The organism is Mycobacterium timonense (genome assembly GCF_025821985.1).
GTDB classification, from domain to species: domain Bacteria; phylum Actinomycetota; class Actinomycetes; order Mycobacteriales; family Mycobacteriaceae; genus Mycobacterium; species Mycobacterium avium.
In genome coordinates this window covers 55147-108764 of the sequence record NZ_JACKSY010000065.1, presented here as the reverse complement: position 1 = coordinate 108764, position 53618 = coordinate 55147, and the positions used below count along the sequence as shown (strand labels likewise).

The following is a 53618-nucleotide window of genomic DNA, read 5'->3' as shown; positions in this document are numbered from 1 at the left end:
ACACAACGCGATCTGGAATCCGCCGCCCTGGCACAGCCCGTTGACCGCGGAGACGATCGGCTTGGCCGAGGTGCGCACCGCGTCGAACGGGGTGACGTCCATGCCCAGCGCGGAGCCGAAGGTGATCCAATTGTCCTCGCCTCCCCCGCCGCCCATGTCGCCACCGGGCGCGAAGACGTCGCCGGTTCCGGTGAGCACCAGCCCGGCCAGATCCGGGTCCTCGTTGAGACGTCCGACGGCGTAACGGATTCCGAAGTACATCGCCGGGCTCAGCGCATTGCGCGCCTGGGGCCGGTCGATGGTGCACAGCGCGATGGGTCCGTAGCGCTCGAAGCGCAGGTACGGCGTGCCCAGCCAATCGCCTTCGGGCGGACGGGGGGTGTCGGGCGGTGTGGGGTTCTGCGCCACGGGGCTCCTTTCGGGTCGGCGCCGCCGCGGATGCGTCGCGCCGCAACGCCGCTACGGTAGCTCTTACAGTATCTGCGGGGCCGGGCGGCTACACATATGGCAGGGCGGCCGTCGCGGCGGTGGCGGCGGCGTCGGCGACCACCTCGGCGAGTTGGGCCTGCAGGGTGGCGGTGGCCTCACCCACCGGCTGGTCGCAGAACCGGCAGCGGGTGGTGAAGTTCGGCTGCTCGTCTTCGTCGGGCCAGAACCGGCGCGGCCCCACCTGGGCGCCGGGGTCGAACTGGACGGCCTGATGCGGGGCGTCCTTGAGGATCCTGCCGACGGGATGGTGTTGCGGGCATTCGAGTTTCAGCATGCCGATGCCTTCTTGATTGCCGGCCATGGTTCACCGTCCTCTCGCTGTCAGTGCAGGATCCGCGCGAGCCTGCGCCACCGCCGGTGCCGGTGGCGGAACATGACCCGGGCGAAGGCGCGGGTCGGCAGGCCGCGCAGGCCGTCGTCGGTTTCGATCTCGTCGGTGTAGCGGCAGCTGCCCTCGTCGATGGGCTCGAAGGTGAGGCGGTGGTTCCAGGTGCGGACGGGTCCGCCGTGCTCGTTGGTGTAGATCTCGGTGGGGTCGAGCCGCTTGATGGTGAGGTGATGCGTCCAGGCGGGGATCACTCCGAACAACCAGAATCGCGCTGATCCCTGGGTGCCGACCTCGATGCGCTCGGGGACGTCGAGGCGGTAGATCCGCAGCACCGGGCTGAGCACGTGGCGCATCATCTCGGGCTTGCGGGCCAGCGCCGACGCGGTTTCCACCGGGATCGGCAGCTCGGTAGTTAGGGTGACCTTACTCACGCCGTTTATGGTGGCCCAGCGGGCGCAATCAGGCAATAGCCGGCCGTGCCGGCGGCCAATCGGCCTTGATGACGGTGGTCCCGGCTGGGATCGAACCAGCGACCTTCCGCGTGTGAAGCGGACGCTCTCCCACTGAGCCACGGGACCGGCGAACGACGTCGAACACTAGCACGAGCCAGACCCGACGATACCGGCCGCATCGGCTTCGGCGGGACGACGCGATAGCCTAGACACGGCTCGTACCAAGAAATTTGTATGTGCCCGCTCACGTCGACTATCGTCGTGCTTCGCACCGGGCGACGATCTCGTCCGTGGCGCGCGGATGTAGCGCAGTTGGTAGCGCATCACCTTGCCAAGGTGAGGGTCGCGGGTTCGAATCCCGTCATCCGCTCGAAGGTGCAAGTGGCGTGGACCCCAACGGTGGAGTGGCCGAGTGGTGAGGCAACGGCCTGCAAAGCCGTGCACACGGGTTCGATTCCCGTCTCCACCTCCAGCTTTTGGTTTCCCCGGCGCGATTAGCTCAGCGGGAGAGCGCTTCCCTGACACGGAAGAGGTCACTGGTTCAATCCCAGTATCGCGCACCAGAGTTTTAGCAGGTTAAGGGGCTGCCGCCCGACTTAACGCCACGCGACACCTGGGCAAATGTATTCCTCTGCGGCGTCCATCACCTGACCGGCGTTGGCTGTGTCAGTTCCCAAACGCTGGGCAACCTGCTGCCGAACGTAGCGGCCGCTGTCGCTGCCCATCTTGCAGACCGTTCTACCGACGACCAGCAAATCCGTATCCCTGCCGGGTACGTGCCCGCGTACAGACTGGATAAATGCCGACTCGGCCGATGTGGGGGGACCCGCGTCTAAGCGCGCCGTACACGAGAACGGGTCCTCTTTCGCCCCGCAGAAGTCAGCCTGGGCAACGCTTGCCGCACAGACTCCAGTGGTGAGAAGTCCAGCAGCAAGTAAAGCTGAACAGACCACGGCGCGACCAAGTTTCATTGCTCGCATGACGTGCCTGCTCCCTGCCTACTTCGACCGACCGGTGCCGCCGTGCCAGGAGCCTGACCCTTGCTTGTGTTGGGAGTGGCTGTACGTCCCGTCGTTGTCGGGGAGGCTGCTCCGTGTGTGATCCGGCGATGGCACGCAGTTACCGTCAACGTTGATGTAGCCACCGCACGTTGGCAGTGGGCCCACCGGTAAGAGTGGAGCCACGAATAAGACAGCCGCGATCATCCCGGCCGGCGCAACGCTGATCTTCGTGATACGAGACATGACTCCACTCCGGAGTTTCGTACGGAAATGTTCACCCGACGCCCGAGGACATCAATTTAGCTGCGCCGGTCGTCCGTGTTTGCGATTTCACGATTTCCGATGTGGCTTCTCGTGGAACCGTTTAGGCCCCCATCGGCGCACCGGGCAACCGCCACCATGCAGGCATCACCAAAACAGGGGGCATGTCGTTGTGCATTGCCTTTGGCGCGGCAATCACCGTGTCGATCGGCATCGGCGTCGGCGCGCCGGCCCACGCCGATGACCAAGCCTTGATCGCTGATCTCAATGCGCGCGGCGTCTCACCGCTGATTCCGCGTGCATGAAAATCGGTGGATGACCCGGCTTACCCGCCCGACTTCATTGCCGGTTGCCAAGACGAGGGCCGCGCGCTCGCGGCATCGCACTAGAATGGGCCTGCTCATCAGCGGATTCGCCAACAGTACCGCTTGACCTCCGGAAATGGTTGGCGCCGTTGCGGTTTCATATTGAGTCACATGCTGTTGCGGAACTTCGCGCAGCGGTCGGTTGCCACCCACCTTCCAGCTCGGCATCCTGAACTCGACATACAGGGCGAAGCAATGCCCCGTCAACGGCCGAGCACATCAGGGTTTGCGTATTTCAACCGCCGATTCGTGGTTGTCAAACGACGGGAACGCGGGATAATGCCCGCATGCGTTTCACCTCTGGCGCGGCGGCGGCCGGCATGGCCCTCACTGCGCTCATCGGCGCTTCGGCAGCGCAGGCTGATACCGGCGTCAATGGCTACGTACAGTGCGTCGGCGGCGATGCCAAGCCCCCGCCACCGGGGCAACAGGCAGAATTTTGGTTTCCCAGCGTTCATGTGATCGACGTCGACCTCAGTTCTGGTGTGCCTCCCGAACAGGTGGTCCAGCGGTTAGTGGACATGGGAGTCAAGCCGGAAGACGCCGCCACTCGGGTGCGCTGCTTCATGGCCAACGCACCGCATTAGCCCCCAAAGGCTCCGCGGGCCCGTCACCAAGCGCGGGTTCGTTGAAATATGCCGCGCGACAGGTCTTTTGAATAAGCTCTGAGCCCCGAAAGCCGGCCCGCCACCCGCCCAACCAGGCCGCCCACGTCAAAACAGCCCCGCCGTGTCAGAGCCCCGAGTTACGATCTGCGGCACGCAGTTACAGATTCGAGGTGGCCATGCATCGCATCCGACGTGTCGTCATCACCCTCGTTGCGGCGGCCGCGGCGATGTTCCCGGTTGCCGCGTTCGCCTCCGCGCCCCCGGCATCGGCCGACCCGATCTGCGGGACGCCGGGAACACCGCCCTGCGCGGGTCCCAGTCCTCTGACACCGGAACAGCAGTGCGGCTTGATCGCGTGGCGCTCGATGTTGCCGTGCAACTGGCTAGGCATGCAGGTGCCCGCCGGCACCCCGGGGAGTTGGGACAACCCGCCGGCGCCGCCGCCCCCGGCCGAGCCCCCGCCCCCGCCGCTGCCGTGAGCCTCGACCGCAGGAATGACGGCGGCGTCGCGACGTCGCAATGCGCTATCTTCAGCCGGTGACCAGACCTGCTCGCATGAGCACCCTCGCGGCGGCGCTGGCGCTGACGGCGTGCTTGACCGCGCCCGGCGCCACCGCCGACCCGACGCCCCAACAGTCGCCCTTCCCGACCGGCAAGGCCGGCACCACCATCCACGTCACGGAGTACAGCACCGCGACGGCCGACGTCACGCTCAACAACGCGACCTGGGTCTCGTCCGGCTGCCCGGGTGGCGGCGGGTGCAACGTCATCGAACTCACCATCGCCGGCAAATCCGACAAGCCGTTCACCTACAGCCAGGCCTCGATCACCGCCGCCTCCACCCCGTGGCGCCAAGATCCCTACCGCGACATCCAGGGCGGCTCGTCGCTGGCCGACTACCAGCAGCTCAACAAGACGCCGCCGCTGCGCGTGGGCAGCGTCACCAACGGTCAAACCGCCCACGGCTTCATCGCCTACGACGGCGCCATCCGCCGGGGCGACGTCTACATCGAGTTCAACGACCCCGACGCGCCGGCCGCCCCCACCCCGCTGGCCGGCTGGAAAGTCCACACCTGAGCCGCGTTCAGCTCTGCACCAGATCGGGCATGGGCTCCGCGTCGGTCAGCCAGTGCCGTCCGGTCCGGCGGGCCGCCTCCCACTTGGGAATGCTCACCGCATCGTCCTGGCCCAGGTCCGCGGGAACCGGGCCGATGCGCGCGGCCAGCGGGGCCAGCGCGCCCAGGTCGAAGTTGTACAGCTCGGCGGCGGCCAAGCCCAGCATCTGGCGGGTCTCCTCGACGGGAATGTCCCAGAACGAGCGCCGCAGCCAGTCGCGGGTGTGCGGCCAGGTTCCTTCCGGATGCGGAAAGTCGTTGCCCCACAAGATGTTCGACACGCCGATCTCGTAGCGCCGGGCCAGCTCCCTGCGCTCGGTGGTGGTGGCGCCGATGAAACAGTTCCGGTCGAAGTACGCCGAGGGCGGCATGGTCAGGTCGCCCTCCATCAGATGGCTCATCTTCTTGGCCGAATGCTCCCGTAGATACCGGGTGTCCATCAGCCACAGCAGATCGTTGGCCCAGAACGCGCCGCACTCCGTCACCCCCCAGTGCAGACCCGGGAAACGCTCGAACACGCCCGACCACAACGCGAACCACAGCGGCCGCGCCCCCCACCACCGCACCTCGGTGACATAGATGCCCAAATGGCCCCCGTACTCCTCCTGCGGCGCGGGACCGGAATGGGTGTGCACCGGCATCTGCAGGTCCTGGCAAGCGGCCCAGACCTTGTCGTAGCGACGGTCGTGATACGGCGGGTAGCCGACCCAGCGCGCCGGGATCAGGATCCCGCCCCGCAACCCCGACTCGGCCGCGCGGGTGATCTCGGCGACCGCCGCGTCCACGTCGGCCAGGATCGGCACCACCGCGACCCCGGCCCGCCGCTCGGGACTGTGGCTGCACAGCTCGGCCAGCCAGCGGTTGTGCGCCCGCGCCCCGGCCATCGCCCGGCCCGGGTCGAGGTCGCCCGACTGGCCCAGGCCGGCCCCGAACGGGGCGCCGGCCACCCCGGTCACCGCGTCGGCGTCGGGAAAGATGACCTCGCCGACCACCCCGTCGCCGTCAAGTTCCTTGTCCCGCAACGCCACATCCCACCCGCCGGCGATGCCCTCGCCGTGCTCGGAGAACCACTCCTGCGCGAACTCCTCGTCGATGAACCCGCCGGCCTGCGCCGCGGCCGTCTTCTCCGCCAGATACGTCTCGAAGTCCTCCCGGTATTCGGGGTCGACGTATTCGCGGTAGCGCTCGGTCGGCAGCTCGGCGTGGGTGTCCGCGGAGATGATGATGTAGGGGTCCACGTCGGTCATGGCGGTCCTTTCGCTTACCAGGTGCGGATGGGGTCGGGCTCGAAGACGGTGCTGCTCGCGTCGGCGGGCACGGCGGCCAGCGGCTCAGCGACCTCGGCCACGCTCGGGCCGATCCGGTCCACCAGCGGTGCCAGCGCGTCGAGGTCGAAGCCGTACACCCTCGCCGCGTTCCCGCCCACCATGGCGGCCACCTCGTCGGGCGGAACGTCACTGAAGGTGTGCCGCAACGCTTCTCGCGTGTAGGGGGCGGTCCCCTCGTAGTGCGGGTAGTCGCTGCCCCACATGATCTTCTCGACACCGATTCCGTGCCGCTCGGCGCACTCGACCGGGCGCATGAAACTCGCGCCGACGTAACACTGGCGGGCCCAGTACTGGCTCGGCTTGAGCGAAAGCGAACCGGCGGTGGGACCGGCGAACCGGGCGATCGCCGAGTTCGCTCGCGCGTAGCGGGCCGCGGCCACGTCCAGCGAGGCCAGCGTCGCCGGTATCCACCCGGCGCCCTGCTCGGTGAACACCACGGTGAGGTCGGGATGCCGGTCCAGTGCGCCGCTGAAGATCAAGTGCCACAACGCCCGATGCGCCCACCAGTGCGTCTCGTACACCCAGACGGCGAACGAGCTGCCCCACCCGTCGATCGGGCTCGGCCCGGCGTTGCCGCCGTGGTGGTTGAACACCACCCCGGCCTCCGCGCACGCCGCCCACAGCGGCTCCCAGTGCTCGGCGTACAGCGGCGGGATGCCGGTGCCGGGGGCGATCCCGGGCAGCAACACCCCGCCGCGCAGGCCGAGTTTGGCGATCTGCCCCACCTCGGCAACGGCTTCGTCCAAGTCCCCCAGCAGGATCTGCCCCACCCCGGCGCGCCGCTCGGGTGACAGCGAACAGAAGTCGGCCAGCCAGCGGTTGTGGGCGCGCAGCCCGGCCCAGCGCAGCTCGAGCTCCCGCGCAGTCTCCGGCGGCGGGGCGGCCAGGCTGGCGTGCGGAAAGAACGGCGGCACGGTGTTGGGGTAAATCACCTCTCCCGCAATGCCTTCGGTGTCCAGCTCACAGTTGCGCCGCGCGCTGTTCCAGTTGCGCTCGGCGTCGGGCTCGCTCAGGTCGCCGAACGGGTTCACGTAAGTCTTTGCCCAGCCGTCGAATTCGTCGCGGTACTGCGGATCCAGGTAGTCGCGGTAGTCGAGCAGGTCCGCGCCGGCGTGGCAGTCGGCCGAGATGACGGTGTAGCGGTCCATGCGCTACGCCCGCGCCGGTTCGGGCCGCGGGGCGGCCAGCAGGGCCACGTCGTCGTAGCGCTGGTGCACATACGGCAGCAGCCACTCCTGCGGCACCCGCGCCGCGATCCGTCCCACCTGCACGGTGCGCCGTCGGCACCAGGTGATCGACGTGACCTGACGAATCACGATGTCGGCCACCGGATCCAGCGGCGACTCCCCGAGCTCGAGGGTGCCGTCGATGTTCTCCAGCAGCTCGTAGTGCCGGTGGTATTCACCGTAGACCAGGTGGGGATCGGTGATGCCGCTGCCGTCGGGCGCGCGCAGGAACTTGAAGTAGAACTCGGTATTCATCTGGTCGGGCGGCAACTCCGCCGGGCCACTGACCTGCCCGCTCAGCCGGATCAGCCGGTAGCCCAGCCGGTCCACGCCGGCGGTGACGCGGTCGCCGTCGCGCTCCACCGTGATCTGCGCGAGTTTCTTTGGCTCGCCGAAGGTTTCGCGGCCGCCGGTGACGGACTGTTCGGTGGACTGGGGCATGAACAGCGGATAGTCGCCGTACCGGTCACCGTGCCGCGCGGTCACCGAGAACACCGCCGACCCGAACGGCGCCATCCCCTCGATGCGGACCCGCTGCAGCTGGATGCGCACCAGCGGTTCGTCGGCCGGCTGCAGCGGCTTGGGCAGCACCGCCGCGACGATGTCCGGCTCCGTGAGGTAGGTGACGGTCACCGCCTCGGTGGCAATCGGCGCCTTGGTGGCATCGATCTCGTGGTCGATCTGGGCCTCGGGCGGACGGGGCCCGTAGCGAATGACGTTGCTGCTCAATGGTTTTCTCCTTGCATTTCGGAGTTTCCGCCGGCGCTGCGGCCGAGAACGTCGACCAGGTAGTCCGGGGCGCCGCGGGAAAGGATCGATGCCGCCTTGCGGCGCACGACGTCGTCGGACGGCGCGGGCGGGCCCATCATCCAGAACCGGTCCGCCGCAATGCCGTCCACCACCAGGTCGGCCACCGTCTCCAGCGGGGTGAACTCGACGCGGGCGCCGGCGGCCTCGAACCGGGCCACCACCTTGTCCAGCGTCTGCTCGGGCGTGCGGCGTTGCTGGGTCGGGGCGTAGCGCGGCGGTCGATGCCGCCACGACTCCCAGATGCCGGTGTTCAAAAACCCGCCGGGGAACAGCACGTGCGCCCGCACCCGCGTCCCGGTCATCTCGAGGTGCGTGTACAGGCTCTCGGTCAGGCACAGCACCGCGGCCTTGGTCATCGGGTAGACCGCGGTGGCCGGTCCGCCCATGGCGCCCCGCGCGATCGGCGCGAATCCGCCGTTGCCCGAGCAGGTGTTGACCACGTGCCCCTCGCCCCGCTCGAGCAGGATCGGTACGAACGCCTTGAGGCCGTGGATGACGCCCAGCACGTTGACGTCGATCCCCCAGCGCCAGTCGGCCAGGTCGTGCTCCCACAGATAGCCCTCGGACACCGCGCCGGTACCGGCGTTGTTGCATACCACGTCCACCGCGCCGAAGCGGCGCAACGCCTCCTTGGCCAGCGCCTCGACCGAGGAGTAGTCGGTGACGTCGGTGACCACGCCGGCCGCCTCGATGCCCTCGTCGGTCAGCGCCCGCGTCGCCTCCCGCAGCGGGTCGGCGAGCACGTCGGCCAGCACCACCTTCATGCCCTCGTGGCCGAGACGACGGCCGAGGGCCCGGCCGATGCCTCCGGCGCCGCCGGTGATCACCGCCACCTTGCCCTGCAGGTTCGTCATGGTGTGGCCATCGTCACACGGTCGCACAGAGCACCACAAGCGTTCGCATTATGCGACCATTGCCGGCATGGCCGCGCGTCCCTCGCCCCAAACCGAGCGGGTGGTGAATCTGTTCGAGCTGCTGGCGGCCGACGGCAGCGCGGGGATCACCCTGGCCGAGGCGTCCCGGCGGTTGCACGTGCACAAGGCCAGTTGCCACTCGATGCTGTCCGAGCTGCTGCGGGCCGGCTGGCTCCTGCGCGACCCGGTGCGCAAGACCTACCACCTGGGCCCGGCCCTGGTGCGGCTCGGCCGCGAGGCCGCCGCCCGCTACCCGGCCCTGGTGCTGGCCCGCTCGGTGATGGACGAGCTGGCGGCGGCGACGGGCGCGCACTGCGTGGCGTTCTCGGTGAGCGAGGACTACTCCACCGTTGTCGATCAGGTCCGCAGCCGCCGCGGCGGCGGGCATCCGATGCCGATCGGCACCCAGTTCCCGCACCGCCCGCCGTACGGGGCGTCGACCGTTGCCTGGGCGGGAACCGAGGACCGGGAGCGCTGGCTGGCCGCCCTGCCCGACGAGGCGCGCGACCGCTACCGCGAGGCCATCGCCGCCGCCCGGCAGCGCGGCTACGCGGTGGGCCTGCACCTGCTGCCCGACCTGCGGCTGCAGGAACTGGCGCTGCTGGTGCGCAGCGCCGAGGTGCGATCCACCCGGCTGAGCCAGCTGGCGCAGGCGCTGACCGACGAGCTCATCCACCAGGAGGAGTGGTTCCCGATCAGCCTGGCCCCCGACCGCAGCTACGAGGTGAGCCACATCGACTCCCCGATCCTGGGGCCGGGCCCGAGCATCGCGTTGATGCTCAGCCTGGTGCCCAGCGCCGAGCCGATGAGCGGCGCGGCGGTCACCCGGCTGGGCACCCAGCTGGCCGCCGCGACCCGCCGGCTGAGCGAAGCCCTGGCCGACGAGTCCGGTTAACCGCGTTGCGGCGCCAGCCGCTTGAGCGCCAGCCCGCCTTCGAAGGGCCGGTAGCCGAACGCGGCCGGGGCGCGATAGCCGGTGTCCGGCACCGGGGTGCGCACCTCCTCGACCGTGGGCCCGATCTTGGCGGCCACCGGAATCAGCTTGTCGAGGTCGAAACGGTAGAGCCGAGCGGCGTTGCCGCCCAAGATCTTTCGGCAGGCATCCTCGGGCCGGTCGTGCAGCGCCCAGCGGATGGCCAACTTCGAGTGCGGCGCAAAGCCTTCCTCGTGCGGATAGTCACTGCCCCACATGATGTGATCGGGCCCCATGAAGTCGATCATCGCGCCGTCGTAGGGCATCAGCTCGCTGGCCAGATAGCAGTTGCGCTGGACGTATTCGCTGGGCGTCAGGGTCAGCGCGTCGACCGACGAGCCGCCGAACATCCCGTAGGTGCGGTTGTGCGCATCGGATTTCATGGTGGGCACCATGGCGTCGAGGACGCCGAGTTGTGCCGGCACCCACAGGGTTCCCTGCTCGGTCGGCACGAACCGCAGCGTCGGATACCGTTCGAACACACCGGCCAGGATCAGGTGGCCGAGGGTCCGCTGGGCCCACAGGGCCATCTCGGTGATCAACACGGCATTGGACGCCGGCTGGTCCATCGGCATCTCCGGGCTGCCGGCCCCCGCGTGCTGCACCACGGTGAGGTCCAGTTCGGCACACAGCGCCCACAGCGGTTCGTAGCGGGTGTGGAAAAGCGGGGCCACCTGCGAATCGCCGGGCGAGACCGGCGGAATCAGCACACCGCCGAAGCAGTCCTGCCGCGCGCCCCAACGGATTTCCTCCATCGCCAACTCGACGTCGTTGGGGAAGATCTGGATCAACCCGCGGCGCCGGTCGGGAGCCAGCGAACAGAAATCGACCTGCCACCGGTTGTGCGCCTGCACACCGGCCCAGCGCTTTTCGAACTCCGCGCGAGTGCGGGGCAGGCTGATGGTGATGTTCGGCGTGGTCGGGAAGAACGGCGGAACGGTGTTGGGCAGCAACACCTCTGCGGCCACCCCGTCGGCGTCCATCTCGCCGATCCGCAGCTCGTGGTCCCAGTTCCGGTTGGCGGTGGCGACGATCAGGTCGTCGAACGGGCTGGCGTACGCCTTGGCCCAGGCGTCGAACTCGTCGTGCAGCCGCGCCGGCAGATACGGTTTGTAGCCGTAGAGATCCGCCCCGGCGTGAGTGTCCGTCGAGATGACGATGTAACGGTCCAGCGTGTCCCAGGTTGTAGCCATCGCGCCCTCCATGAATCAGGTCGAGTATAGGGAGAAGCCCCGGTGATACCAGCGTGTTCCGTTCCGCTGGGTGGGAGCAAGATGTTCGCGTGAGTTGGACGCGGTACGAGACCCGGGCCCTGGCGGACATCAGCCTTCGCGGCGACGCGCTGCACGCCGCCCTCGAGGACTACATCCGCGTGCAGAATCCACAGCTGACCGACGTCCGGCTGGAGCGGGCAACCGCGACCGGGGCCTCCGGCGGCCCGCCGGGCAGCCGCTGGTATCAGGTCACCTACCTGGCCGAAGACCCCGAACGCAGCGCGTAGCCGCCGGCCGATTCCGCCGCGCGCGCCCCGGCGTCGGCGCTACATTGCTGTCCTGGACACAAAGGAGCTTGGCGTGCGGTCACTCATCGCCGTCGTCGTCGCGGTCGGCTGCCCGGCCGCGGCGCTGTGGGCGCCCCAAACCGCCTGGGCCGACGACGACTTCGTCGCCCTGGCGGTGTCGGTGGGCAGCGGACGCGCCGCCGGCTGGGCGACCGCGAACAGCCAGGACCAGGCGAACCAACTCGCCCTTGCGCACTGCACCGCCGAGGCCGGCGACGCCTGCGAAGTGGTCGCGGGCACCCGCAACGGCTGCGCGTCGGTGGCCTTCGACCGCGGCTCCGGGCGGTTCCGGGGCGGCTCGGGCCCCGATGCGGCCAGCGCCGACTCCGACGCCCTGGCCAAGCTGGGGGCGCCGAACGGCCGGATCAAAGCCACGCATTGTTCGTCGTGACCGCGAGCCGGCGTGCGCCGCGGCGACGGCACCCAGAATTCGTCTATCGTTTCAATAAGTCGTCTTGTTTCGGCCCACCGCACCCAGGGGAGGCCATGACTCACACCAAGGCCGGTCGTGCCGCGTGGCCGGCCGCCTGCGCGGTCGTCCTGTCCGCCGCCGCGCTGTTGTGCGCGGCACCGGCCGCCGCGGACGAAGCCGATGACGCGTTCCTCGCCGGCCTGGCCAAGGGCGGGATCACCATGTTCGACGACGACGACGCGATCGCCATGGGCCACAGCGTGTGCTCTAGCATCGACGCCAACCCCAACGTGTCGATGCTGGCGCTGCGGCTGACCAAGCAAACCCCGTTGACGCCGAAGCAATCCGGCTACTTCATCGGTCTTTCGGTCGCGAGCTACTGCCCGCAGTACAAGGACGACGTCGACCCCTCGCTGGGCTGGCTGATACCGCCGCCGCTGATGTGAGGTTGCCGGCCCGCATCCGCGTTCTGGTAGGCCTGGGTGAGCCAGTACACCGTGCGCTCGATGCCGGGGACGATCTCGGTGACGTCGATCTCGCCCTGGGCGAAGCGGGTCAGAAACCCGAACACCACACCGGTGAGGATGAGCTCCAGATCGTTGACGAATCCCGGATCAGCCTGGGCCAGAACGCTTTTTGCGACGGGAACGACGGCCTCGACACCGCGCTGGATCAGGCGTTTACCGCCGGGCCCCGAGCGCGCCTGAAAGTAGGAGCGCAGCATCAGCGGATGCCGCTCCCACGGCTCGAAGATGGTGCGCATCACGTGCATGAGGTCGGAATACATCGATTCGCCGGGCAGCTCGTCAATCAGCGACGGCAACCGCGCATACCGGTTGGCGTCCATCCACCCCTCCAGGGCCGCCACGATGAGCTCGTCGCGGGTGCGATAGCGCTTGTAGATGGTGGCCATCGAGACGCGGGCCCGCCGGGCCACCTCGCGCAGCTGCACGGCCTCGTAGCCCCCGGTATCGAGCATGTCGACCACGATGCCCAGAATCGGATCCCCGGAAACGATCGGGGCGTCGGGCCCTTTTGCCGTCACGGTAACCATGTTACTGTGCGCGGGTGAGTAACCACGTTACTCACCCCTGAACTGGGCCGCCGGACAAGAAACGAGGACGCCCGCCGTGGGTTCACTAGATGGCAAAGTCGCCTTCATCACGGGAGTAGCGCGCGGCCAGGGCCGCAGCCACGCGGTACGGCTCGCGCGTGAGGGCGCCAACATCATCGGCATCGACATCTGCGCGGACATCGCCGCCAACGGTTATCCGATGGCCTCCCGCGCGGAGCTCGACCAGACCGTCGCGCTGGTCGAGGAGGCCGGCGGCAAGATGCTCGGCACGGTGGCCGACGTGCGCGACTTCGGCCAGGTCAAGGCCGCGCTGGACGCCGGTGTGGAGCAGTTCGGGCGGCTGGACATCGTGCTCGCCAACGCCGGCATCGCGCCGTTGGCCTTCCGGCAGTTGAGCATCGAGGAGGAACTGGCTCAGTGGCGCGCGGTCACCGCCGTCAACCTGGACGGCGCCTATCACACGGCGTGGGCGGCCATTCCGCATCTGCTGGCCGGTAACCGCGGCGGGGTGATCATCTTCACCAGTTCGACCGCCGGCATCAAGGGCTTCGGCGGCCTGCAGGGCGGCGGCCTGGGCTATGCGGCCTCCAAGCACGGCATCGTGGGGCTGATGCGCACCCTGGCCAATGCGCTTGCGCCGCTGAACATTCGGGTGAACACGGTGCACCCGACCGCGGTCAACACGATGATGGCCACCAACGACGACATGACCGAATTCCTTGAGAAGAATCCCGGCGCCGGCCCGCACCTGCAGAACCCGATGCCGGTCGGCATGCTCGAGCCCGAAGACGTCAGCGCCGCCATCGCCTACCTGGTCTCCGACGAGGCCCGCTACGTCACCGGGGTGACGTTCCCGGTCGATGCCGGCTTCTGCAACAAGGTCTGACATGGCAACCGACGACGCGACGGGCCGGGTCGCCGGCAAACGGGTCCTCATCACCGGGGCCGCGCGGGGCATGGGACGCTCCCACGCGGTGCGGCTGGCCGAACAGGGCGCCGACTGCATCCTGGTCGACATCTGCTGCACCCCAACAGGTTTGGACTACCCGCTGGCCACCGAGGAGGACCTGAACGAGACGGTGCGACTGGTGGAGAAGCACGGCCGCCGGGCGGTGCCCAAGATCGTCGATGTGCGCGACGAGGCCGCCATGAAGGCGGCGGTCGACGCGGCCGTCGACGAGCTCGGCGGGCTCGACGGCGCGGTCGCCAACGCGGGTGTGCTCACCGTGGGCACCTGGGACACCACCACCGCCGAGCAGTGGCGGCTGGTCCTCGACGTCAACCTGATCGGGGCCTGGAACACCTGCGCGGCCGCGCTCCCCCACCTGATCGCCGGGGGCGGCGGCAGCCTGGTCAACATCAGCTCGTCAGCGGGCATCAAGGGAACCCCGCTGCATCTGCCCTACACGGCGTCCAAGCACGGCATCGTGGGGATGACGCTCGCGCTGGCCAATGAGCTTGCCGCACAGAACATTCGCGTCAACACCGTGCACCCCACCGGGGTGGCCACCGGGATGGCACCGCCGGGCATGCATGCGTTGATCGCCGAACAGCGGCCCGATCTGGTGCCCATCTTCCTCAACGCGCTGCCCGCGCCGCTGATCGAGGCGTCCGACGTGAGCAACGCGGTGCTCTACCTGATCTCCGACGAATCCCGTTACGTCACAGGACTCGAGCTGAAGGTCGACGCCGGTGTCACGATCAGATAGCGAGGCGCGGCATCAGCGCGGGGTGCGCACCTTCGCCGAGGTGATGACCTTCGACCCGCCGGACGACGCCAGCCCCTGCGCCTCGGGGCTGATCGACTTCGTCTTCGGCGAGGTGTGGTCGCGGCCGGGGCTGAGCCGGCGCGACCGGCGGTTCGTGACGCTGGCCTGCGTGGCGGCCGCCGACGCGCAGGCCCCGCTCGAGCAGCACGTCTACGCCGCGTTGAACAGCGGCGACCTCAGCATCACCGAAATGCGGGAAGCGGTGCTGCATTTCGCCGTCTACGCGGGCTGGCCGAAGGCGTCACGCTTCAACATCGTGGTGGACCAGCAGTGGGCCAGGATCGCCGCGGAACGCGGTGAGCCGACGCCCGACCCGGAGCCGCTGCTGCCGCTGGTCACCGCCGCCGATCCTGAGCAGCGGCTGCGGGGCGGCGAACGATCGTTCAAGGACATCAACTGCCTGCCGTTCGCGCCGCCGCGGGACAACCCCTATTCGGGCGCCGGCATTCTCAACTTCGTCTTCGGCGAGATGTGGCTGCGGCCCGGGCTGGGCATGAAGGAACGCCGCCTCATCACGGTCGCCTGCGTGGCCTTCCAGGACGCCGAAATCCCGATCATGTCGCATGTTTACGCGGCGCTCAAAAGCGGTGACGTGTCGTTTCGGGAGATGGACGAGGTGGCGCTGCAGTTCGCCGCGTACTACGGCTGCGCCAAGGCCGACCACCTCAACCAGGCGATCGCGGAGCAGAAGCAGCGGGTGATCGCCGAAAACCACTCCGACGCCACACCGGTCGGCTGACCCATGACGGCTACTGCGTCCTCACCGCCGCGTACGGGTGCGTTACTCATTGGCACGGAACGGATCACCGCGGCGTCCGGCGGAAGCCACCAGCACCGCTATCCCGGCACCGGTGTGCCCAACGCGACCATTCCGCTGGCCGGCCACAGCGAGGTCGACCGCGCCGTGCACAGCGCCCGGGAGGCGCAGCGGGAATGGATCTCCTACCCCGTCGATCGCCGCCGCGACCTGCTGTTCGGGCTGGCCGACCTGCTGCGCGACCACTTCGCCGAGCTGACCGAGCTCAACGTGCACGACTACGGGGTGCCGATCTCGGTCGCCGGCAACTCGGTGCTGACCGAGCGGTTCGTGCGCTACTACGCCGGTTACCCGGACAAGCTGACCGGGGCGAGCACACCGGTCAGCGGCGCGTTCGACGCCAACATCGTCGAACGTGAACCCTACGGCGTGGTCGCCGTCATCGCCCCGTGGAACGGACCGTTGGTGGTCGCGGGCGCCGCCGTCGCACCCGCCCTGGCGGCGGGAAACGCCGTCATCTTCAAGCCCTCCGAGCTCGCGTCGTTGGCGCCCTTGCGCTTTGGCGAACTCTGCCTGGAGGCGGGGTTGCCGCCGGGACTGGTCAACGTGCTGCCGGCCGGCCCGGAAGGCGGCGAGGCGCTGGTTCGGCACCCCGGAGTCGGCAAGGTCCACTTCACCGGCGGCCACGCGACCGCCCAGCAGGTGCTGCGGGCCGCGTCGGACAACGTCACGCCCGTGACGGCCGAATTGGGCGGCAAATCCGCCTATCTCGTGTTCGCCGACGCCGACCTGGACACGGCGGCCGTCATCGCCGCCCACCAGGGCCCGCTCACCCAGGCGGGCCAGAGCTGCGCCTGCGCCTCGCGGATCCTGGTCGAGGCGTCGGTGTATGTGAGCTTCGTGGAAAAGCTCGTGGCCCAGGTGCAGGCCGCCACGATCGGCGACCCGCTGCGCCCCGACGTCATGCTGGGGCCGGTCATCACCGAGGCCGCCGCCGACCGCATCCTCGGCGTCATCGAGCGGGCGGTCGCCGAGAAGGCCGGCGACCTGGTCACCGGTGGGCGGCGGCTCGGGGGTGAGCTCGCGTCCGGCTACTTCATCGAGCCGACGATCTTCAGCAACGTGGACAACCGCTCGTCGCTGGCGCAGACCGAAACCTTCGGGCCGGTGGCCTCGGTCATGCCGTTCGCCGACGAGGCGCAGGCGGTCAGCCTCGCCAACGATTCCCGCTACGGCCTGAATGCGTTCGTCGCGACCGCCAACCTGGAACGCGCACACCGGGTTGCGCGCCGCTTGCAGGCCGGTTCGGTGTGGGTGAACAGGCACAGCGACATCGAGCCGCAGGGCCCCTACGGCGGATACAAGCAGACCGGCTTCGGCCGCACCGGCGGCATCGAGGGCCTGCACGAGTTTCTGCAAGTCAAGAACATCCGCATCGGCATGAGCTGACGGCGCGCCGGTGCGTATCCGGCCGGGAAATTCACGTCGGGTCGGCGAAATGCCGTGCAGATCAGATAGTTCCGCCGGAAGGGTACAGTCGCGATCATGAACTTGGTCGAGTGGCTGCGGACCCCCCGCTACCTGCGGACGCGCTTCATGATGGAAACGCGCCCGCTGAACCGCATGGAGATGGAGATCGTTTTCCTCGAGGTCTCCGCCCGCGACGCGTTGCTGCGGCTGCCGGTGGCGTTCATGGTGGTGCCGAAAACCTCCCGCCCCTGGCGCGACGGGCCGTCCGACTCCGAGAGGGACAAGTAGGGGCATCCGGCGGCGGTGGCGGCCTTGCGCCGGGCCCGAAATGCGTTGGCGCGCTGGCAATTCCGCGTGGCGCCGTCCGGTAGCCGCGGCCGTGCCCGCCGATCGCCATCACGTGTCCGGGACCGCGGCACTTGGGCGGCGCTGCCGAGTGGGGCATGCTGGCCGTATGCATGTGATCAACGGGGTCCGCGACCCGGCGGCAAGCTTTCCCCTCGACACCGCGACCGACGACGCCGGTGAGCGCCGGCAGGCCAACCGGGCCGTCGCCGTCAGCGCCGCCGGCCTGGCGCTGACCGGGCTGGTCGAACTGGTCATCGCGGTGGTGTCGGGTTCGGTCGCGCTGCTCGGCGATGCGCTGCACAACCTGTCCGACGTGTCGACCAGCGCCCTGGTGTTCGTCGGCTTCCGCGCGTCGCGCAAGCTCCCGACCGAGCGCTATCCCTACGGCTACGAACGCGCCGAGGACCTGGCCGGCATCGGGGTGGCCCTGGTGATCTGGGGCAGCGCCGTGGTCGCCGGCTTCGAGAGCGTCACCAAACTGCTGCGGCACGGCGGCACCGGACACGTCGGCTGGGGCATCGCCGCCGCGGTCGTCGGGGTCGTCGGCAACCAGCTGGTGGCCCGCTACAAACTGGTGGTAGGCAGGCGAATTCGGTCGGCGACCATGGTGGCAGACGCCAAGCATTCGTGGCTGGACGCGCTCTCGTCGGCCGGGGCGGTGCTGGGGCTGATCGGCGTGGCGCTCGGCTGGGGCTGGGCCGACGCGGTCGCCGGGCTCGTCGTCACCGGGTTCATCTGCCACGTCGGCTGGGAGGTGACCGCCGACATCGCGCATCGCCTGCTCGACGGCGTCGATCCCGACATCGTCACCACCGCCGAGGCCGTCGCGGTCTCGGTGCCCGGTGTGACGCACGCGCACGCCCGGGCCCGGTGGACCGGGCGGACCCTGCGGGTCGAGGTGGAGGGGTTCCTGGATGCCGCCACGTCCCTGTCGGACTCCGATCGCATCGGCCGCAGCGTCGCCGCGGCCCTGGCCCCGCGGCTGCCGCAGATGCAGAGCTTCACCTGGACGGCACGCGCGGCCTGAAAAACCGGGCACGCCAGGAAGTTTCGATGTCAGCCGCGGCCGAAGCGCTCGCGCAGCTGCGGGTCGTCCTCCCACCACAGGCCCGACGCGGCGGCGCCGCCGGCATCGTGTGACTCGGCCTCGTCGAGTTCGGCGTCGACCGCGACGGCGTGCGCCCGCTCGTCGCGGGACATGGCCCGCATCAGCAGCAGCACGAACGGCCACCCGACCAGATCCCCGAGGATCCACAGCACACCGGCGCCGATGGTTTGGTCCAGCCGCGGGTCGGGGCCCCAGACCCGGTGCAGCCCAGCGTAATACGACGCACCGATCAGCGATCCCTGCCAGATGACCAGCCCCAGCAGCCCGTCGCCGAGCGCCTCCACCACGGTGATCAGCAGCGAGATCGACTGCGGGTAGCGGCGCGGTACCGGGTCCTCCTGCAGGCGGGCGTAGAAGTAGCCGAAACCCAGCGCCACCAACAGGATTCGGGTGGGCGCGCCTACCCATTCGTTGTGCAGGGCGGCGGTGTACCAGGGCGTCAGATACAGCAGCCAGGGGGTGGCCAGCATCCCCAGCGAGGTGGTCGCCGGGTGGGCGAGCACCCGGGCGATGGGGCTGGCCAACAGGCGATCGAGGCGGTCGCGGCCGGACGGCCCCAGCGCGTCGCGCAGCACCGTGACCGGCGTGGCCTGCGCGAGGAAGAACGGCACGACGTAGAGCAGCAGCAACACCTGCAGCGCGCGCACCCAGAACAGCAGGTAGGCATACGCGCCGACGGCGCTGCAGGTGGCCGCCACCCACGCCAGCAGCCCGGCCGCAAAGCAGGCGGCGGGTGCGACGCGGGCCGACGTCCCGGCCCGCCGGTAGCACCAGGCGTATCCGGCGGCGAGCGCCACGACGACGACCGCGGAGACCGGGTCGAGATGCCAGGTCTGCACCGCGGTGTCCCAGGTCAGCGGTCCGGGATCGACGCGCACGGCACCAGCCTATTGCGGGCCGGCCGGCTCAGTTGCCGACGGCACCCTCGGGCTTGGGACCGCGGTCCTCCCCGGTGATGTACTTCGGGCAGTAGTGCGCGGCCGAGAGGTAGGTGAACTTGGCCGCGCTGGCGCCCTGGAACGCCGGGTTCTGGTTGCGCAGATCGGTCACGATCTTGGCGTCGGATTGGCCGTCGTCGAGCAGCTCGCACACCGACTTGCCGATGGTGATGGCGTTGCCGGCGTCCTGGTAGGTGATGCCGGCGTCGCGCAGGTCCTTGAGGAAGTCCTGATCGTTGTCGATGTCCGCGTGCGCCGGCGCGGCCAGTCCGATGGTGGCGGCGAGGGCGCACAGCCCCAGGAAGAGTCGCATAGCGCAACGATTGTCCCAAACCCGGCGGCGATCGGCATCTCGTCGGGCACCCGCCCGCGGAAGGGCCTGCCTCGGAAATTGACGCCGGCGACGCACAGCAAACGATTCACACCGTTTTCGGCAATTTGCGCCCGGGCGCATATTAGGGCCGCGATGTTAAACGCAGGTTTCGGCCGCGCTACATCGCAAACGCGCGCCGTCAGGAAGTGCTGGGCGGCGTGTCGGTCGGGGTAGCCGGCGTGATGCTGGACGCCTGATCCGGGCAGTAGGCGTTGACGGCGATGGCCGCGAACGTGTTGGCATGGTCGTCACTGAGGTTGGAGTTCTTGGACTGCAGGGTGCTGACCACGTCCGACATCTGCTTGCCGCCCTGCAGCGTGGTACACACCCATTTGCCCGCGCCGGCGGCCTTGTCGGCGTCGCCGTACTTGATGCCGGCTTTATCCAGTGAGGCCACGAATGCGTCGTCGGTGCTGTCGGCGCGCGCGGGTACGGCCAACCCAATTACCGCGGCAAATCCCGCCACAATCAAAAACAGCTTCATGAATCGGTGATTCTTGCAGAGCACGGAGCAAACCGCATCCTTTCCCGGACGGCCCCGAAACCCCGGGGCGTCAACCGCGGGTTGACACCACCGCCAGCGTCAACCTAACGTTGACGGCATGTCCGAGCCCATCCGCATCGCCCACCCGGTCCGCCTCGACGAGCTGATCGACGCCATCAAAACCACCCACCCCGACGTGCTGGACCAGCTGGCCGACGCCGTGCTGGCGGCCGAGCACCTGGGCGAGGTGGCCGACCACCTGATCGGCCACTTCGTGGACCAGGCCCGCCGCTCCGGGGCGTCGTGGACGGACATCGGCAAGAGCATGGGCGTCAGCAAACAGGCCGCGCAGAAGCGCTTCGTCCCGCGCGAGGCCACCATCCTGGATCCCGGGCAGGGCTTCCAGCGGTTCACCCCGCGGGCGCGCGGCGCGGTGGTGGCGGCCCAGAATGCCGCCCACGAGGCCGGCAACCGCGAGATCACCCCGGACCACCTGCTGATCGGTGTGCTCAGCGACCCGGCCGCGCTGGCGACGGTGCTGCTGCGCCTGCAGCACGTCGACACCGACGCCCTGCGCGACGCCGCGACCGCCTCGATCGCCGCGCTGCGCGCCGACGGTGACCCGCCGGCGCTGATCCCGTTCAGCGGGCCGGCCCGCAAGGTGCTCGAACTGACCGTGCGCGAGGCGCTGCGGCTCGGCCACAACTACGTCGGCACCGAGCACCAGTTGCTGGCACTGCTGGAGCTCGAGGACGGCGACGGGCCGCTGCACCGCGGCGGCGTCGACAAGGAGCGGGTCGAGGTCGATCTGATCCGGGCGCTGGAATCACTGGGCAGCGGCAAGAACGTCGGCGCCGGCGAAGACGGTTGACCCTCCCTTCGGCGCGACGGTGTGTGCGATCATGCGAGGATGCGTCGTTGGCTGAGGGTCGTGTCCGCCTTCCTCATCGGCTTCCCGGTTGCGGCGGCCGGCGTCGGGGCGGTCCCGCTCCCCCGCGCCTGGGCCGGGGACGCGCCGATCGGGCACATCGGTGACACGCTGAGGGTGGACAACGGCACCTTCATCGCCGACGTCACGGTGAGCAGCGTGGCGCCCTGCGACCCGCCCCCGGGATTCGGCTACACCCGCGAGGGCACATACAAGGGCTTCCCCGGCAGCACCGTCGACCGCGCCGACGTGACCATCCGGGCCATCCGGGTGCCCAACCCCTACATCCTGGCGACCGTGTTCAGTTTCAACGGCGTGACCCCCAACGCCGACGCCTACAAGCCGCGCGCCTCCGATGCGCCCGACGCGCTGGACAACGTGCTCGTCAACGCGCCCAACGGCGCGATCGTGCGCGGCGGGGTGTACTGGGACGCCTACCGCGACCCCGTCTCCAACGTGGTGCTGCTGGACAAGAAGACGGGCTATCACCTGGCTCAGTGGAATCTTTGACGCCCGCGCCGGCCACCCACGCCGTCCGAATCATCACGACGGAATCCGTTGACGTTCAACAGCTTGCGGACCTGGCCGCGCGGACGTTCCCGTTGGCGTGCCCAACGTCGGCGGCGCGGGAGGACATCGCGGCGTTCATCGACGCCAACCTGTCGGCCGAGTGTTTCGCCCGGTATCTGGCCGACCCGCACCGCGCGATCCTGGCCGCCGAGCTCGACGGCCGAATCCTCGGCTACGCCATGCTCATTCACGACCTCGCCGGCGACGCGGCCGAGCTGTCGAAGATCTACGTCGCACCCGAACAGCACGGCGCCGGGACCGCGGCCGCACTGATGCGCCTGGCGGTGGACACTGCCGGCCGCTGGGGCGTCACCCGGGTGTGGCTGGGCGTAAACCAGAAAAACCAACGCGCACAACGCTTTTACGCCAAGCACGGCTTCACGGTCAGCGGCACCAGAACCTTTCAGCTGGGCGCCGGCCGAGAGGACGACTACCTCATGAGCCGTACGCTTCGTTAGCGCCGGCGGTCAGCGCCAACAGCCGGGACATGGCCCGCAGGTACTTCTTGCGGTATCCACCGGAGAGCATCTCCGCGCTGAAAATGGTGTCCAGCTTCTCCCCCGAGGCCAGCACGGGCACCCCGGCGTCATAGAGCCGGTCGGTCAGCGACACCAGCCGCAGCGCGACGTTCTGGTCGTCGATGCGGTGCACGCCGGTCAAGAACACCGCGGTGACACCTTCGATCAGGGTCAGATAGCGCGACGGGTGCATGGTGGCCAGATGCGCGCACAGCGCGTCGAAATCGTCCAGCGTCGCCCCTGGGACGACGGCGGCGCGCGCGGCCACCTGTGCGTCGGACAGCGGCGGCGGGGCCGGCGGCAGATCGCGGTGCCGGTAGTCCGGCCCCTCGATCCGCACGGTGGTGAAAATGCTTGCCAACGTGTTGATCTCGCGCAGGAAATCCTGCGCGGCGAAGCGGCCCTCGCCGAGCTGCTCGGGCAGCGTGTTGGAGGTGGCGGCCACCGACACGCCGCGCTCGACCAGCGACGAGAGCAGCCGCGCGACCAGCGTGGTGTTGCCCGGGTCGTCGAGCTCGAACTCGTCGATGCACACCGCGGTGTAATCGGCCAGCAGGTCCACGCATTCGGCGAAGCCGAACACCCCGGCCAGCTGGGTCAGCTCGCCGAACGTCGCAAACGCCTTGGGCGCCGGGCCATCCGGTGAGCGCACCGGGCCGTCACCGGGCAGCTCGTAGTAGGCCGACGCCAACAGGTGCGTCTTGCCCACCCCGAACCCGCCGTCCAGGTAGAGGCCCACGCCGGGCAGAATCTCGCGTCGTCCCAACAGTTTTCGCCGGCCGGCGCGGCGCTGCACGGCTTGGCGGCAGAATTCCCGGCAGGCCGCGACCGCGGCGGCCTGCGTCGGCTCGGCCGGATCGGGCTGATACGTCGCAAAGCTCACGTCGGCGAAGGTGGGGGGCGGTCGCAGCTGGGCGATCAGCCGCTGCGGCGACACCGTGGGATGCCGGTCCACCAGGTGCGCCACACCGGCCGACGCGGACGCGGAGCCGGACCCGTGCATGCACGCACTGTAACCGCGTGCTGCAATCAGACGCATGGCCCTTCCGGAGACGCCGCTGTCGCTGCTGGGGTCGGTACGCGAGATCGACGACGGCGAACTCCCCGGCCTGTACGACTATCCCGACGGGCACGCCGGAACCTGGGTGCGGGCCAACTTCATCGCCAGCATCGACGGCGGCGCCACCGCCGACGGCAGCAGCGGCGCCATGGGCGGGCCGGGCGACCGGTCCGTCTTCAACCTGCTGCGCGAACTCGCCGACGTCATCGTGGTGGGGGCGGGCACCGTGCGCATCGAGGGCTACTCCGGCGCGCAGCTCGGCGTCGCCCAGCGTCAGCAGCGCCAGGCCCGCGGCCAGAGCGAGGTCCCGCCGCTGGGGATCGTGACCAAATCCGGCCACCTGAACCGGGACATGGCGGTGTTCACCCGCACCGAGGTGCCGCCGCTGGTGCTCACCTGCGCCGCGGCCGCCGACCAGACCCGCCGGCTGCTCAGCGGCCTGTGCGAGGTGCTGGACTGCTCGGCCGGCGACCCGGAGCGGGTCGACGAGGCCACCATGCTGGCCCTGCTCGGCGAGCGCGGGATGCGGCGCATCCTCACCGAAGGCGGTCCGACGCTGCTGAATTCGTTGCTGGAACGCCAACTGCTGGACGAGCTGTGCCTGACCATCGCGCCCTACCTCGTCGGCGGCCACGCCCGGCGCATCGCCACCGGGCCGGGCCAGCTGCTAACCCGGATGCGCTGCGCGCACGTGCTGACCGACGACGCCGGCTACCTGTACACCCGCTACGTCAGGTGCTAGCTACTGTGGTCGGCATGAGTCGGCCCCACCCGTGCGCCACGATCCTGGTGGCGGTGACCGCGTTGCTCGCCGGCTGCGTCCCGGGCCTGGCCGCCGACCCGCGCTTCGCCACCAATTCCGGCGCGCGGCCCCAGGGCGCGGCCGCCTCCAAGCCGGCGCCGGGCGGCCCGCCGCCGCTCGCCGCCCCGAAAAACGACCTGGCCTGGCACGACTGCACGTCCCGGGTGTTCGCCGACGCGGCCGTCCCGCCCGCCCCCGGCATCCAGCTGGATTGCGCGAACTACGACGCCGACCTGGACCCGGTCAACGGCGGGGGCGGTGCCCTGAGCGTCGGCGTGGTGCGCGCCCGGTCGAATCAGACGCCCCGCGACGCGGGCCCGCTGGTGTTCACCACCGGCTCGGACCTGCCGTCGTCGGCGCAGCTGCCGGTGTGGCTGTCGCGGGCCGGCGCCGACGTGCTGGCCGCGCACCCGATCGTCGCCGTCGACCGCCGCGGCATCGGCATGTCCAGCCCCATCGACTGCCGGGACAAGTTCGACCGCCAGCAGATGCGTGATCAGTCGCAATTCCAGGCCGGTGACGACCCGGTGGCCAACCTGTCCGAGGTCGCCAACACCGCCACCACCAATTGCACCGACGCGATCGCGCCGGGGGCGTCGGCCTACGACGACGCGCACGCCGCCTCCGACATCGAGCGGTTGCGCAGCACCTGGGACGTGCCCGCGCTGGCGCTGATCGGGATCGGCAACGGCGCCCAGGTGGCGCTGGCCTACGCCGGGTCGCGGCCGGACAAGGTGGCCCGGTTGATCCTCGACTCCCCGGTCGCGTTGGGCGTCAACGCCGAAGCCGCCGCCGAGCAACAGGTCAAGGGACAGCAGGCCGCGCTGGACGCCTTCGCCGCCCAGTGCATCGCGGTGAACTGCGCGCTGGGCCCCGACCCCAAGGGCGCGGTCAGCGCGCTGCTCGCCGACGCCCGCGCCGGCAAGGGTCCCGGCGGCGTGTCGGTGGCGCAGGTGGCCAACGCGATCACCGTCGCGCTGGGCTTCCCGTCCGGCGGGCGCGTCAACGCCACCACCGACCTGGCCAACGCGCTGGCCAGCGCCCGCTCCGGCGACACCAACGCGCTGAACAACCTGATCAACCACGCCAACGCGATGCAGGACTCGGACGGCCAGTTCGTCAACGTCTGCAGCGACGCGGTCAACCGCCCGACGCCGGACCGGGTGCGCGAGCTGGTGGTGGCCTGGGGCAAGCTCTATCCGCAGTTCGGGACCGTCGCCGCGCTCAACATGGTCAAGTGCGTGCACTGGCCCACCGGCTCGCCGCCGCCGTCGCCGAAGAGCCTCAAGGTCGACGTGCTGCTGCTCGGCGTGCAGAACGACCCGATCGTCGGCACCGACGGGGTGGCGGCGACCGCGGCGGGGATCATCAACGCCAACGCGGCCAGCAAGCGGGTGATGTGGCAGGGCATCGGACACGGCGCCAGCATCTATTCGGGCTGCGCGGTTCCGCCGCTGATCGGCTACCTGGGCAGCGGCAAATTGCCCAACACCGACACCTACTGCCCGGCCTGACGCTGCTTTCGGATCGCCCGGCGCGCCGGTGTACGGTGCGCTGGTGACGGCAGCTGAATCGACCGGCTTGCGTGATTGGATCCAGGCCGCCTTTCGTCCCCGCACCAGCGCACCCAGCGTCGCGACCGTGCTGCGGTCCGCGTTGTGGCCGATCGCCATCTTCTCGGTGCTGCACCGCAGCATCGTGGTCACCACCAACGGGAACATCACCGACGACTTCAAACCCGTCTACCGGGCGGTGCTGAACTTCCGGCGCGGCTGGGACATCTACAACGAGCACTTCGACTACGTCGACCCGCACTACCTGTATCCGCCCGGCGGCACGCTGCTGATGGCCCCGTTCGGTTATCTGCCCGAGTATCCGTCGCGGTACCTGTTCATCCTGATCAACACCGTGGCGATCCTGATCGCCTGGTACCTGCTGCTGCGGCTGTTCGGCTACACGCTGTCCTCCGTCGCCGCGCCGGCGCTGCTGCTGGCCATGTTCTGCACCGAGACCGTGACCAACACGCTGGTGTTCACCAACATCAACGGCTGCGTGCTGCTCGCCGAGATGCTGTTTTTGCGTTGGCTGCTGGACGGCCGGGTCGGCCGCCAGTGGTGGGCCGGGGCGGCCATCGGGTTGACGCTCACCCTCAAGCCGGTGCTGGGGCCGCTGCTGCTGCTGCCGCTGCTGAACCGGCAGTGGCGGGCGCTGGTGCCCGCGTTCGCGATCCCGATCCTCATCAACGCGGCGGCGTGGCCGTTGGTCAGCGACCCGATGGACTTCGTCACCCGCACCCTGCCCTACATCGGGGGCGTGCGGGACTACTTCAACAGCTCGATCGAGGGCAACGGCGTGTACTTCGGCCTGCCCACCTGGCTGATCGTGTTCATGCGAATCCTATTCACGCTGATCGCGATCGGCGCGCTGTGGCTGCTGTACCGCTACTACCGCACCCGCGATCCGCGGTTCTGGTTCACCAATTCCGCCGGCGTGCTGCTGCTGTGGTCGTGGCTGGTGCTGCCGCTGGCCCAGGGCTACTACTCGATGATGCTGTTCCCGTTCTTGATGACGGTGGTGCTGCCCAACTCGCTGATCCGCAACTGGCCGGCGTGGCTGGGGATCTACGGCTTCATGACGCTGGACCGCTGGCTGCTGTTCAACTGGATGCGCTACGGCCGCGCGCTGGAATACCTCAAGATCACCTACGGGTGGTCGCTGCTGCTGATCGTGGTGTTCAGCGTGCTGTGCTACCGGTATCTGGACGCCAAGGCCGAGGACCGGCTGGATCGCGGCATCGATCCGGCATGGCTGACGGCCGGGCGCGAGTAGCGGCGCGGTGATCGCAAGCGCGGCGCAGCCGGGCGCGAGTAGCGCTGCGCGGTGATCGCAAGCGCGGCGCAGCCGGGCGCAGCGGGTCACCGCCATTAGCGCTAGCGTGGAGACATGACGCGCCGGCGACGGTGCAGAGCGCAGCGATGAGGAGGAGCGGCGCAATATGACCAGTCCGAAGGTGCAATTGACCGACGACGAGTGGCGCCAGCGGCTCACCCCGGAGGAGTTCCACGTGCTGCGCCAGGCCGGCACCGAGCGACCCTTCACCGGTGAATACACCGACACCAAGACCGAGGGCGTCTACCAGTGCCGGGCCTGCGGGGCCGAATTGTTCCGCAGCACAGAGAAATTCGAGTCGCACTGCGGCTGGCCGTCGTTCTACGACCCGGCGAACTCCGATGCGGTGATCCTGCGGCCGGACCACTCTTTGGGCACGACGCGCACCGAGGTGCTGTGCGCGAACTGCCACAGCCACCTGGGCCACGTGTTCACCGGCGAGGGCTACCCGACGCCGACCGATCAGCGCTACTGCATCAACTCGATCTGCCTGCGGCTGGTGCCGTCCTGATTTGCGCGACGCCTGTTGCCCTTGCCCTCGCGCGCTGCGACGACACTTAAACCACGCACGCGACACGCCGGAAACGGGCGCCCTGGTTTAAGTTTCGCGGATCCCCCGGCTCCGCCCCGGCGTCAGTTCATGCGTGGACGACGCGTTTGTGGGTAGCGACGCCGTGCGGCGCGGAACCTTGAGCCGCCACCGATTGCGAGCGCAATTCCGCGCCATCTATCCCGACATTTATCTGCCCGCCCACGCCGCGCGCTCGCTGCGCACACGTTCGGTGGCGGCGTGGTTGTGGTCGGGCCGCCGCGGCGTCCTCGCCGGGTTGGCCGCCGCAGCGCTGCACGGGTCGAGCTGGATCGACGACGACGAGCCCATCGAGCTGATCTGGCGCAACCCGCATCCGCCGGCCGGCGTGATCACGCGCAACCAGCGGCTCGAGCCCGACGAGATCACCCGGGTCGCCGGTCTGCCGGTCACCACCCCGGCCAGGACCGCGTTCGACTTGGCCAGGCAACGGCCCCGCGGCGAGGCGGTGGCGCGACTCGACGCGTTGATGCGGGCGACACCGTTCTCGACCGAGGAAGTGCTGATGCTGGCCGAGCGGCGTCCACGGGCGCGGGGGCTGCGAAAGCTGCGTGCGGCCCTCCCGCTGGTGGACCCCGGAGCCGCGTCGCCAAAGGAGAGCTGGCTACGCCTCCTGCTGATCGATGCCGGAATTCCGGTACCCGCCACGCAAATACCGGTCCAACAGAACTGGCGGCTCATCGCCGTGCTCGACATGGGTTGGGAGGATTATCTGGTGGCCGCCGAGTACGACGGCGATCACCACCGCACCAATCGGCGGCAGTACGCGCGCGACCAGGCTCGGCTGCGCACGCTGCAAGAACTGGGGTGGATCGTCGTCCGGGTGATCGCCGAGGACAAGCCTGACGACGTGGTGCGACGCACACGTGATGCACTAACCCGTCGCGGCTACCGCGACACTTAAACCACGCACGCGACACGCCGGAAACCGGAGCCATGGTTTAAGTCTCGCGGCCGAAGAAAGGAGCAGTCAGTCCACCCGGGTGGCGTGCACTTCCCAGAATGGGGCGTGCACCCGGCCGCGCTGCAGCCACGGCTCCATCGCGCGGAAGCGCTCCAGCAACTTCGCCGCCTCGTCGGCCATGTCGGGATTGCGAGCAGCCATCATCTGAATCGTCTCGGCGCTGAGGTTGACCTGGTAGGTGGTCGGCCCCAGGTAGCTGATCTCCCAGCCGGCGGCGGGGAGCACGTCGCGAAAGTCGTTCTCGGACAACGACCGCATCATCTTGAAGCCGTTGACGTCATGTTCGCCGAACTCGAACATGTACAGCCGGGCGCCCGGTTTGGTGGCCCGATGCAGCGCCCGCGCATACGAGCTGCGCAGCTCGGGCTCGGTGGCGAAGACGTGGTAGAACGCGCAGTCGACCACCGTGTCGAACCGGCCGTCGAAGCCGTCCAGCTTCGTCGCGTCGGCCAACTCGAAATTCACCGACACCCCGGCCTTGCGCGCGTTGGCCCGGGCCCGCTCGATGGCGGCCGCCGAGCCGTCGATCCCGGTCGCCGAAAAACCTTGGGACGCATAGTAAATCGCGTGATGACCCGGGCCGGTGCCGGGGTCGAGCACCTCACCCTTGATCGCGCCGAGCGCGACGAGCTGGCGGACCACCGGCTGCGGGCCGCCGATGTCCCACGGCGTGGCGGCGGGTAATCCGTGCGACGTCCGCTGGTCGCGGTACATCTCCTCGAAGCGGGCGGGGTCGGCGGGATCGAACGATGCAGTCACGGCAGCGAATTCACCAGCTGCTCGACGGGCACCCGGGGACCGGTGAAGAACGGGGTCTCCGCGCGGGTGTGCCGGCGGGCGTCGGTCGCGCGCAGCTCGCGCATCAGGTCGACGATGCGGTGCAGTTCGGGCGCCTCGAAGGCCAGGATCCACTCGTAGTCGCCGAGCGCGAACGCCGGCACCGTGTTGGCGCGGACGTCCTTGTACTCGCGGGCGGCCATGCCGTGTTCGGCGAGCATGCGGCGGCGTTCCTCGTCGGGCAGCAGATACCACTCGTAGGACCGCACAAAGGGATACACGCAGATGTAGGCGCCGGGCTCCTCGCCGGCCAAAAACGCCGGGATGTGGCTCTTGTTGAACTCGGCCGGCCGGTGCAGCGCCACGCTGCTCCACACCGGCGAGCTCACCCGCCCCAGCGCGGTGGTGCGCCGGAAATCGGCGTAGGTCGCCTGCAGCGCCTCGACGGTTTCGGCGTGCGTCCAGATCATGAAGTCGGCGTCGGCGCGCATGCCCGCCACGTCGTAGAGCCCGCGCACCACGACGCCGCGCTCCTCCTGTTGTTTGAAGAACCGCGACGCGTCGTCGACGACCTCGTCCCGCTGGTCCCCCAACGAGCCCGGGCGCACGGCGAACACCGAGAACATCAGGTAGCGGATCGCCGAGTTCAGCGCGTCATAGTCAAGCTTGGCCATGCGACCTATCGTGCCACTTCCGCCTGAAGGGCCTCGACCGCGCGCCCGGCCGCGCCCACGCAGGCGGGCACCCCGATGCCGTCCAGGTAGCCGCCGGCCACCGCGAGCGTCGGCGGCAGGCCCGCGCGCAGCTCGCCGACCAGCTCGGCATGGCCGGGCCCGTACTGCGGCATGGCGTCGAGCCAGCGCTGCACCCGCACGTCCACCGGGCGGACATCCAGCCCGAACACGGCGGCCAGGTCGGCCAGCGCCCAGCCGCGCAGCTCCTCGTCGGGGGTGCGGGCGGCCACCTGGTCGCCGAACCGGCCGAACGACAAGCGCAGCAGCTGCACGTCCGCGCGCGTCCCCCATTTCTTGGACGACAGCGTGATGGCCTTGGCCCGCAACCGCTCGCCGGTGGCGACCAGCACGCCGGAGCAGTCGGGAAACGCGGTGTCGCCCGGCACCGCGAGCGCCAGCACCACCGACGACGCGGCGACGACGCGGCCGGCGGCGGCAGCGCTGCGCGGGGCGATCCCGGCCAGCAGCCGCGCGACCTCCCGCGCCGGCACGGCCAGGATCACCGCGTCGGCGTGCCGGCGGGCACCGGCGTCGTCGACCACGGCCCATCCCGGCCCGGCGGGTTCCAGCCGGGCCGCCGCGGCCCGGACCCGCCGCGGGCGGGCGCGCGCGACCAGCTCGTCGACCAGCACCCGGTAGCCGCCGTCCAGCGCACCGAACACCGGCGCCCCGGTGGCCGGCGGCAGGGCCCGCCGGACCGCGTCGGTCAGGCTGGCGGCGCCGCGGTCCAGGGCCGCCGCCACGGTGGGGGCGGCCGCGCGCAGCCCGATGGTGGCCGCCGAGCCGGCGTACACCCCGCTCAGCAGCGGATCCACCGACCGCGACACCACCTGCTCGCCGAACCGATCGCCCACCAGGTCGGCCACCGCGGGATCGCTGCCGGGGCGCCAGCGCAGCGGCCGCCGCGGTTCGGCGTCGATCCGGGCCAGCGTCGCCTCGTCGACCAGTCCGGCCATCGACGCCGCCGACGACGGGATGCCCACCACCGTGCCGGTGGGCAGCGGATGCAGCCGTCCCCGGCTGTAGATCAGCGGGCGTGCGCCGGTCGAAACGCGTTGGCGACCAGTCAGATTCAGTTCGCTCAGCAGTGCGGGCAGCTCGGGGCGGCGCAGCACGAACGCCTCGGCGCCCAGGTCCATCGGCACGCCGCCGACCGGCTCGGTGCGCAGGATGCCGCCGAGCCGCGGCGCCGGGTCGAGCAGCGTGATCACCGCGTCGTCGCCGGCCGCCACCCGCAGCCGGTAGGCCGCCGTCAGCCCCGAAATACCGCCGCCCACAACACAATACGAGCGGGCCGTCATAGCGAGTGGACCAGTGACACCAGCTCGGTCAGCACACCGGGATCGGTTTCGGGCAGCACCCCGTGGCCGAGGTTGAACACGTGCCCGGCCGCGCCGGCGTCGACGGCGCGCCGCCCGTCGTCCACCACCGCCCGCGCCGCCGTCTCCACCACCGGCCACCCGGCCAGCAGCACCACCGGATCGAGGTTGCCCTGCAGCGCGGTGCCGGGCATCACCCGGGTCGCCGCGTCGGCGAGCGCGGTGCGCCAGTCCACGCCCACCACCGTCGCGGGCGCCGGTTTGAGGGCGGCCGACATCGCCCCCAACAGTTCGGCGGTGCCCACCCCGAAGTGCGTCATCGGCACGCCGTAATCGGCCAGCGCCGCGAACACCCGGGCGCTGTGCGGCTGCACGTAGCTGCGGTAGTTGGCCAGCGACAGCGCCCCGGCCCACGAGTCGAACACCTGCACGGCGTCCACCCCGGCGTCCAGTTGCACCCGCAGGAAGCCCACGGTGATGTCGGTCAACTTCTCCATCAGGGCGTGCCAGCTGTCCGGGTCGGCCAGCATCATCGCCTTGGTGCGGGCGTGGTGGCGGCTGGGCCCGCCCTCGATCAGATAGGACGCCAGCGTGAACGGCGCACCCGCGAAGCCGATCAGCGGAACCTCACCGAGCGCGGACACCAGCAGCCTCACCGCATCGGCGATCGGCTGAACCCGTTGCCGTTCAAGCGGTTTCATCGCGGCCACGTCCGCGGCGGTGCGCACCGGCGATGCGATCACCGGCCCGACGCCCGCCACGATGTCCAGGTCGATGCCGGCGCCCAGCAGCGGCACCACGATGTCGGAGAACAGGATCGCCGCGTCGACGTCGTGCCGGCGCACCGGCTGCAGCGTGATCTCGCAGACCAGCTCGGCGTCGAAACAGGCCGACAGCATGTCGTGCTGGGCCCGCAGCGCCCGGTATTCGGGCAGCGACCGGCCGGCCTGCCGCATGAACCACACCGGAACCCGGTGGGGTTTGCGGCCGTTCACCGCGGCCAGATACGGCGACTCGGGAAGGTCGCGGCGGGTACGCGCGCTGCTGTTCATCGGGCTCAATGCTGCCATGACGGCGTCGCTGCGTAGTATCGACGACCGTGCCAGTCAGCCACCCGCCGGTCGATTACCACGACTTCCCCAGCCTGCGCTGCGAACTCGGCGACGACGGGGTGCTGACGGTGGTGCTCGACTCGCCGGGTCTGAATTCGGTGGGGCCGCAGATGCACCGCGACCTGGCCGACATCTGGCCGGTGATCGACCGCGACCCGGCGGTGCGCGCGGTGCTGGTCCGCGGTGAGGGCAAGGCCTTCTCCTCCGGCGGCAGCTTCGACCTGATCGACGAGACCATCGGCGACTACCAGGGCCGGGTCCGCATCATGCGGGAGGCGCGCGACCTGGTGCACAACATGATCAACTGCGACACCCCGGTGGTGTCGGCGATCCGCGGGCCGGCCGTGGGCGCGGGCCTGGTGGTGGCCCTGCTCGCTGACATCTCGGTGGCCGGCCGCACCGCCAAGCTAATCGACGGGCACACCAAGCTGGGCGTGGCCGCCGGCGACCACGCCGCCATCTGCTGGCCGCTGCTGGTCGGCATGGCCAAGGCCAAGTACTACCTGCTGACCTGCGAGACGCTGCTCGGCGAGGAGGCCGAGCGGATCGGCCTGGTGTCGCTGTGCGTCGACGACGACGACGTGCTGTCCACCGCCGCGGGCATCGCCGGGAAACTGGCGCAGGGCGCCCAGCACGCCATCCAATGGACCAAGCGCAGCCTCAATCACTGGTACCGCATGATGGGCCCCACCTTCGAGACCTCGGTGGGGCTGGAATTCCTCAGTTTCAGCGGGCCCGACGTGCAGGAAGGCCTGGCCGCGCACCGGGAGAAACGCGCCGCCCGCTTCACCGGCGGATCTGCCACCTGAGCTGGACATATAGCTTTGGTGGAGGCCCGGTAACGGCTTGGTCGCGGCGGGTGTATAACCCGGCGCGCCTGTCGCGGCGTGTCGGCCGATGGGTCTACCGTCGATCCCTGTGACCCGCGCTGTGACGATGCAGAACGGCCGGGATGAACAGGAGCGGCGTCAAGTGACCTCATCCGAACCGGCCCCATTCCGCGAGGCGGTAGCGGCGATGAACGCCGTCGTCATGCGGCCGGAGATCGAGCTGGGTCCGATCCGGCCGCCGCAACGCCTGGCGCCCCACAGCTACGCCCTGGGCGCCGAGGTCAAACATCCCGACCGCGAAATCATTCCGGAACGGTCCGACGGTGACGCCTTCGGCCGGTTGATCCTGCTGTACGACCCCGAAGGCGCCGACGCCTGGGACGGCACCATCCGCATGGTGGCCTACATCCAGGCCGACCTCGACCCCAGCGAGGCGGTGGATCCGCTGCTTCCTGAAGTAGCGTGGAGCTGGCTGGTCGAGGCACTGGAGTCACGCATGCAACACGTCGTCGCGCTGGGCGGCACCGTCACCGCCACCACGTCGGTGCGCTACGGCGACATCTCCGGACCGCCGCGTGCCCACCAGCTCGAGCTGCGGGCGTCCTGGACCGCGACGTCGCCCGCGGTGGGCGCGCACGTGCAGGCGTTCTGCGAGGTGCTCGAGCACGCCGCGGGGCTGCCGCCCGCCGGAGTCACCGACCTGAGCTCGCGGTCACGCGCCTAGCATGGGCGAACCGTCGGCCGAGGGGCCGGGTAGCGGCGTGCCCGCTCCCATCCCGCTGCCGCACCCGTCCGAAGGCGTCCCGCCGATCTCGGCCAGCGTGCCCGACATCGAGGACGCGGCGCGGCGGCTGGACCGCGGCCGCGGGCCGTTCGCGGTGGACGCCGAGCGGGCGTCGGGATTCCGCTACTCCAACCGGGCCTACCTGATCCAGATCCGCAGGGCCGGGGCCGGCACCGCGTTGATCGACCCGGTGAGCCACGGCGCCGACCCGGTGCGAGCGCTGCGACCGGTGGCCGAGGTGCTCGGCAGCGACGAGTGGATTCTGCACTCCGCGGATCAGGACCTGCCCTGTCTGGCGGAGGTGGGCATGCGGCCGCCGGCGCTGTATGACACCGAGCTGGCCGGTCGGCTGGCCGGGTTCGAGCGGGTGAACCTGGCGACCATGGTCGAGCGGCTGCTGGGCTTCGGGCTGGCCAAGGGCCACGGCGCGGCCGACTGGTCCAAGCGCCCGCTGCCCGCCGAATGGCTCAACTACGCCGCCCTGGATGTGGAGCTGCTCATCGAGCTGCGCGCCGCGATCGCCGATGTGCTGGCGGAGCAGGGCAAAACCGATTGGGCCGCACAGGAATTCGACTATCTGCGGCAGGCGGGTTCCAAGGAGCCGGGCCCCGCCGCGCGGCGCGACCGGTGGCGGCGGACGTCGGGAATCCATCGGGTGCGCGATCAGCGCGGCCTGGCCGCGGTGCGCGAACTGTGGTTGACGCGCGACCGCATCGCGCAGCGCCGCGACATCGCCCCGCGGCGCATCCTGCCCGACTCGGCGATCATCGAGGCCGCCCTGGCCAACCCGACGACCATCGAGGAGCTGGTGGCGCTGCCGGTGTTCGGCGGGCGCAATCAACGGCGCAGCGCCGCGACCTGGCTGGCGGCGCTGGATGCGGCCCGGCAGAGCGAGAATCCGCCGGTGGACTCCGAACCGCCGAACGGACCGCCGCCGCCGGCGCGGTGGAGCCGGCGCAAACCGGAGGCGGCCGCGCGGCTGGAGGCCGCGCGCGCGGCGCTGGCCGAGGTGTCCGAACGCGTGCACGTCCCCACCGAGAACCTGGTCGCGCCGGACCTGGTGCGACGGCTGTGCTGGGACTGGGAGCCCACCCCCGACCCGTTCGCGGCGGTCGAGGCGTTCCTGTGCGCCGGGCACGCCCGGCCCTGGCAGCGCGAGTTGGTGGATCCGGTTCTGGCCCGGGCGCTGCAGCAGCCGCCGCCGGCGGTTGCGGACGACGACGGCTGACGCGCACCGGCCGCGCCGGGCCGGGCGGGCGCTGAGACCCGTGACTAGTCGAGGTGCTCGCGGATCTCGGCCTCGGCCACGCCGCTGCCCAGCGCGGCGACCCAGCCGGTGATGCGGCGGGCGATGTCCTGGTCGGTCAGGGCCAGATCCGCCAGCAGCTCCCCGCGGGAGGCGTGCTCGTAGAACCGCTGCGGCAATCCGACGTCGCGGCAAGGGACGTCGAGCTCGGCGCGGCGCAGCGCGGCCGAGACCGCCGACCCCACCCCGCCGTTGACGCCGTTGTCCTCGCAGGTGACCACCAGCTTGTGCCGGGCCGCCAGCTCCAGAATGGAATCCGAGACCGGCAGCACCCAGCGCGGATCGACGACCGTGACGCCGATGCCCTGATCCGCCAGCCGCCTGGCCACCGCCAGGGCCATCGGCGCGAACGCGCCGACACCGATCAGCAGCACGTCGTGGTTGCAGCCGCTGGCCGGCAGGGCCAGCACGTCGACGCCCGACAGGCCGGAGCCGCGCCGCTCGATCGCCGGAATGTCCTCGCCCACATCACCTTTGGGGAAGCGCAGCGCCGTGGGCCCGTCGTCGACGTCGAGCGCCTCGCCGAGCTCCTCGCGCAACCGGGCGGCGTCGCGGGGTGCGGCCACCCGCATGCCGGGCACGACGCCGAGGATGGACAGGTCCCACATGCCGTTGTGGCTGGCGCCGTCCGAACCGGTGATGCCGGCCCGGTCCAGCACCATGGTGACCGGCAGCCGGTGCAGCGCGACGTCCATCATGATCTGGTCGAAGGCGCGGTTGAGGAACGTCGAGTAGATGGCCACCACCGGGTGCATGCCGCCCATGGCCAGACCGGCCGCCGAGGTCATCGCGTGCTGTTCGGCGATGCCGACGTCGAACAGGCGGTCGGGGAACTGCTGGCCGAACGGCGTCAGCCCGGTGGGCCCGGGCATGGCCGCGGTGATGGCCACGATGTCGCGGCGCTTGCGGGCGTAGCCGATCAGCGCGTCGGAGAAGGTCGCCGTCCAGCCGGGCCCGGCGACCTTGGTGGCCTGCCCGGTGACCGGGTCGATCACGCCGCAGGAATGCATCTGGTCGGCCTCGTCGTCCTCGGCGGGCGCGTAGCCCATCCCCTTGCGGGTCACCACGTGCACGATCACCGGGCGCCCGAAGCCGCGGGCATGGCGCAGCGCGGCCTCCACCGCGCGTTCGTCGTGGCCGTCGACGGGGCCGACGTACTTCAGCCCGAGGTCGGTGAACAGCAGCTGCGGCGACAGCGAGTCCTTGATGCCGGCCTTGACGCTGTGCATCACCCGGTAGGCGAACTTGCCCACCAGCGGCAGCGCCCGCAGCGCGTCGCGGCCCCGCTGAAGCGCCTGCTCGTAGGCGGGTTGCAGCCGCAGCGTGGCCAGGTGGTCGGCCACCCCGCCGATCGTCGGCGCGTAGCTGCGGCCGTTGTCGTTGACCACGATGATCACCGGGCGGCCGGACGCGGCGATGTTGTTCAGCGCCTCCCAGCACATGCCGCCGGTGAGCGCGCCGTCGCCGACCACCGCGACCACGTGCCGGTTGCGGTGCCCGCTCAGCTCGAAGGCCTTGGCCAGGCCGTCGGCGTAGGACAGGGCGGCGCTGGCGTGGCTGGACTCCACCCAGTCGTGTTCGCTTTCGCTGCGCGACGGATACCCCGACAGGCCACCCTTTTTGCGCAGGCTTTCGAACTCGTGCGCCCGCCCCGTCAGCATCTTGTGCACGTAGGCCTGATGGCCGGTGTCGAAGATGATCGGGTCGTGCGGCGAGTCGAACACCCGGTGCAGCGCGAGCGTCAGCTCGACCACGCCGAGGTTGGGCCCCAGATGCCCCCCGGTGGCAGCGACCTTGTGGATCAGGAACTCGCGAATCTCGGCGGCCAGTTCGCGGAGCTGATGCGTCGAAAGGTGCTGCAGATCAGCGGGCCCGCGGATCTGTTCCAGCATCCCGTCAGTCTACGCAGCGCCCGGCGGAACACTACTGATCAATGTGGCCGGCGCTCGTCGTATTGTCCTGGGTATGCGCGCGGCGGAACTGGCCGAGGACTTCCCGGTCGTCTCGGTCGACTCCGACGCCCTGGACGCCACCCGGCTGCTGGCCGAGCACCGGCTGCCCGGGATCGTCGTCACCGACGCGTCCGGTAAACCGTTCGCGGTGCTGCCCGCCTCACAGGTCGTGCGCTTCATCGTGCCCCGCTACGTGCAGGACGATCCGTCGCTGGCCGGGGTGCTCAACGAGTCGGTGGCCGACCGCTGCGCGGAGAAGCTGCGCGGCAAGACGGTGCGCGACGTGTTGCCGGACCACCTGGTCGACGTGCCCCCGGCCGACGCGGACGACACCATCATCGAGGTGGCCGCGCTGATGGCGCGGCTGCGCAGCCCGCTCGTCGCGGTGGTCAAGGAGGGCCGGCTGATCGGGGTGATCACCGCATCGCGGGTGCTCGGGGCGGCGCTGCGGCCTTGAATCGGGTGGGACATAGATGAGCCTCATCGCGATTGCGGTGTTCGTGGTGGCCTACGCCCTGATCGCCAGCGATCGCGTCAACAAGACGTTCGTCGCGCTGGCCGGCGCCGCGGTGGTCATCACGTTGCCGATGATCCGTTCGGACGACGTCTTCTACTCGCGCGAGACCGGAATCGATTGGGACGTAATCTTTTTGCTGCTCGGCATGATGATCATCGTCAGCGTGCTGCGCCAAACCGGTGTCTTCGAGTACGTCGCGATCTGGTCGGCCAAGCGGGCCCGGGGCTCCCCGCTGCGCGTCATGATCCTGCTGGTGCTGGTGACCGCGCTCGCGTCGGCCCTGCTGGACAACGTGACCACGGTGCTGCTGATCGCCCCGGTGACCCTGCTGGTGTGCGATCGCCTGGCGATCACCGCGGCCCCGTTCCTGATGGCCGAGGTGTTCGCGTCGAACGTCGGCGGCGCGGCGACGTTGGTCGGCGACCCGCCCAACATCATCATCGCCAGCAGGGGCGGGCTGAGTTTCAACGACTTCCTGGTTCATCTGGCGCCCATCGTGGTCATCGTCGTCGGCGTGCTGATTGCGTTGCTGCCCAGGCTTTTTCCCGGAGCCTTCACCGTCGATCCCGAGCGGGTGGCCGACGTGATGTCGCTGGAGGAAAAGGAGGCCATCCGCGATCCCCGGTTGCTGGTCACCTGCGGGGTGGTCTTGCTGGCGGTGTTCGCGGCGTTCATCGCCCACGGGCCGCTGCACCTGGAACCCTCGCTGGTGGCACTGTTGGGCGCCGGCATCCTGGTGGTGGCGTCGCGGTTGCAGCCCGCCGACTACCTGTCCGGCGTGGAGTGGGACACGCTGCTGTTTTTCGCCGGCCTGTTCGTCATGGTCGGCGCCCTGGTGAAGACCGGCGTCGTCAAACACCTTGCCCGCCTGGCGATCACCGCCACCGGCGGCAACACCCTGACCGCGACGATGGTCATCCTCGTCGCGTCGGTCGTCATCAGCGGGATCGTCGACAACGTCCCGTACGCCGCGACGATGGCGCCGGTGGTCGCCGACCTGGTGCCGGCCCTGGGCGACCACGCCAACCCCGCAGTGTTGTGGTGGTCGCTGGCGCTGGGCACGGACTTCGGCGGCAACCTCACCGCGATCGGCGCCAGCGCCAACATCGTGCTGCTCGGGATCGCCCGCCGGGCCGACAATCCGATCTCCTTCTGGGAGTTCACCCGCAAGGGCGTGGTGGTCACCGCGGTCTCGGTCGCGCTGTCCGCGCTGTATCTGTGGCTGCGCTATTTCGTGTGGGGCTGATTCGGCGTCGAGCGTGGGGCCTGGGTACGAACCTCGTTCGTTTTTCGTCCATACCCCCCACGCTCGGCGAGTGCGAAACTCACCGCGTCAGCAGCGCGACGCATTCGCTGTGATGGGTGAGCGGGAACGCGTCGAACACCCTGATCTTCTCGACGGTGTAGCCGTGCCCCAGGTAGGTTCCCATGTCGCGGGCGAAAGAGGCTGCCTCACAACCGATGTGGACGATGCGGGGCACACCGGCGGCGGCCAGCGAGTCGATGACCTCGCGCCCGGCGCCGGCCCGCGGCGGATCCAGCACCGCCACGTCTGCTTTCAAGGCGGGGGTTCGTTGCGCCGCCAGGGCGCGGCGCACCGAGTCGGTGACGACCTGCACCTGGGGCAGGTCGGCCAGCGCCGCCCGGGCGGCCCGGGTGGACGCCCGCGAGGTGTCGACGCTGAGCACCCGCCCGGACGCGCCCACGGCCTCGCCCAGCGCCGCGGCGAAAACGCCTGCGCCGCCGTAGAGATCCCACGCGGTCATGCCGGCGCCGGGCTGCGCCCAGTCGAGCACCAGGGCGCGGTAGGTCGCCGCCGCGTCGCGGTGCGCCTGCCAGAACGCGGTCACCGGCACCCGCCAGCTGCGCCCGCTCACCCGCTGCACCGCCTCGTAGCGTCCCTCGATGACCTTGGTCGCGGTGCGCCGGCCCTGCCGCAGGGTGCGCACCACGTGGCGGGCGCCGTCGTCGTCGACGGCCACGTGCAGCTGGGCGGCCGACGGCCACTGGGTCTCGGCGATGCCGTCCAGCATGCCGGGCGGCAGCTGCGCGCAGCGCAGGTCGGTCACCAATTCCTCGCTGTGGTACCGGTGAAAGCCCGGCCGGCGGTCGGCGCCCACGTCCAGCCGGACCCGGGTGCGCCACCCCGTCGGCCCGGTATTCCCCAGCGGTTCGGCCTCGCCGGCCCAGCGATGCCCGCCGAGGCGCTCCAGCTGATTGGCCACCACCGCGGCCTTGAGCGCCCGGGCCGCCTCGGGCCGCACGAAAGCCAGGTCGCAGCACCCGGCGCCGTCCACCCCGGCGATCGGGCACAGCGACTCGATGCGGCCGTCCGCCGCCTCGATGACGTCGAGAACCTCTGCGTGCCAATAGGATCCGCGGTCGGCGGTGACCCGAACCCGGACCCGCTCACCGGGCAGCGCGTACCGGACGAACACCACCCGGCCCTCGTGATGCGCCACGCAGCTGCCGCCGTTGGCCGGGCTGCCGGTGGTCAGCGTCAGCTCGCCCACCGGGGGCGGCCCCGGGCGGGTCAATCGAAGATTCCCCGCCGGGCGTCGCCCGGGGCCATGTGCGGCTCCAGGGTCTTGCGCCGCTCCGACGAACTCAGTTGCCAGGGAACCGAAGTCACCATCACCCCCGGCATGAACAGCAGCCGCCCCTTGAGCCGCAGCGCGCTCTGGTTGTGCAGCACCTGCTCCCACCAGTGGCCGACCACGTACTCCGGAATGAACACCGTGACCACGGTGCGCGGCGACTCTTCCCTGGCCCGCTTGACGTATTCCAGTACCGGGCGGGTGATTTCGCGGTAGGGCGAGGCGATGACCTTGAGCGGGACGCTGATGTCGGCCTCCTCCCACTTGTGCACCAGATCGCGGGTTTCGGCGTCGTCGACACTGACCGTCACCGCCTCGAGCACGTCGGGCCGGGTGGCCCGGGCGTAGGCCAGCGCACGCAGCGTCGGCAGGTGCAGCTTCGACACCAGCACCACGGCGTGGTTGCGGCTGGGCAACACCACGTCGTCCTGGTCGGCGGCCTGCTCGGCCAATTCGCGGTTCACCGTGTTGTAGTGCCGGTTGATCATCTTCATGATCCCGAACAGCAAGCTCATCGCGAACAGGGCGATCCACGCCCCGGCGGCGAACTTGGTGATCAGGACCACCAGCAAAACCGCGCCGGTGGAAAGCAATCCGACGGTGTTGACCGCCCGGGAGCGCATCATCTTGCGCCGCGCGGCCGGGTCGGTCTCGGTGCGCAGCAACCTGGTCCAGTGCCGCACCATGCCGATCTGGCTCAGCGTGAACGAAATGAACACGCCGACGATGTAGAGCTGGATCAGCGCGGTGACCTCGCCGCGGAAGGCGATGATCGCCAGCAGCGCCGCCCCGGACAAAAACAGGATGCCGTTGGAGAACGCCAACCGGTCGCCGCGGGTGTGCAGTTGCCGCGGCAGGTAGCTGTGCTGCGCCAGGATCGAGCCGAGCACCGGGAACCCGTTGAACGCGGTGTTGGCGGCCAGCACCAGGATGAGCGCGGTCACGGTGGCGATCAGCAGGAACCCGATGTGGAAGCCGCCGAACACCGCCTGCGCCAGCTGGGTGACCAGGGTCTTCTGGTAGTAGCCCGGCGGCGTCCCGCTCAGCTGCGTCGCCGGGTCCTCGACGAGTTTCACCCCGATCTTCTCGGCCAGCACAATGATGCCCATTAGCAGCGTGACGGCGATGCCGCCCAGCATCAGCAGGGTCGTGGCGGCGTTGCGCGACTTGGGTTTCTGGAACGCCGGCACCCCGTTGCTGATCGCCTCGACACCGGTCAGCGCCGCGCACCCGGAGGAGAACGACCGCGCCACCAGGAACGCCAGCGCGAAGCCGACGACCTGGCCGTGCTGCGCATGCATTTCGAATCCGGCGGATTCCGCCCGCAGCGGGTTGCCCAGCACGAAGATCCGGAACAGCCCCCAGCCGATCATCGTGAGCACCCCGATGATGAACGCATACGTCGGGATCGCGAAGGCCACCCCGGACTCGCGCACCCCGCGCAGGTTCAACGCCATCACCAACAGGATGGCGGCCACACAGAAGAACACCTTGTGTTCGGCCACGATCGGGACCGCCGAGCCGATGTTGGCCATCGCCGAGGCCGTCGAAACCGCAACGGTCAGAACGTAATCCACCATCAGCGCGCTGGCCACCACCAGGCCGGCGGTCTCGCCGAGGTTGGTGGTGACCACCTCGTAGTCCCCGCCGCCGGACGGGTAGGCGTGCACGTTCTGCCGGTAGCTGGCCACCACCACCAACATCACCGCGGCCACCGCCAGGCCGATCCAGGGCGTCAGCGCGTACGCGCTCACCCCGGCCACCGACAGCATCAAAAACACCTCTTCGGGCGCATACGCCACCGAGGACAACGCGTCGGAGGCGAACACCGGCAAGGCGATCCGCTTGGGCAGCAGGGTGTGACTCAGCCGGTCGCTGCGAAACGGCCGACCGATAAGCAACCGACGAGTGGCGGTTGAAAGTTTGGACACGAGAGCCAAGAGTAAGCCCCGGCGAGTATGCCGGTAGCGTTCGTAGGCGAGAATGTTCGCCGACCGAAACGGCTTGCCGACGTGCGTTGCCGGTGACGGCGCCAGACGCGGCCGAGAGGATCTGGATGTGCGTGTAGTGGTGATGGGCTGCGGCCGGGTCGGGTCCTCGGTCGCCGACGGGCTGTCGCGCATCGGTCACGACGTCGCGGTCATCGACCGCGACAGCACCGCCTTCAACCGGCTCAGCCCCGAATACGCCGGCGAGCGGGTGCTGGGCCAGGGCTTCGACCGGGATGTGCTGCTAAGGGCCGGCATCGAGGAGGCCGACGCGTTCGCCGCGGTGTCCTCGGGCGACAACTCCAACATCATCTCGGCGCGGCTGGCCCGCGAGACGTTCGGCGTCAAGCGGGTGGTGGCCCGCATCTACGACGCCAAGCGCGCCGAGGTCTACGAGCGCCTCGGCATTCCCACCATCGCGACCGTGCCCTGGACCACCGACCGTCTGCTCAACGCGCTGCTGCGGGAGACCCAGACGGCCAAGTGGCGCGACCCGACCGGCACCGTCGCCGTGTCCGAGGTCGTGTTGCACGAGGACTGGATCGGGCACCGGGTCACCGATCTCGAGCAGGCCACCGGCGCCCGCGTCGCGTTCTTGATCCGGTTCGGGTCGGGCGTGCTGCCCGAGCCCAAGTCGGTCATCCAGGCCGGCGACCAGGTCTACGTGGCGGCGATATCGGGCCGCGCGGCCGAGGCGGCGGCCATCGCCGCGCTACCGCCGAGCGAAGACCTGTGAACCACGAGGAGCGGCGCACATGAAGACCGCCGACGACGAAGGAGCCGGCTTGCCTGGTCGGCAAGCCGGGTACGAGGAGCGGCGCACATGAAGACCGCCGACGACGAAGGAGCCGGCTTGCCCTATGGGCAAGCCGGGTACGAGGAGCGGCGCAAATGAAGGTAGCTGTCGCCGGCGCCGGCGCGGTCGGCCGCTCGGTCACCCGGGAACTTCTGGCCAATGGGCACGACGTGACCCTGATCGAACGCAACCCCGATCACGTCGACGTCGACGCCATCCCGGCCGCGCACTGGCGGCTGGGCGACGCCTGCGAGCTGAGCCTGCTGGAGTCGGTGCAGCTGCAGGAGTTCGACGTGGTGGTGGCCGCCACCGGCGACGACAAGGCCAACGTGGTGCTGAGCCTGCTGGCCAAAACCGAGTTCGCGGTGCCGCGGGTGGTGGCCCGGGTCAACGATCCGCGCAACGAATGGCTGTTCACCGACGCCTGGGGGGTGGACGTGGCGGTGTCGACGCCGCGCATGCTGGCCTCGCTCATCGAGGAGGCCGTCGCCGTCGGTGATCTGGTGCGGCTGATGGAATTCCGCAAGGGGCAGGCGAACCTGGTCGAGATCACGCTGCCCGACGACACCCCGTGGGGCGGCAAGCCGGTGCGCCGGCTGCAGCTGCCCCGCGACGCCGCGCTGGTGACCATCCTGCGCGGGCCGCGCGTGATCGTGCCCGAGGAGGACGAGCCGCTGGAAGGCGGCGACGAGCTGCTGTTCGTCGCGGTGGCCGAGGCCGAAGAGGAACTGCAGAAACTGCTGCTCGGCTAGTGGCCGCCGGATTACTCGCCGGCGGCGCCGGAGCCCAGCTCGACCGCGGCGATGGCCCGCTGCGCCGACTTGATCGCGGCGTAGGTGGCCAGCGCGGCCAGCACGGTCAGCGGCCAGCCCATCCCGATCCGCGCCGCCGCCAGCCAGCCGGTGCGGTCGGCGTCGTACAGCAGCCCCTGCACCACGAAGCGGGCGGCGAACACCAGCACCCAGCACAGCGAGGCGACGTCGAACGCGTACACGGCCCGCGGCACGCTGCGCCAGCCGTCGCCGCGCCCGCCGGCCCAGCTCCACGCGTAGCCGACCAACGGGCGGCGGATCAGCACCGACGCGGCGACCACCACCGCCCACAGCAACGACATCCAGATGCCCAGCAGGAAGTAGCCCTTGGACTCGCCCACCACGTAGGCGATCAGCGCGCACAGCGCCACACCGAAGAACCCCGAGATCGCGGGCTGCGGCGAGTCCCGGCGCACCAGGCGCCACAGCAGCACCAGCGCGGCCACCCCCAGCGCGGCCGCGATCGCCGCGACCAGGCCGGACACGCTCGACGCGATGACGAACACGACCACCGGCAGCGACGAGTAGATGACACCACTGACTCCGCCTGCCTGTGCCAGCAGACGTTCGGGATTGATGCGGTTAGTGGTCATTTGTTCCGATGAGCCCGGCTCCCCGGGGGACGGGATTGCCCCCATGTCGTCGGGGACGGTCACCGTTGAATTTCGTAGTGCGGGTTGTAGATCGCCTTGGTTCCGTTCTCCAGCTTGCCCAGCCGGCCGCGCACCCGCAAGGTGCGGCCCGAGTCGATGCCCGGGATGCGGCGCTGGCCCAGCCACACCAGGGTGACGGTGTCGCTGCCGTCGAACAGCTCGGCGCGCACGCCGCCGGCGCAGGCCCGGCCGTTACATTCCACGCTGCGCAGCGTGCCGACCATGGTGACCTCCTGGCCACGCTCGCAGTCGATCGCACGTTGCGCGCCGGTGCTGGCGACCTCGTCGGACAGTTCCTCGGAGTCGCGTTGCTCCGGATCCTCCGTCAACCGTCGGGTGAGCCGGCGCAGATACCCTTGGGCCCCCATGGCCACTCCTGACAATGCTGATAAGCCTCGACGCTTCCATTTATGCCAACGGACACCGTAGACCTCTTGGTTCCCCCGCGCCAACCGACTCAAACACCCCGGTTGGAGCCCCGGTGAACGCCGGGGCACTATCAAGGGGTGGTGGTCGATCTGCGCGGTGTCAGGGCCGTGTTGTTGCCCGGCACCGGCTCCGACGACGACTACGTTCACCGGGCATTCTCGGGTCCGCTCGCCGGGGTGGGCGCGGTGCTGGTGGCCCCGCCGCCGCGGCCCGACCGGTTGGTGGCGGGCTATCTGGAGGCGCTGGACGACGCGGCGCGCCGAGGACCGATCGCGGTCGGCGGCGTGTCGATCGGCGCGGCCGTGGCGGCCGCGTGGGCGCTGGCCCATCCCGATCGGGCGGTCGCGGTGCTGGCCGCGCTGCCGGCCTGGGCCGGGGCCCCCGAGGAGGCGCCGGCCGCGCTGGCGGCGCGCTATTCGGCCGCCCGGTTGCGCGCCGACGGGCTGGCGGCGACGACGATCCAGATGCGCGCGTCCAGCCCGGCGTGGCTGGCCGACGAGCTGACCCGCTCGTGGGGCGCGCAGTGGCCGCACCTGCCCGACGCCATGGAAGAGGCGGCCGGCTACGTGGCGCCGAGCCGCGATGAGCTGGCCGGGTTGACCGCGCCGCTGGCGGTGGCGGCCGCGCTCGACGACCCGATTCACCCGCTGCAGGCGGGCCGGGACTGGGTGGCCGCCGCGCCGCGGGCGGCGCTGCGCACGGTGACGCTGGATCAGATCGGCGCCGACCCCACCGCCTTGGGCGCGGCCTGCCTGGCCGCGCTGGCCGAGCTGTAGTCCCGAGCGGCCGAGTCAGCCGCCGGTGGTGGTGCGCAGCTGTTGCATGGCCGACCCGTCGGCGCTGCGCCGCGCGGCCGGCTCGTTGCCCGGCGACTGCTGGGACTGGGCTTGCTGCGCGGCGGCCTGCTGCGCGGCCGCGGCCTCCCGCAGCTGCTGGGCCATCGGCTCGGGCAGCTGCACCGGCAGCGGCGTGCGCACCGGAAGGGGGGTGTCGCCGCGGCGAACGACGGTGTCCGCCAACGCCGCTCGCGCTTCCTGCTCGAGCGCCTCCATCGTCTCGTGGGTGCCGTTGACGACGCAGCGGATCATCCACCGGTAGCCGTCGACGCCGATGAAGCGCACCACGCCGGCGGCGGTGCCGACCACCTCCCGCCCCCAGGGCCCGTCCTGGATGCTGACCTTGGCCGAGTCGTTGCGCAGCGACTCGGCCAGCTCGGCGGCCACCTCGCGCCACAGCCCGCCGGTCTTGGGCGCCGCGTAGGCCGCGATGGTGAAACGGCCGTTGGCTGTGACGACCCAAACCGCGCTCGGCACACCGGTTTCGGTCAACTCCACCTGCAGTTGGCCGGCCTCCGGCATCGGGATCAGCACCGAGCCCAGGTCCAGCCGGGCCAGCTCCGCCACGGCGGGGTCGTCGAAATCGTCGATGTCGAACGGACCCTCGAGCTCGTCGGCGGCCTGCTCGTCCGCGTCGTCGTGCGCCACCACCGGGTCGGGTTCGGGGATCTCCGCGCCGACCGGGGTGTCCTCGTCGTCGCCCCTGCGGGCGCGCCTACCGAATACAGCCATCAGCGCCGCTCTTCCCCGGGTGGGGTGCCCACCTCATCGCGCCTCATCGCGCCTCCTCGTGAAATCCTCGCCGGCGCGCATCACAGACTCGCGTGTCCGCCGGAGGAACCGTGGCCGCCGTCGCCCCGGGACGTGCCGGCCAGACCGGCCTCGTCGAACGACGACACCTCGACCAGCTCCACCAACTCGACGCGCTGCACCAGCAGCTGGGCGATGCGGTCGCCGCGGTGCACCACGATCGGCTCGGCCGGGTCCAGGTTGATCAGCGCCACCTTGATCTCGCCGCGGTAGCCCGCGTCGATGGTACCCGGGCTGTTGACGATCGAAAGTCCAACGCGCGCAGCAAGTCCCGACCGCGGATGCACCAGGCCCACCATGCCGAACGGGATGGCGACCGCCACCCCGGTGCGCACCAGGGCGCGCCGGCCGGGTTCCAGCCGGACGTCTTCGGCGCTGTAGAGGTCGACGCCCGCGTCGCCTTCGTGGGCGCGGCTGGGCAGCGGAAGCCCGGGGTCGAGACGGACGATGGCCAGACTGGTCGACACGGGGCCACAGACTACCCTTGACCGCGTGTCCGATACCCGCGTCGCGCCGCACAACGTGCGATATCGCGAACGATTGTGGGTGCCCTGGTGGTGGTGGCCGCCGGCGTTCGCGCTGGCCGGCATCATCGCGTTCGAGTTCAACATGGGCGTCACCCGCCAGTCCTCGTGGTGGCCGTACGCGGCGCTGTTCGCGGTGGCCGCCGCGGCGCTGCTGTGGCTGGGCCGCATCGAGGTCCGGGTCACCGCCGACCCCGCCGCGCCCGGCGAGGTGGAACTGTGGGCCGGCCCGGCGCACCTGCCGGTCACCGCGATCGCCCGCTCCGCGCCGGTGGCGCCGTCGGCGAAATCCGCCGCCCTGGGCCGTCAGCTCGACCCGGCCGCCTACGTGCTGCACCGGGCGTGGGTGGGACCGATGATCCTGGTGGTACTCGACGATCCGGACGATCCGACGCCGTACTGGTTGGTGAGCTGCCGTCACCCGGAGCGGGTGCTGTCGGCATTACGCGGCTGACCGATCAGGCCGCGCAGTCGGTACAGATCATCACGCCGTTCTTCTCGCTGGCCAGCCGACTGCGGTGTTGCACCAAAAAGCAGCTCGAGCAGGTGAATTCGTCAGCCTGCTTCGGGATGACGCGCACCGAGAGCTCTTCCCCCGAGAGGTCGGCGCCGGGCAGTTCGAAAGATTCAGCGGATTCAGATTCGTCGACGTCGACGACGGACGAAGCCGCCTCGTTCCGTCGCGCTTTGAGCTCCTCCAGCGAGTCCTCCGAGACGTCATCGGTCTCGGTACGCCGTGGAGCGTCATAGTCGGTAGGCATTCTTTCCCCTCACATGCCCTCGTTATCCAAGCATCGCTTTGTACCAGCGTCGAACGCATCCACCAAACGATTCGTGCCCGGATCGCGGCCCCTTAAGGTGTGATTTACCTCACACCCCTATTTTTACCCTTGCGCTCGCTTCTGAACAGGGGTTTGGCGTGCGACTAGAGTGCAGCTGTGGTCACACAAATCACCGAGGGTACCGCTTTTGACAAGCACGGCCGGCCATTCCGCCGGCGCAACCCCCGGCCGGCGATCGTGGTGGTGAGCCTGCTCGCGGTGGCCACCGCCGTCATCTGGACGGTGGCGCTGACGCGGCCCGCCAAGGTGCACGAGGCCGCGGTGTGCAATCCCCCGCCCAAGTCGACCGGGCCGGCGGGGTCGACGGGTTCGGCGCCGGCCCAGCTCGGTGAGCAGGTGTCGCGCAGCGCCATGATGGACGTGACGCCCGCCAAGCTCGCCGACACCAAGGTCCGCGTGCTCAACGCCAGCGGCCGCGGCGGGCAGGCCGGCGACGTCGCCGGGGCGATGAAAGACCTCGGCTTCGCCCAGCCCACCGCCGCCAACGACCCGCTGTACGCGGGCACCCGGCTCACCTGCCAGGGCCAGATCCGGTTCGGCACCGCCGGGCAGGCCACCGCCGCGGCGGTGTGGCTGGTGGCGCCGTGCACCGAACTGTTCAACGATAACCGCGCCGACGACTCCGTCGACCTCGCGCTGGGCACCGACTTCACCGCGCTGGCCCACAACGACGACATCGACGCGGTGCTGGCCACCCTGCGGCCCGGGGCTACCGAACCCTCGGATCCCACGCTGCTGGCCAAGATTCACGCCAGCAGCTGCTGAGCCGTTCAGTCCAGGATCGGGTCCAGGCCGTCGAAGCGTTCCAGGACGGCCAGCAGCTCGTCGGCGATCCCGGGCGCGGCGGCCAGCACCAACCCGGCCCCGTCGCCGTCGGGCGCCGGCAGCACCACCCGGGCGCCGGCCTCCGCGGCGATCAGCGCGCCCGCGGCGCGGTCCCACACTTTCAAACCGTGCTCGTAATAGGCGTCCAGCCGGCCCGCGGCGACCATGCACAGATCCAGCGCCGCCGAGCCGATCCGCCGCACGTCGCGGACCACCGGCAGCATCCGTGCCAACAGCGCCGCCTGCGCCGCGCGCCGTTGTCGCGCATAGCCAAAACCGGTGCCCAGCAACGCCATCGACACATCGTCGACCGCCGCGCACTGCAGCGGTTGCCTGCCTGCGCCGTCGCTGACATGGGCGCCGAGACCGGCGGCCGCCGAGTACACCCGGTCGCCGACCACGTCGGCGACCGCCCCGGCCACCGACTCGCCATCGACCTGAGCGCCGACCGAGACCGCATAGGCGGGGATGCCGTACACGAAATTCACCGTGCCGTCGATGGGGTCGAGCACCCAGGTGACCGTCCCGTCCCCAGGGGGCGACGGCTCGGCGGGCCCCCCGCCCTCCTCGCCGAGAATCGGTTCGCCGGGCCGTAATTGGGCCAACCGGTCCCGCAGCAGCCGTTCCGTCTCGGTGTCCACCACGGTCACTGGGTCGGTCGGCGTGCTCTTGGATCGCACCGCGCCGCCGTCGGGGGCGGACGCCCCGCCGGGCTCGGTGCCGAACACCTCGGCGCGCCGGCGCCGGACAAACGCGGCCGCCTCGGCGGCCAGGGTCTCGGCCATCGAACGCAGCCGCACGAGCTCGTCATCGGAGGGCATCACCGGTCCATCGCATCACAGTCGCCGCCGCCGCGCAGACGCCGCGGACCGCGCGGTCGCGGCGTTAAGGTGGGCGGACAGCCCAGTGACGCCGAGGAGATTCGATGACCAGCACCGACTCGACCGCGCACACCCCCGCCGCCCCGGCCGCCGGCCCGCCGCCGCGGCGCGGCTTCGGCGTCGACGTCGGCGGCAGCGGCATCAAGGGCGGCATCGTCGACATGGACACCGGGCTGCTGATCGGCGAGCGGGTCAAGCTGCTGACCCCGCAACCGGCGACACCGTCGGCCGTCGCCAAGACCATCGCCGCGGTGGTCGACGCCTTCGAATGGACCGGGCCGCTGGGCGTCACCTATCCAGGGGTGGTCACCCACGGCGTCGTGCAGACCGCGGCCAACGTGGACAAGGCGTGGATCGGCACCAACGCGCGCGACATCATCAGCGCCGAACTGAACGGCCAGGAGGTCACCGTCCTCAACGACGCCGACGCCGCCGGGCTGGCCGAGGAGCACTACGGGGCAGGCCGGAACCAGTCGGGGCTGGTGGTGTTGCTGACGTTCGGCACCGGAATCGGCTCGGCGGTCATTCACAACGGCACCCTGATACCCAACACCGAGCTCGGGCACCTGGAGGTGGGCGGCAAGGAGGCCGAGCAGCGCGCGGCGTCCTCGGTGAAGGAACGCCACGGCTGGTCCTATGAGAAGTGGGCCAAACAGGTGACCCGGGTGCTGGTGAGCATCGAGAACGCGCTGTGGCCGGACCTGTTCATCGCCGGCGGCGGGATCAGCCGCAAGGCCGACAAATGGCTGCCGCTGCTAGAAAACCGCACCCCGGTGGTCGCCGCGGCCCTGCTCAACACCGCCGGGATCGTCGGCGCGGCCATGGCCGCGACCTCGGACGTCACCCACTGATTTTTGGCCGGCACAGCCGTAGTACCGCGCACTGTCGTTACAATGGTGCTCGGCGAACGCCCAACCGCCAGCGTGCGACTGGTCACGCTGATACCAACGCCGACATCGACATAGCAGACACTTTCGGTTAACCATGCCCACTACCCACCGAAAGTGAGCCCAAACGAAGGGGTGTAAGTGGCAGCGACCAAAGCAAGCCCGGCGACGGATGGGCCGGTGAAACGCACCGCCACGAAGTCTCCGTCGTCCCCCGCCAAGCGGCCGGCGGCCAAGGCCGCCAACGGCTCCGCGCCCGCCAAGCGGGCCACCAAGACCGCATCGCGGTCCGCCAAGTCCGAGGCCGGCGCGGCCGCCGAACCCGCCAAGAAGACCCGCTCGTCGGCCAAGGGTGCCGACGCCAAGGCGCCGTCGGCGCGCGGGACGAAGGCGGCCAAGGGCGGCCCGGCCGACCCCGACGCCCTCGACACCGACGGCGCCGTCGAGGATCTCGACACCGAACCCGACCTCGAGGGCGAGCCCGGCGAGGACCTCGACATCGACACCGACCTGAACCTCGACGACCTCGAGGAGGACGTGGCGGCCGACGACACCGACATCGAGCCCGGTGACGCCGAGGAAGGCGAGGACGAGGAAGCCGCCGCCCCCAAGGCGGCCGGCGCCACGGCCGCCGACGAGGACGACGAGATCGCCGAGCCGTCCGAAAAGGACAAGGCCTCCGGCGATTTCGTCTGGGACGAGGACGAATCCGAGGCGTTGCGGCAGGCCCGCAAGGACGCCGAGCTGACCGCGTCGGCCGACTCGGTGCGCGCCTACCTCAAGCAGATCGGTAAGGTCGCGCTGCTCAACGCCGAGGAAGAGGTCGAGCTGGCCAAGCGGATCGAGGCCGGCCTGTACGCCACCCAGCTGATGTCGGAGATGGCCGAGCGCGGCGAGAAGCTGCCCGCCGCCCAGCGCCGCGACATGATGTGGATCTGCCGCGACGGCGACCGCGCGAAAAACCATCTGCTGGAAGCGAATCTGCGGTTGGTGGTGTCGCTGGCCAAGCGCTACACAGGCCGCGGGATGGCGTTCCTCGATTTGATCCAGGAGGGCAACCTGGGCCTGATCCGTGCGGTCGAGAAGTTCGACTACACCAAGGGCTACAAGTTCTCCACCTACGCGACGTGGTGGATCCGCCAGGCCATCACCCGCGCCATGGCCGACCAGGCCCGCACCATCCGCATCCCGGTGCACATGGTCGAGGTGATCAACAAGCTGGGCCGCATCCAGCGCGAGCTGCTGCAGGACCTGGGCCGCGAGCCCACGCCCGAGGAGCTGGCCAAGGAAATGGACATCACGCCCGAAAAGGTGCTCGAGATCCAGCAATACGCCCGCGAGCCGATCTCGCTGGACCAGACGATCGGCGACGAGGGCGATTCCCAGCTGGGCGATTTCATCGAGGACAGCGAGGCCGTGGTGGCCGTCGACGCGGTGTCGTTCACGCTGCTGCAGGACCAGCTGCAGTCGGTGCTGGAGACGCTGTCGGAGCGCGAGGCCGGCGTGGTGCGGCTGCGGTTCGGCCTGACCGACGGCCAGCCCCGCACCCTGGACGAGATCGGCCAGGTCTACGGGGTGACCCGCGAGCGCATCCGCCAGATCGAGTCCAAGACGATGTCAAAGTTGCGCCACCCCAGCCGCTCCCAGGTATTGCGCGACTACCTGGATTGAGATTCAGCACCAGAACACCCGCAGGCGTCACGGCCCAGGCGTTGCCGTCGTCCTGAGGGGCCGAACGGCCAGTCGGTCAAGATCGCGATTCGCGGGTTCCGCGACCGTCAATCGGCGGATACTCAGCTAACCCAGCTACGGCGGTTCGAGCAGTTGAGGAGCTGCGATGCCACCCAGCTGAGAGACGCATCGTCGAGGCTGGGCCGATCGGAGGGTTGTCATGGGTCTGCTTGACGACAAGGTCGCCTTCGTGACCGGTGCGGCGCGCGGTCAAGGCCGCAGCCACGCGGTGCGGCTGGCGCGCGAGGGTGTATCGGTGATCGCGGTCGACATTTGCGACGAGGTATCGCCAGACAACGCCTATCCGCCTGCCACCGAAGCGGATCTCAAGGAGACCGCCGGTCTGCTCGAGCGGGAGGGGAGGCCGTTCGTCGTCGACACGGCGGACGTGCGCGATCTCAAGGCCCTCGAACGAATCGTGACCGAGGGCGTCGAGCGTCTCGGCGGCCGACTGGATGTCGTAGTTGCCAATGCCGGGATCGCCAACTGGGCTCGGTTGTGGGAGATGTCTGAAGAGCAGTGGCTGACGATGCTGGACGTGAACCTGTCGGGTGTCTGGCGAACAATGAAAGCCACTGTTCCGCATATGATCTCGGCTGGCAACGGTGGATCGATTGTCTTGATCAGCTCGGTCGCAGGGATCAAGTCGCTGCCTGGGCAGGCCCACTACAGTGCGGCCAAGCACGGGGTTGTGGGGCTCACCAAGTCGGCGGCCATCGAGCTAGGCGAATACGGAATTCGCGTGAACTCCGTTCACCCGTGGGGTGTGGCGACACCGATGGGCGTACCGCCGACAGAGTTCCTGACCGAGCATCCGAATTATGTCGTGTCGTTCGGCAGTGTGCTGCCGCCCTATGCTGTGGCCGAGCCGGATGACATCTCCGATGCGGTCCTCTGGCTCGCTTCGGACCTGGCCCGAACGGTGACAGGCACGCAGCTCACTGTCGACATGGGTGCCACCAAGGTCTAATTGGAGCGCACACATCCCCAGAATGGTTGGCGCGCAAGCCATCTCGATGCCGGCGTAAGCCGGTAGGTCAAGCTGACGCTGTCGCCGGAAAATTCGGCTGCGGCGGGGCGCGGTGCCGACGTACCGTGAGGCGCATGTCTGGCAACCGCAAGGTGGTCTCGTCCGAATCCGCCTTCGAATCCGACGTCGGCTACGCGCGGGCGGTGCGCGTCGGCCCGCAC

Annotated in this window: 63 protein-coding genes and 4 tRNA genes (2 of these 67 only partly in view); 39 read left to right on the top strand and 28 right to left on the bottom strand. The window is 69.9% G+C overall.

Going from position 1 to position 53618, the window contains the following annotated elements:
• The 4 genes from H7I87_RS16250 to H7I87_RS16235 all read right to left on the bottom strand — a co-directional run.
• Window positions 1–408: the 5' portion of an enoyl-CoA hydratase/isomerase family protein gene (locus H7I87_RS16250; protein WP_033727132.1), read on the bottom strand. It extends 429 nt beyond the left edge of the window; only the first 408 of its 837 coding nucleotides appear in the window; it begins with the start codon at window positions 406–408; its stop codon lies off the left edge, out of view.
• 88 nt (window positions 409–496) lie between these two features.
• Window positions 497–790, bottom strand: coding sequence for a hypothetical protein (locus H7I87_RS16245; RefSeq protein WP_009977834.1), 294 nt, complete (start codon window positions 788–790; stop codon window positions 497–499).
• Between the two features lie 20 nt (window positions 791–810).
• Complete coding sequence (locus H7I87_RS16240) at window positions 811–1248, bottom strand: Rv1443c family protein (RefSeq protein ID WP_023870868.1); 438 nt, start codon at window positions 1246–1248, stop codon at window positions 811–813.
• Between the two features lie 75 nt (window positions 1249–1323).
• Window positions 1324–1395 (bottom strand) — tRNA-Val (locus H7I87_RS16235).
• Between the two features lie 171 nt (window positions 1396–1566).
• On the opposite strand from H7I87_RS16235, the gene H7I87_RS16230 reads away from it, so the two are divergent.
• The 3 genes from H7I87_RS16230 (at window position 1567) to H7I87_RS16220 (ending at window position 1832) form a co-directional block, all read left to right on the top strand.
• Window positions 1567–1639, top strand: a tRNA-Gly gene (locus tag H7I87_RS16230).
• 28 nt (window positions 1640–1667) lie between these two features.
• Window positions 1668–1741, top strand: a tRNA-Cys gene (locus H7I87_RS16225).
• Between the two features lie 16 nt (window positions 1742–1757).
• Window positions 1758–1832, top strand: a tRNA-Val gene (locus tag H7I87_RS16220).
• 33 nt (window positions 1833–1865) lie between these two features.
• On the opposite strand, the gene H7I87_RS29200 is transcribed toward H7I87_RS16220, so the two are convergent.
• A complete protein-coding gene (locus tag H7I87_RS29200; RefSeq protein WP_076221136.1) occupies window positions 1866–2240 on the bottom strand; it encodes a DUF732 domain-containing protein in 375 nt (124 codons plus the stop codon).
• Window positions 2241–2695: 455 nt separating this feature from the next.
• Here H7I87_RS29200 and H7I87_RS16215 point away from each other — a divergent pair, with 455 nt between their 5' ends.
• From H7I87_RS16215 to H7I87_RS16200, 4 genes are all read left to right on the top strand, one after another.
• On the top strand, window positions 2696–2836 hold the full coding sequence (locus H7I87_RS16215; RefSeq protein WP_009977845.1) for a hypothetical protein: 141 nt from the start codon (window positions 2696–2698) through the stop codon (window positions 2834–2836).
• A gap of 347 nt (window positions 2837–3183) precedes the next feature.
• Window positions 3184–3483 carry a hypothetical protein gene (locus H7I87_RS16210; protein ID WP_033718141.1) on the top strand — a complete coding sequence of 100 codons (300 nt, stop codon included), beginning with the start codon at window positions 3184–3186 and terminating at the stop codon, window positions 3481–3483.
• Between the two features lie 191 nt (window positions 3484–3674).
• Window positions 3675–3983, top strand: a complete 309-nt coding sequence (locus H7I87_RS16205; protein WP_080691736.1) for a hypothetical protein — start codon at window positions 3675–3677, stop codon at window positions 3981–3983.
• Window positions 3984–4059: 76 nt separating this feature from the next.
• Window positions 4060–4581, top strand: coding sequence for a hypothetical protein (locus H7I87_RS16200; RefSeq protein ID WP_033718139.1), 522 nt, complete (start codon window positions 4060–4062; stop codon window positions 4579–4581).
• 7 nt (window positions 4582–4588) lie between these two features.
• Here the strand turns inward: H7I87_RS16200 and H7I87_RS16195 are convergent, their stop codons facing one another.
• From H7I87_RS16195 to H7I87_RS16180, 4 genes are read right to left on the bottom strand one after another with little or no spacing between them, the layout of a single operon-like run.
• Window positions 4589–5866 (bottom strand): amidohydrolase family protein, encoded by a 1278-nt coding sequence (locus H7I87_RS16195; protein ID WP_170924217.1) that lies wholly within the window; start codon window positions 5864–5866, stop codon window positions 4589–4591.
• Window positions 5867–5880: 14 nt separating this feature from the next.
• A complete protein-coding gene (locus H7I87_RS16190; RefSeq protein WP_033718137.1) occupies window positions 5881–7095 on the bottom strand; it encodes an amidohydrolase family protein in 1215 nt (404 codons plus the stop codon).
• Between the two features lie 3 nt (window positions 7096–7098).
• Window positions 7099–7902, bottom strand: a complete 804-nt coding sequence (locus H7I87_RS16185; RefSeq protein WP_033718135.1) for an acetoacetate decarboxylase family protein — start codon at window positions 7900–7902, stop codon at window positions 7099–7101.
• Complete coding sequence (locus H7I87_RS16180; protein ID WP_033718133.1) at window positions 7899–8837, bottom strand: SDR family oxidoreductase; 939 nt, start codon at window positions 8835–8837, stop codon at window positions 7899–7901. Before H7I87_RS16180 ends, H7I87_RS16185 begins: the two co-directional genes overlap by 4 nt.
• A 67-nt stretch (window positions 8838–8904) precedes the next feature.
• Here H7I87_RS16180 and H7I87_RS16175 point away from each other — a divergent pair, with 67 nt between their 5' ends.
• The gene (locus H7I87_RS16175; RefSeq protein WP_033718131.1) at window positions 8905–9792 is read left to right on the top strand and encodes an IclR family transcriptional regulator; all 888 of its coding nucleotides are present in this window, start codon (window positions 8905–8907) and stop codon (window positions 9790–9792) included.
• On the opposite strand, the gene H7I87_RS16170 is transcribed toward H7I87_RS16175, so the two are convergent.
• On the bottom strand, window positions 9789–11075 hold the full coding sequence (locus tag H7I87_RS16170) for an amidohydrolase family protein (protein WP_019734169.1): 1287 nt from the start codon (window positions 11073–11075) through the stop codon (window positions 9789–9791). The genes H7I87_RS16175 and H7I87_RS16170 overlap by 4 nt on opposite strands.
• A gap of 77 nt (window positions 11076–11152) precedes the next feature.
• On the opposite strand from H7I87_RS16170, the gene H7I87_RS16165 reads away from it, so the two are divergent.
• From H7I87_RS16165 to H7I87_RS16155, 3 genes are all read left to right on the top strand, one after another.
• Window positions 11153–11371 carry a hypothetical protein gene (locus tag H7I87_RS16165; protein WP_023865274.1) on the top strand — a complete coding sequence of 73 codons (219 nt, stop codon included), beginning with the start codon at window positions 11153–11155 and terminating at the stop codon, window positions 11369–11371.
• A 73-nt stretch (window positions 11372–11444) separates the two neighbouring features.
• Window positions 11445–11822 carry a DUF4189 domain-containing protein gene (locus tag H7I87_RS16160; RefSeq protein ID WP_023873800.1) on the top strand — a complete coding sequence of 126 codons (378 nt, stop codon included), beginning with the start codon at window positions 11445–11447 and terminating at the stop codon, window positions 11820–11822.
• 95 nt (window positions 11823–11917) lie between these two features.
• Window positions 11918–12289: a DUF732 domain-containing protein gene (locus tag H7I87_RS16155; protein ID WP_009977863.1), complete on the top strand. Its 372-nt coding sequence runs from the start codon at window positions 11918–11920 to the stop codon at window positions 12287–12289.
• On the opposite strand, the gene H7I87_RS16150 is transcribed toward H7I87_RS16155, so the two are convergent.
• Window positions 12220–12897: a TetR/AcrR family transcriptional regulator gene (locus H7I87_RS16150; RefSeq protein ID WP_019732934.1), complete on the bottom strand. Its 678-nt coding sequence runs from the start codon at window positions 12895–12897 to the stop codon at window positions 12220–12222. The two genes, H7I87_RS16155 and H7I87_RS16150, sit on opposite strands and share 70 nt — an antisense overlap.
• A gap of 76 nt (window positions 12898–12973) precedes the next feature.
• On the opposite strand from H7I87_RS16150, the gene H7I87_RS16145 reads away from it, so the two are divergent.
• The 6 genes from H7I87_RS16145 to H7I87_RS16120 all read left to right on the top strand — a co-directional run bounded on the left by H7I87_RS16145 (window position 12974) and on the right by H7I87_RS16120 (window position 18289).
• On the top strand, window positions 12974–13804 hold the full coding sequence (locus H7I87_RS16145; RefSeq protein ID WP_019732935.1) for a mycofactocin-coupled SDR family oxidoreductase: 831 nt from the start codon (window positions 12974–12976) through the stop codon (window positions 13802–13804).
• 1 nt (window position 13805) lies between these two features.
• Entirely contained in the window at window positions 13806–14627 is an 822-nt protein-coding gene (locus tag H7I87_RS16140) for a mycofactocin-coupled SDR family oxidoreductase (protein WP_019732936.1), read from the top strand.
• Window positions 14611–15426: a carboxymuconolactone decarboxylase family protein gene (locus H7I87_RS16135; RefSeq protein WP_019732937.1), complete on the top strand. Its 816-nt coding sequence runs from the start codon at window positions 14611–14613 to the stop codon at window positions 15424–15426. The genes H7I87_RS16140 and H7I87_RS16135 overlap by 17 nt, the downstream gene beginning before the upstream one ends.
• A gap of 3 nt (window positions 15427–15429) precedes the next feature.
• Window positions 15430–16893, top strand: coding sequence for an aldehyde dehydrogenase family protein (locus H7I87_RS16130; protein ID WP_083071340.1), 1464 nt, complete (start codon window positions 15430–15432; stop codon window positions 16891–16893).
• 96 nt (window positions 16894–16989) lie between these two features.
• Window positions 16990–17202 (top strand): hypothetical protein, encoded by a 213-nt coding sequence (locus H7I87_RS16125; protein ID WP_003875280.1) that lies wholly within the window; start codon window positions 16990–16992, stop codon window positions 17200–17202.
• Between the two features lie 166 nt (window positions 17203–17368).
• Entirely contained in the window at window positions 17369–18289 is a 921-nt protein-coding gene (locus H7I87_RS16120; protein ID WP_023870862.1) for a cation diffusion facilitator family transporter, read from the top strand.
• A gap of 29 nt (window positions 18290–18318) precedes the next feature.
• Here the strand turns inward: H7I87_RS16120 and H7I87_RS16115 are convergent, their stop codons facing one another.
• The 3 genes from H7I87_RS16115 to H7I87_RS16105 form a co-directional block, all read right to left on the bottom strand.
• Entirely contained in the window at window positions 18319–19248 is a 930-nt protein-coding gene (locus tag H7I87_RS16115) for a cytochrome c oxidase assembly protein (RefSeq protein ID WP_063966996.1), read from the bottom strand.
• A gap of 28 nt (window positions 19249–19276) precedes the next feature.
• On the bottom strand, window positions 19277–19621 hold the full coding sequence (locus H7I87_RS16110; protein WP_003875277.1) for a DUF732 domain-containing protein: 345 nt from the start codon (window positions 19619–19621) through the stop codon (window positions 19277–19279).
• Between the two features lie 199 nt (window positions 19622–19820).
• Window positions 19821–20165, bottom strand: coding sequence for a DUF732 domain-containing protein (locus H7I87_RS16105; RefSeq protein WP_003875276.1), 345 nt, complete (start codon window positions 20163–20165; stop codon window positions 19821–19823).
• Between the two features lie 118 nt (window positions 20166–20283).
• Between H7I87_RS16105 and H7I87_RS16100 the strand changes: the two genes are divergently transcribed.
• Genes H7I87_RS16100 through H7I87_RS16090 form a run of 3 tightly spaced genes read left to right on the top strand, consistent with a single transcriptional unit; the run spans window position 20284 to window position 22121 of the window.
• Window positions 20284–21036, top strand: a complete 753-nt coding sequence (locus tag H7I87_RS16100) for a Clp protease N-terminal domain-containing protein (protein WP_063966997.1) — start codon at window positions 20284–20286, stop codon at window positions 21034–21036.
• A 39-nt stretch (window positions 21037–21075) separates the two neighbouring features.
• The gene (locus H7I87_RS16095; protein WP_003875274.1) at window positions 21076–21603 is read left to right on the top strand and encodes a hypothetical protein; all 528 of its coding nucleotides are present in this window, start codon (window positions 21076–21078) and stop codon (window positions 21601–21603) included.
• Window positions 21591–22121 (top strand): GNAT family N-acetyltransferase, encoded by a 531-nt coding sequence (locus H7I87_RS16090; RefSeq protein ID WP_063966998.1) that lies wholly within the window; start codon window positions 21591–21593, stop codon window positions 22119–22121. The genes H7I87_RS16095 and H7I87_RS16090 overlap by 13 nt, the downstream gene beginning before the upstream one ends.
• Here the strand turns inward: H7I87_RS16090 and zapE are convergent.
• The gene (gene zapE, locus H7I87_RS16085) at window positions 22099–23220 is read right to left on the bottom strand and encodes a cell division protein ZapE (RefSeq protein ID WP_088295513.1); all 1122 of its coding nucleotides are present in this window, start codon (window positions 23218–23220) and stop codon (window positions 22099–22101) included. The two genes, H7I87_RS16090 and zapE, sit on opposite strands and share 23 nt — an antisense overlap.
• On the opposite strand from zapE, the gene H7I87_RS16080 reads away from it, so the two are divergent.
• The 5 genes from H7I87_RS16080 (at window position 23219) to H7I87_RS16060 (ending at window position 28425) form a co-directional block, all read left to right on the top strand.
• Window positions 23219–23983: a pyrimidine reductase family protein gene (locus tag H7I87_RS16080; RefSeq protein WP_063966999.1), complete on the top strand. Its 765-nt coding sequence runs from the start codon at window positions 23219–23221 to the stop codon at window positions 23981–23983. The genes zapE and H7I87_RS16080 overlap by 2 nt on opposite strands.
• Before the next feature lie 14 nt (window positions 23984–23997).
• On the top strand, window positions 23998–25557 hold the full coding sequence (locus H7I87_RS16075; protein ID WP_139800071.1) for an alpha/beta hydrolase: 1560 nt from the start codon (window positions 23998–24000) through the stop codon (window positions 25555–25557).
• A gap of 28 nt (window positions 25558–25585) precedes the next feature.
• Window positions 25586–26872, top strand: a complete 1287-nt coding sequence (aftC, locus tag H7I87_RS16070) for an arabinofuranan 3-O-arabinosyltransferase (RefSeq protein ID WP_023881085.1) — start codon at window positions 25586–25588, stop codon at window positions 26870–26872.
• 166 nt (window positions 26873–27038) lie between these two features.
• Complete coding sequence (gene msrB / locus H7I87_RS16065) at window positions 27039–27443, top strand: peptide-methionine (R)-S-oxide reductase MsrB (RefSeq protein ID WP_003875268.1); 405 nt, start codon at window positions 27039–27041, stop codon at window positions 27441–27443.
• Between the two features lie 133 nt (window positions 27444–27576).
• On the top strand, window positions 27577–28425 hold the full coding sequence (locus tag H7I87_RS16060) for a type IV toxin-antitoxin system AbiEi family antitoxin (protein WP_063967001.1): 849 nt from the start codon (window positions 27577–27579) through the stop codon (window positions 28423–28425).
• A 66-nt stretch (window positions 28426–28491) separates the two neighbouring features.
• Here the strand turns inward: H7I87_RS16060 and H7I87_RS16055 are convergent, their stop codons facing one another.
• From H7I87_RS16055 to hemE, 4 genes are read right to left on the bottom strand one after another with little or no spacing between them, the layout of a single operon-like run.
• Window positions 28492–29244, bottom strand: a complete 753-nt coding sequence (locus tag H7I87_RS16055; RefSeq protein ID WP_023881084.1) for a class I SAM-dependent methyltransferase — start codon at window positions 29242–29244, stop codon at window positions 28492–28494.
• Entirely contained in the window at window positions 29241–29936 is a 696-nt protein-coding gene (gene hemQ, locus H7I87_RS16050) for a hydrogen peroxide-dependent heme synthase (RefSeq protein WP_023881083.1), read from the bottom strand. Before hemQ ends, H7I87_RS16055 begins: the two co-directional genes overlap by 4 nt.
• Window positions 29937–29941: 5 nt before the next feature.
• On the bottom strand, window positions 29942–31297 hold the full coding sequence (locus tag H7I87_RS16045) for a protoporphyrinogen oxidase (protein ID WP_083071339.1): 1356 nt from the start codon (window positions 31295–31297) through the stop codon (window positions 29942–29944).
• Window positions 31294–32367 (bottom strand): uroporphyrinogen decarboxylase, encoded by a 1074-nt coding sequence (gene hemE / locus H7I87_RS16040; RefSeq protein WP_023865255.1) that lies wholly within the window; start codon window positions 32365–32367, stop codon window positions 31294–31296. Before hemE ends, H7I87_RS16045 begins: the two co-directional genes overlap by 4 nt.
• 47 nt (window positions 32368–32414) lie before the next feature.
• On the opposite strand from hemE, the gene H7I87_RS16035 reads away from it, so the two are divergent.
• The 3 genes from H7I87_RS16035 to H7I87_RS16025 all read left to right on the top strand — a co-directional run bounded on the left by H7I87_RS16035 (window position 32415) and on the right by H7I87_RS16025 (window position 35269).
• Window positions 32415–33236, top strand: a complete 822-nt coding sequence (locus H7I87_RS16035) for an enoyl-CoA hydratase/isomerase family protein (protein WP_003875262.1) — start codon at window positions 32415–32417, stop codon at window positions 33234–33236.
• A 127-nt stretch (window positions 33237–33363) separates the two neighbouring features.
• Window positions 33364–33981: a DUF3000 domain-containing protein gene (locus H7I87_RS16030; RefSeq protein WP_080708777.1), complete on the top strand. Its 618-nt coding sequence runs from the start codon at window positions 33364–33366 to the stop codon at window positions 33979–33981.
• A gap of 1 nt (window position 33982) precedes the next feature.
• Complete coding sequence (locus H7I87_RS16025) at window positions 33983–35269, top strand: HRDC domain-containing protein (protein ID WP_033727146.1); 1287 nt, start codon at window positions 33983–33985, stop codon at window positions 35267–35269.
• 44 nt (window positions 35270–35313) lie between these two features.
• On the opposite strand, the gene dxs is transcribed toward H7I87_RS16025, so the two are convergent.
• Window positions 35314–37239: a 1-deoxy-D-xylulose-5-phosphate synthase gene (dxs, locus tag H7I87_RS16020; RefSeq protein ID WP_010949732.1), complete on the bottom strand. Its 1926-nt coding sequence runs from the start codon at window positions 37237–37239 to the stop codon at window positions 35314–35316.
• 73 nt (window positions 37240–37312) lie between these two features.
• On the opposite strand from dxs, the gene H7I87_RS16015 reads away from it, so the two are divergent.
• A complete protein-coding gene (locus tag H7I87_RS16015) occupies window positions 37313–37756 on the top strand; it encodes a CBS domain-containing protein (protein ID WP_009977925.1) in 444 nt (147 codons plus the stop codon).
• Window positions 37757–37772: 16 nt separating this feature from the next.
• The gene (locus tag H7I87_RS16010; RefSeq protein ID WP_033727147.1) at window positions 37773–39062 is read left to right on the top strand and encodes an ArsB/NhaD family transporter; all 1290 of its coding nucleotides are present in this window, start codon (window positions 37773–37775) and stop codon (window positions 39060–39062) included.
• Window positions 39063–39141: 79 nt separating this feature from the next.
• Here the strand turns inward: H7I87_RS16010 and H7I87_RS16005 are convergent, their stop codons facing one another.
• Complete coding sequence (locus tag H7I87_RS16005) at window positions 39142–40329, bottom strand: class I SAM-dependent RNA methyltransferase (protein ID WP_132160558.1); 1188 nt, start codon at window positions 40327–40329, stop codon at window positions 39142–39144.
• Window positions 40330–40349: 20 nt separating this feature from the next.
• Window positions 40350–42344: an APC family permease gene (locus H7I87_RS16000; RefSeq protein WP_011725553.1), complete on the bottom strand. Its 1995-nt coding sequence runs from the start codon at window positions 42342–42344 to the stop codon at window positions 40350–40352.
• A 127-nt stretch (window positions 42345–42471) separates the two neighbouring features.
• Here H7I87_RS16000 and H7I87_RS15995 point away from each other — a divergent pair, with 127 nt between their 5' ends.
• Both H7I87_RS15995 and H7I87_RS15990 read left to right on the top strand, forming a co-directional pair.
• Complete coding sequence (locus tag H7I87_RS15995; protein ID WP_003878611.1) at window positions 42472–43137, top strand: potassium channel family protein; 666 nt, start codon at window positions 42472–42474, stop codon at window positions 43135–43137.
• A gap of 155 nt (window positions 43138–43292) precedes the next feature.
• Entirely contained in the window at window positions 43293–43949 is a 657-nt protein-coding gene (locus tag H7I87_RS15990; protein WP_003875253.1) for a potassium channel family protein, read from the top strand.
• Window positions 43950–43960: 11 nt separating this feature from the next.
• Here the strand turns inward: H7I87_RS15990 and H7I87_RS15985 are convergent, their stop codons facing one another.
• Together H7I87_RS15985 and H7I87_RS15980 are read right to left on the bottom strand one after the other, a co-directional pair.
• Entirely contained in the window at window positions 43961–44602 is a 642-nt protein-coding gene (locus H7I87_RS15985; protein ID WP_033727150.1) for a DUF3159 domain-containing protein, read from the bottom strand.
• Window positions 44603–44661: 59 nt separating this feature from the next.
• On the bottom strand, window positions 44662–45030 hold the full coding sequence (locus H7I87_RS15980) for an OB-fold nucleic acid binding domain-containing protein (RefSeq protein WP_003875251.1): 369 nt from the start codon (window positions 45028–45030) through the stop codon (window positions 44662–44664).
• A gap of 138 nt (window positions 45031–45168) precedes the next feature.
• Here H7I87_RS15980 and H7I87_RS15975 point away from each other — a divergent pair, with 138 nt between their 5' ends.
• Entirely contained in the window at window positions 45169–45867 is a 699-nt protein-coding gene (locus tag H7I87_RS15975; protein WP_033727152.1) for a hypothetical protein, read from the top strand.
• A gap of 15 nt (window positions 45868–45882) precedes the next feature.
• Here H7I87_RS15975 and H7I87_RS15970 read toward each other — a convergent pair whose 3' ends face one another.
• Window positions 45883–46659: a DUF3710 domain-containing protein gene (locus tag H7I87_RS15970; RefSeq protein WP_011725557.1), complete on the bottom strand. Its 777-nt coding sequence runs from the start codon at window positions 46657–46659 to the stop codon at window positions 45883–45885.
• Between the two features lie 80 nt (window positions 46660–46739).
• A complete protein-coding gene (gene dut, locus H7I87_RS15965) occupies window positions 46740–47204 on the bottom strand; it encodes a dUTP diphosphatase (protein WP_003875248.1) in 465 nt (154 codons plus the stop codon).
• Between the two features lie 25 nt (window positions 47205–47229).
• Here dut and H7I87_RS15960 point away from each other — a divergent pair, with 25 nt between their 5' ends.
• Window positions 47230–47715 carry a DUF3093 domain-containing protein gene (locus tag H7I87_RS15960; RefSeq protein WP_003875247.1) on the top strand — a complete coding sequence of 162 codons (486 nt, stop codon included), beginning with the start codon at window positions 47230–47232 and terminating at the stop codon, window positions 47713–47715.
• Window positions 47716–47719: 4 nt separating this feature from the next.
• Here H7I87_RS15960 and H7I87_RS15955 read toward each other — a convergent pair whose 3' ends face one another.
• Complete coding sequence (locus tag H7I87_RS15955) at window positions 47720–48022, bottom strand: DUF4193 domain-containing protein (protein ID WP_003875246.1); 303 nt, start codon at window positions 48020–48022, stop codon at window positions 47720–47722.
• A gap of 177 nt (window positions 48023–48199) precedes the next feature.
• Between H7I87_RS15955 and cei the strand changes: the two genes are divergently transcribed.
• Window positions 48200–48868, top strand: a complete 669-nt coding sequence (cei, locus tag H7I87_RS15950) for an envelope integrity protein Cei (protein WP_023868452.1) — start codon at window positions 48200–48202, stop codon at window positions 48866–48868.
• A gap of 5 nt (window positions 48869–48873) precedes the next feature.
• Here the strand turns inward: cei and H7I87_RS15945 are convergent, their stop codons facing one another.
• Window positions 48874–49749 carry an inositol monophosphatase family protein gene (locus H7I87_RS15945; RefSeq protein WP_031353900.1) on the bottom strand — a complete coding sequence of 292 codons (876 nt, stop codon included), beginning with the start codon at window positions 49747–49749 and terminating at the stop codon, window positions 48874–48876.
• Window positions 49750–49853: 104 nt separating this feature from the next.
• On the opposite strand from H7I87_RS15945, the gene ppgK reads away from it, so the two are divergent.
• The 4 genes from ppgK to H7I87_RS15925 all read left to right on the top strand — a co-directional run.
• Window positions 49854–50660, top strand: a complete 807-nt coding sequence (gene ppgK / locus H7I87_RS15940) for a polyphosphate--glucose phosphotransferase (RefSeq protein WP_003875243.1) — start codon at window positions 49854–49856, stop codon at window positions 50658–50660.
• 177 nt (window positions 50661–50837) lie between these two features.
• Window positions 50838–52367, top strand: coding sequence for an RNA polymerase sigma factor (locus tag H7I87_RS15935; RefSeq protein WP_080708776.1), 1530 nt, complete (start codon window positions 50838–50840; stop codon window positions 52365–52367).
• A gap of 220 nt (window positions 52368–52587) precedes the next feature.
• Window positions 52588–53397 (top strand): mycofactocin-coupled SDR family oxidoreductase, encoded by an 810-nt coding sequence (locus H7I87_RS15930; protein ID WP_009977954.1) that lies wholly within the window; start codon window positions 52588–52590, stop codon window positions 53395–53397.
• Between the two features lie 134 nt (window positions 53398–53531).
• Window positions 53532–53618 carry the 5' portion of a RidA family protein gene (locus H7I87_RS15925; RefSeq protein ID WP_023881072.1) on the top strand. Its footprint extends 321 nt past the window's final position, so only the first 87 of its 408 coding nucleotides appear in the window; the start codon lies at window positions 53532–53534; the stop codon falls past the right edge of the window.

Coding starts and splice junctions, on each gene's coding strand:
- H7I87_RS15970 (WP_011725557.1), bottom strand. CDS start 46,659: ATGGCTGTATTCGGTAGGCGCGCCCGCAGGGGCGACGACGAGGACACC.
- H7I87_RS16170 (WP_019734169.1), bottom strand. CDS start 11,075: ATGGAGGGCGCGATGGCTACAACCTGGGACACGCTGGACCGTTACATC.
- dxs (WP_010949732.1), bottom strand. CDS start 37,239: ATGCTGGAACAGATCCGCGGGCCCGCTGATCTGCAGCACCTTTCGACG.
- H7I87_RS16015 (WP_009977925.1), top strand. CDS start 37,313: ATGCGCGCGGCGGAACTGGCCGAGGACTTCCCGGTCGTCTCGGTCGAC.
- H7I87_RS16200 (WP_033718139.1), top strand. CDS start 4,060: ATGAGCACCCTCGCGGCGGCGCTGGCGCTGACGGCGTGCTTGACCGCG.
- msrB (WP_003875268.1), top strand. CDS start 27,039: ATGACCAGTCCGAAGGTGCAATTGACCGACGACGAGTGGCGCCAGCGG.
- H7I87_RS16030 (WP_080708777.1), top strand. CDS start 33,364: ATGCAGAACGGCCGGGATGAACAGGAGCGGCGTCAAGTGACCTCATCC.
- H7I87_RS16110 (WP_003875277.1), bottom strand. CDS start 19,621: ATGCGACTCTTCCTGGGGCTGTGCGCCCTCGCCGCCACCATCGGACTG.
- H7I87_RS15930 (WP_009977954.1), top strand. CDS start 52,588: ATGGGTCTGCTTGACGACAAGGTCGCCTTCGTGACCGGTGCGGCGCGC.
- H7I87_RS16075 (WP_139800071.1), top strand. CDS start 23,998: ATGAGTCGGCCCCACCCGTGCGCCACGATCCTGGTGGCGGTGACCGCG.
- H7I87_RS16215 (WP_009977845.1), top strand. CDS start 2,696: ATGTCGTTGTGCATTGCCTTTGGCGCGGCAATCACCGTGTCGATCGGC.
- H7I87_RS15945 (WP_031353900.1), bottom strand. CDS start 49,749: ATGCCCTCCGATGACGAGCTCGTGCGGCTGCGTTCGATGGCCGAGACC.
- H7I87_RS16125 (WP_003875280.1), top strand. CDS start 16,990: ATGAACTTGGTCGAGTGGCTGCGGACCCCCCGCTACCTGCGGACGCGC.
- H7I87_RS16080 (WP_063966999.1), top strand. CDS start 23,219: ATGGCCCTTCCGGAGACGCCGCTGTCGCTGCTGGGGTCGGTACGCGAG.
- H7I87_RS16105 (WP_003875276.1), bottom strand. CDS start 20,165: ATGAAGCTGTTTTTGATTGTGGCGGGATTTGCCGCGGTAATTGGGTTG.
- ppgK (WP_003875243.1), top strand. CDS start 49,854: ATGACCAGCACCGACTCGACCGCGCACACCCCCGCCGCCCCGGCCGCC.
- H7I87_RS16195 (WP_170924217.1), bottom strand. CDS start 5,866: ATGACCGACGTGGACCCCTACATCATCATCTCCGCGGACACCCACGCC.
- H7I87_RS16100 (WP_063966997.1), top strand. CDS start 20,284: ATGTCCGAGCCCATCCGCATCGCCCACCCGGTCCGCCTCGACGAGCTG.
- H7I87_RS29200 (WP_076221136.1), bottom strand. CDS start 2,240: ATGAAACTTGGTCGCGCCGTGGTCTGTTCAGCTTTACTTGCTGCTGGA.
- H7I87_RS16045 (WP_083071339.1), bottom strand. CDS start 31,297: ATGACGGCCCGCTCGTATTGTGTTGTGGGCGGCGGTATTTCGGGGCTG.
- H7I87_RS16155 (WP_009977863.1), top strand. CDS start 11,918: ATGACTCACACCAAGGCCGGTCGTGCCGCGTGGCCGGCCGCCTGCGCG.
- H7I87_RS16190 (WP_033718137.1), bottom strand. CDS start 7,095: ATGGACCGCTACACCGTCATCTCGGCCGACTGCCACGCCGGCGCGGAC.
- H7I87_RS16140 (WP_019732936.1), top strand. CDS start 13,806: ATGGCAACCGACGACGCGACGGGCCGGGTCGCCGGCAAACGGGTCCTC.
- H7I87_RS16245 (WP_009977834.1), bottom strand. CDS start 790: ATGGCCGGCAATCAAGAAGGCATCGGCATGCTGAAACTCGAATGCCCG.
- H7I87_RS16150 (WP_019732934.1), bottom strand. CDS start 12,897: ATGGTTACCGTGACGGCAAAAGGGCCCGACGCCCCGATCGTTTCCGGG.
- H7I87_RS16120 (WP_023870862.1), top strand. CDS start 17,369: ATGCATGTGATCAACGGGGTCCGCGACCCGGCGGCAAGCTTTCCCCTC.
- H7I87_RS15955 (WP_003875246.1), bottom strand. CDS start 48,022: ATGCCTACCGACTATGACGCTCCACGGCGTACCGAGACCGATGACGTC.
- H7I87_RS16130 (WP_083071340.1), top strand. CDS start 15,430: ATGACGGCTACTGCGTCCTCACCGCCGCGTACGGGTGCGTTACTCATT.
- H7I87_RS16175 (WP_033718131.1), top strand. CDS start 8,905: ATGGCCGCGCGTCCCTCGCCCCAAACCGAGCGGGTGGTGAATCTGTTC.
- zapE (WP_088295513.1), bottom strand. CDS start 23,220: ATGCGTCTGATTGCAGCACGCGGTTACAGTGCGTGCATGCACGGGTCC.
- H7I87_RS15985 (WP_033727150.1), bottom strand. CDS start 44,602: ATGACCACTAACCGCATCAATCCCGAACGTCTGCTGGCACAGGCAGGC.
- H7I87_RS16210 (WP_033718141.1), top strand. CDS start 3,184: ATGCGTTTCACCTCTGGCGCGGCGGCGGCCGGCATGGCCCTCACTGCG.
- H7I87_RS16095 (WP_003875274.1), top strand. CDS start 21,076: ATGCGTCGTTGGCTGAGGGTCGTGTCCGCCTTCCTCATCGGCTTCCCG.
- H7I87_RS15990 (WP_003875253.1), top strand. CDS start 43,293: ATGAAGGTAGCTGTCGCCGGCGCCGGCGCGGTCGGCCGCTCGGTCACC.
- hemQ (WP_023881083.1), bottom strand. CDS start 29,936: ATGGCCAAGCTTGACTATGACGCGCTGAACTCGGCGATCCGCTACCTG.
- H7I87_RS15980 (WP_003875251.1), bottom strand. CDS start 45,030: ATGGGGGCCCAAGGGTATCTGCGCCGGCTCACCCGACGGTTGACGGAG.
- hemE (WP_023865255.1), bottom strand. CDS start 32,367: ATGAACAGCAGCGCGCGTACCCGCCGCGACCTTCCCGAGTCGCCGTAT.
- H7I87_RS16025 (WP_033727146.1), top strand. CDS start 33,983: ATGGGCGAACCGTCGGCCGAGGGGCCGGGTAGCGGCGTGCCCGCTCCC.
- H7I87_RS16180 (WP_033718133.1), bottom strand. CDS start 8,837: ATGACGAACCTGCAGGGCAAGGTGGCGGTGATCACCGGCGGCGCCGGA.
- H7I87_RS16010 (WP_033727147.1), top strand. CDS start 37,773: ATGAGCCTCATCGCGATTGCGGTGTTCGTGGTGGCCTACGCCCTGATC.